This window comes from Streptomyces sp. NPDC052496 (assembly GCF_040679095.1).
Classification (GTDB): domain Bacteria; phylum Actinomycetota; class Actinomycetes; order Streptomycetales; family Streptomycetaceae; genus Streptomyces.
Map to the genome: position 1 here is coordinate 114,796 of NZ_JBFAUH010000017.1, position 57,671 is coordinate 172,466.

Consider the following 57,671-nt stretch of genomic DNA (forward strand, 5'->3'; position numbering starts at 1 on the left):
CGGGCACAAGGGGACGGAGTTCGCCTTCGCCGACGGGTACGTCAAGAGCGGCCAGGTCTCCATCCGGCCGTACACCAGCGGTTCGCTGGTCGGCGCGGTGAACGGGAAGCTCGGGCTGAGGAACCCCTGGACGGTGCAGGGTGACCCCGGTTACGGGCTCGCCACCACCGACGTCGAGGGGCTGACCAAGCTGGGTGACGTGGAGTTCGCGTACATCGGCAGCGACGACGACCGGAGCGCCACCCCGTTCACCGGAGCGCTCGCCGACAACGCGGTGTGGAAGTCGCTGCCGTTCGTGAAGGCGGGCAAGGTGCACCGGCTGCCCGACGGTGTGTGGATGTTCGGCGGCACCGCGTCGATGGAGTCGTACGTCGACTCCGTCGTCGCCGCGCTGACGAAGTGACGGCGGGGCGCGCGTAGACATCATGGCCGTCACCACGACCGCTCCCCCCGCCCCCGACTCGACGGCGGCCTCCCGGAAGGGCGGCGCGGCCGCGGTGACGGCCGGGCTCGTCCTGCTGATCACTGCGCTCGCGCTCGTCGACATCGCCCAGGGCAGCTCCGGCGTCGGCGCGGCGGAGGTGTGGAAGGCGCTCACCGGGCAGGCCGACGCGGCGGACGCCTCCGTCGTCGTCGCCTCCCGGCTGCCGCGCATGGCCGCCGGGCTGCTGGTCGGCGCGGCGCTCGGCACGGCGGGCGCCGCGCTCCAGGCCGTCAGCCGTAACGTGCTGGCCGCGCCGGACACCCTCGCCGTGAACGCCGGTTCGTACCTCTCCGTCGGGCTGACCGCCGCGACCGGTGTCTCGCTGCCGGTGCTCGCCTCCTCCGGCGTCGCCTTCGCCGGCGGCCTGGCGGCCGCGGCCGTCGTGCTCGGGCTGTCCGGCCTGGGGACCGGGACCGTACGCCTGGTCCTGGCGGGCAGCGCTCTCACCCTCGGGCTCACCTCCGTCACGGAGGGGCTGCTGCTCCTGTTTCCCGAGCGGACGGAGGGGCTGTACGCCTGGAACCAGGGCAGCATCGCGCAGAACGGTTTCGGCGGGGTGCTGTGGATGCTGCCGCTCGCCGTCGCCGGACTGGCGGGTCTGCTCCTGGCCGCCCGCCGGATCGACGCCCTGGCCCTCGGCGACGACGCCGCGCGGGGGCTGGGCGTACCGGTACGGGCCACCCGGGTGACCACCGTCGTCCTCGCCGCACTGCTCTCCGCCACCGCCGTCACCCTCGCCGGGCCGATCGGCTTCGTCGGGCTGAGCGCCCCGGCCGTCGTACGCCTGTTGGCGCGCCGTTACCGCGGCTTCGCCCGGACGCGCGCGAGCCTGACCCGGTCCGCGCTGACCGGCGCGGCGCTGGTGCTCGGCTCGGACGTCGCCCTGCGGGCGCTGGTGCCGGCCGACGTGGCGGTGGCCGTGCCGACGGGCGTGGTGACGAGCCTGGTCGGTGCCGTCTTCCTGGTGGTACTGGCGACCCGGGGCCGGGACACCGGCGCCGCCGCCCCGCCCGACCGGCTGCGCATCCGTAGCCGGAAGGTCTTCCTGACGGTGGCCGGGACGCTGGTGGCGGTACTGATCGCCGTGACCGTCGCCGCCGTCCTGCTCGGTGACTCCAAGCTGCTGCTCGGCGACGTCATGAACTGGGCGCAGGGCAGGGCGGGACGGGCCGTCTCCTTCGTCCTCGACACCCGGGTGCCGCGCGTCCTCGCCGCCCTCCTCGCGGGCGCGGCCCTCGCCCTGTCGGGCACCCTGGTCCAGGCGGTGACCCGCAACCCGCTGGCCGAACCGGGCGTCATGGGCGTCTCCGGCGGCGCGGCGCTGGGCGCGGTGCTCCTGGTGACGACCGCGCCCGGAGCCGGTCCGGCGGTCCTGGCCGCCGCCGCCTTCGCGGGCGCCGCCCTCGCCGCCGCCCTGGTGTTCGGACTGTCCGCGCGCGGCGGCTTCCGGCAGAACCGCCTGGTGCTGGTCGGTATGGGCGTCGCCACCGCGAGCGCCGCCCTGATCAGCCTGTTCATCGTCCTGACCGATCCGTTCAACGCGACCAAGGCGCTGACCTGGCTCTCCGGTTCGACGTACGGACGCACCCTGCCCGACCTGGTGCCGCTCGCCGTCGTGCTGGCGGCGGGGGTCACCGTGGCGGTCGTGCGGCGCACCGAACTCGACCTGGTCTCCCTCGACGAGGACACCCCGAAGCTGCTCGGCCTGGGCGTCCCCCGGGCCCGCCTCGGCTTCCTCGCCCTGGGCGTCCTGCTGAGCGCCGCGGCCGTCGCCGCCGCCGGCACCATCGCCTTCGTCGGCCTCGTCGCCCCGCACGCCGCCCGCGCCCTGGTGGGCCGCCGGCACGTACGGGTGGTGCCGGTGGCACTCCTGCTGGGCGCGGCGCTGGTCGGCACGGCCGACGTGGTGGGCCGAACGGTGATCGCCCCGGCCCAACTCGGCGCGGGCCTCCTCACGGCGGTCATCGGCACGCCGTACTTCCTGTGGCTGCTGGTACGGACCCGGGGTTCGGGGCGGTAGACGCCAACTCCCTACCTCGACCTTCCCCAACCTCCCCCAACCTTCCCTAACCTTCCCTGTTGATCCATTGGACAGGGGAGGTTAGGGTATTTTCGTGAACGACCGTCTCTACTCCGTAGACCAAGTGGCCGAGCTCCTGGGCCTGCACGTACGCACCGTCCGCAACTACGTGCGCGACGGGCGACTGGCCGCCGTACGCATCGGCAAGCAGTACCGGATCGCGCACGAGGACCTGGAAGCCTTCACCGGCCGACCGGTCCCGGCCGCGGGGGCCGGGGAGGCCGCCGAGGGGCGGCGGCACAGTGAGGTGTCGAGCATCGTGGAGATCGACGCGGTCGACGCCCGGACCGCCGACCGGCTCTCCACCCTCCTGACCAGCTCGGCCGCCCACCGCGGCCACGACGACCGGCCGCTGCGGATCCAGACGGTGTACGACCCGGAGCGGGGCCGGATGAAGGTCGTCATTCTCGGCGGTCTGGGTGACACGGCCCGGCTGTTCGACTACATCGAGGGGGTGCTCGACTCATGAGCAGAGACACAGACACAGGCGGCAGCGGCAGCGGCAGCGGCAGCGGCAGCGGCAGCGGCAGCGGCAGCGGCAGCGGCAGCGGCAGCAACGACACCAGCGCGATCTACAAGTCCGCGGCCGGCGCGCGTGAACTCCGGCGGCGCTATCGGGAAGCGCTGGACCACTGGCCCGTTCCCGCCGAGCGGATACGGGTGCCGACGCGGGAGGGCGAGACGTTCGTGCTCGCCTCCGGGCCGCAGGACGCTCCGCCCCTGGTCCTGCTGCACGGCTCGGGAGCGAACGCCACCATGTGGCAGGGCGACGTCGCCACCTGGTCACGGCACTTCCGTACGTACGCCGTCGACCTCATCGGCGAACCGGGCCTGAGCGCGCCGTCCCGCCCTCCCCTGGCTTCCGACGCGTACGCGCGGTGGCTCGACGAGGTACTGGACGGGCTGGGCATCGCGTCCGCCTCCGTCGTCGGCACGTCCCTGGGCGGCTGGACGGCCTTGGACTACGCCACCCGCCGCCCGGGCCGGGTGTCCCGCCTGGTCCTGCTGTGCCCCGGCGGCCTGGGGAAGCAGCGGGTGGGGCTGCTCTTCAGGACCCTGCTGCTGCGGCCGTTCGGGCGCTGGGGGATCCGCCGCTCGGTGCGCAGCGCCACGGGCCTGCGCACCCTCGCGGCCGGGCCGGTGCTCGACCACGTGGTGCTGACGTTCACCCAGTTCAAGCCGCGTTCGGCGCGGCTGCCGCGGTTCTCGGACGAGGCGCTGCGCGGTCTGGACGTACCCGTGCTGCTGATCGTCGGCAGCGACGACGCCTTCTTCGACTCGGCGGGCTCGGTGCGCCGCGTACGGGAGCACGTTCCGGACGCGACGGTACGGGTCCTGCCGGGGGTCGGGCATGCGATCTTCGGGCAGACGGATGCCGTGCTGGAGTTCCTGCGAGGCTGACGGTGGCGCCGCTCACGCGAACCCCGTCCACGCGTCCGCCCCGAACGCGCCCTTGATCTCGGACGCGACGGCGGTGGCGTCCACCTCGGCCCGCAGGGCGTACACGGTCGTCCTGCGGGCGCCGCGGACGCTGAGGTGGACCGGGGTGTCGCCCGGGTGGTCCGCGAGGATGCGTTTCAGTTCCCTGACGGACTGTTCGGTGATCCGGTGGGCGGGGAGGGTGAGCCGTACCGGGGGCCTTCCGCCGTGCTCGGCGGAGGAGACGTCCAGTACGGCGAGTTCCCTGCCGAAGACCTGCACCCTTCCGTCCCGGTCCTCGACCTTCCCCTTGACGGAGATGACGTTGTCCTCCGTCAGGGCGTGCCGGACGAGCTGGTGAGCGGCGGGGAAGAAGAGCACCTCGACGGCGGCGTCGCGATCGGCGAGGGTCACGACGGCCCAGGCGTTGCCCTGTCTGGTCATCTTCAGCTGGACGCCGGTGATCAGTCCGGCGAGCCGTACGTCCCCGGTGGTGCGGCCGGAGGCGAGCAGTTCGGCGACGGAGCAGTCGCGGGCGCCGGCGAGGATGTGCTCGGCGCCGTCCAGCGGGTGGGCGGAGACGTAGAGGCCCAGCATGTCCCGTTCGGTGGCCAGGAGCTGTCTGCGGGGCCACTCCTCGCTGTCGACGGGAAGTCGAGGCCGAAGGCCGGTTCGCCGCTTCCTGATCCGTCCAGACCGGTGAAGAGGTCGTCCTGTCCGAAGGCGGCGGCTTTCTTCACGGGGACGACCGAGTCGAGGGCGTCCTCGTGGACGGCGATGAGGCCCTTGCGGGAGTGCCCCAGCGAGTCGAAGGAGCCCGCTTTGATCAGGGACTCCACGGCCCTCTTGTTCAGCGCGGGCAGCCCCGCCTTGTCGAGGAAATCGGCGAACGAGGTGAACTTCCCGCGCCGGCGGCGCGTCGACGACGGCCTCGATGACGTTCTCGCCGACGTTGCGCACGGACCGCAGCCCGAACCGTACGTCGTCGCCGACGGCCGTGAACTCGGCGGCGGACTCGTTCACGTCGGGCTGCAGGACCCGTACGCCGTTCCTGCGGGCGTCGGCCAGATAGACCGCGGCCTTGTCCTTGTCGTCGCCGACCGAGGTGAGCAGGGCCGCCATGTACTCGGCCGGGTAGTTCGCCTTGAGGTAGGCGGTCCAGTACGAGACCAGGCCGTACCCGGCGGTGTGCGACTTGTTGAACGCGTAGCCGGAGAACGGCAGCATCACGTCCCACAGCGCCGTGACGGCTTCCGTACTGAAGCCGTTGTTCCGCATGCCCGCGTGGAACCTGTCCCACTCAGCGGCCAGCACCTCCGGCTTCTTCTTGCCCATCGCGCGGCGCAGCAGATCGGCGCCGCCGAGGGTGTAGCCGGCCAGTTCCCGGGCGATGGCCATGATCTGCTCCTGGTAGACGAGCAGGTGGAAGGTGGTGCCGAGGATCGGCTCCAGCGCCTCGCGCAGCTCCGGGTGGATCGGGGTGATCTCCTGGCGGCCGGTCTTGCGGTGCGCGTAGTGGGTGTGCGCGTCGGCGGCCATGGGGCCGGGCCGGTAGAGGGCGTTGACCGCGGCGATGTCCTCGAAGCGGGTGGGCTCCATCTGCCGGAGCAGGACGCGCATGCCGCCGCCGTCGAGCTGGAAGACACCGAACGTGTTGCCCTCCGCCAGCAGCCGGTACGTCTTCGCGTCGTCCAGCGGGATCACCACGGTGTCCGGGTCGCCGTCCAGGGGGTCCACGGTGGCCAGGCCGATGCCCCGGTTCTCGCGGATGTTCTCGATCGCCTGGTCGATGACGCCCAGGTTGCGCAGGCCCAGGAAGTCCATCTTGACCAGGCCCATGGCCTCGCAGGACGGATAGTCGAAGCCGGTGATCCGCACGCCGTCCGCGGCGCGCAGGTGCAGCGGGATCCGGTCGGTGAGCCTCGTCTTGGAGAGGATCACCGCCGCGGCGTGCACACCGGTGCCGCGGGTGAGGCCCTCCACCCCGCGGGCGGTGTCCAGGACCCGCCGTACGTCCTGATCGTCGTCGTACAGCCGCCGGAGCTCGGCGGCCTCGCCGTACCGCTCGTGGGCGGGGTCGAAGACGGCGGCCAGCGGGGCGGGCCTGCCGTTCTGGTCGGGCGGCAGCGCCTTGGTGATCCGCTCGCCGTGGGCGTACGGGTAGCCGAGGATGCGCGACGCGTCCTTGATCGCGTTCTTGGCCTTGATCCTGCCGAACGTGTTGACCAGGGCGGTGTACTCCGCGCCGTACTTCTCGGTGACGTAGCGGACCATCCGGTCGCGCTGCCGGTCGTCGAAGTCGAGGTCCACGTCCGGGGGGTTGATGCGCTCGGGGTTCAGGAACCGTTCGAACAGCAGGCCGTGCTCCAGGGGGCACAGCTCGGTGATCCGGGTGGCGTAGGCGACGAGGGAGCCGGTGGCCGAGCCCCGGCCGGGACCGAGCGGGATCCGCTGCTCCCGGGCGTGCCGGCAGATGTCCGCCACGACGAGGAAGTAGGAGCTGAACCCCATCGGGCCGATGACCGACATCTCGGTCTCGAAGCGGTCCATGATGTGCGCGGGCACCGGCGTCCCGTAGCGCAGCGCCAGCCCTTTGAGGACTTCCTTGCGCAGCCACGACTCCTGCGTCTCGCCTTCGGGCACGTCCGGGAATCGCGGCATCTCGTCGGCATGGTCGAAGACCTCGTCGTACGGCTCGACGCGTTCGGCGATCAGCAGGGTGTTGTCGCAGGCCTGCGGAAGCTCCGCGAACAGGCGGCGCATCTCGGCCGCGCTCTTGAGGTGGTAACCGGAGCCGTGGAAACGGAAGCGGTCCGGGTCGTCCTTGTTCCTGCCGACACCGATGCACAGCAGGCTGTCGTGGGCGTCTGCCTGGTCCTCGGTGACGTAGTGCGCGTCGTTGGTGGCCAGGAGGGGGATGTCGAGTTCCGTGGCCAGGCGCAGCAGGCCCGCGCGGACCTGCCGCTCGATGTCCAGGCCGTGGTCCATCAGCTCCAGGAAGTAGTTCTCGCGGCCGAAGATGTCCTGGTACGCCGCGGCGGCGGCCTTCGCCTCGGCGTACTGGTCCAGCCGCAGGCGGGTCTGGATCTCGCCGGAGGGGCAGCCGGTGGTGGCGATGATGCCGTCCGGCCGTGCGGCGATCAGCTCGCGGTCCATCCGCGGTTTGCCCGCGGGGAACTGGCCCTCGTAGCTCGCCTGCGTGCTGAGCCGGAAGAGGTTGCGCAGGCCCTGGCTGTTCCGCGCCCACATGGTCATATGGGTGAACCGGCCGCCGCCGGAGACGTCCTTCGAGCCCTCGCCGTCCGCGCCGACGGCGCGGCGCCCGCCCGGTCCCCAGAACTCCTGCTTCCGGGCGAACCGGGACGAAGGCGCCACGTACGCCTCGATGCCGATGATCGGCCTGACGCCCTCGAAGCCCTTGGCGACCTGCGCGAACTCGTAGGCACCGAACATGTTGCCGTGATCACTCATGGCGATCGCCGGCATCCCCTGCCGGGCCACCTCGCCGAACATCGGAGTCAGCTTCTGCGCGCCGTCCAGCATCGAGTATTCGGTGTGGTTGTGCAGGTGGACGAAGGAATCCGGCATGGGCGGGTCACCTCCGGAGTGAGGGGGGTGGCGGTATGGCTGCGGGAGCACCCGCGAAACCACACGTTGACTCGCGTCATCAAAGCGAGCGGGCAGGAGCGGAATCAAACAACCATTTCGCCGCACGGAATCAACCGCTGGTTGTCCGCCTAGGATGGGCGGTGTGGATCTCACCGCCGTACGTACCTTCGTCACCGCCGTGGACGCGGGCCAGTTCCAGGAGGCCGCCGCCGACCTGGCGATCACCCCGCAGGCCGTCTCCAAGCGCATCGCCGTGCTGGAGAAGGACCTCGGCGTGCAGCTGTTCAGCCGTACGGCCCGCGGGGCCCGGCTGACCATCGACGGGCAGGCGTTCCTGCCGTACGCCCGGGCGCTGCTCCAGGCCGAGGAGCGGGCCGCCGCTTCCGTGCGGCCGGGGCGCCGGGCGCTGCGCGTCGACGTGATCGGCCGCCGGCTGTCGGTGGCGGGGCTGCTGCGGGACTTCCACCGCGCGCACCCCGGGACCGACCTCGACGTCGTGACCCTGCTCGACTCCGCCACGGCCGTCGCCGCCGTCCGGTCCGGGACGATCGACGCGACCTTCCGCGCCGTGACCGTGCCGGGCCGACCGCTCCCCGAGGGCGTCGAGGCCACGCCGGTCTTCGACGAACCGCTGTACCTGTTCACCGGGCCGGCCCACGAGTTCGCCGCCGCCCCCTCGATCACCCCCGCCCAGCTCGCCGGGCGCCGGATCTGGATGCCCGGCAATCTGCCCGGCACCGAATGGGCCGCCTATTACGACGAACTCGCCGCCGCGTTCGGTCTCACCATCGACGCGGTCGGCCCCAACTTCGGTATCGAGCCCCTCCTCGACACCATCGCGGACTCCTCGACGCTGGCGACCTTCGTCAGCGAGCAGACGCCGCTGGTCTGGCCCGCCGGCCACGACCTGCGGCGCATCCCCCTGCGCGACCCGACCCCGGTCTACCCGCACTCACTGATCTGGCGCACCGACAACCCGCACCCCGCCCTGACCGCACTGCGGGAGCACCTGACGTCCGCGTACCCCGGCCGCCCGGAGAGCGGGGTCTGGACACCGGGTTGGGCGCAGGGCACGCGGCACGTCACACCGTGACCGCGGTGAGCTTCTGCGGGTTGCGGACGCAGTAGACCGCCGTCACGGCACCGTCGCGGATCTCGACCGAGGTCACCTGGTCGAGTACGCCGTCGATGAGCACCATGACGGAGGGCATGCCGTTGTGGACGCCGGTACGGATGTCGACCTCGCCCAAGCGCGCGCCCTTGGCCAGCAGCCCGAGGAGCAGCCTGGCCACCTTGTCCGGCCCGGTCACGGGACGCCGTACCGCGCTGACCACGCCGCCGCCGTCGCCCAGGAAGACCACGTCGGGGGCGAGCAGGTCCATCAGACCCTGGACGTCACCGGTCGCGGCCGCCGCCATGAACCGTTCGGCGACCGGCCGCGCCTCGGCGGGGGTGGCGACCGCCGCCTGCCGCCGCGCGCGCACGCTGCTGCGGGCGCGCTGGTTCAGCTGCCGTACGGCGGCCTCGGACTTGCCCACCGCGGCGGCGATCTCCGCGTAGTCGAAGCCGAACACCTCGCGCAGCACGAACACCGCGCGCTGGGCGGGCGACAGGGCTTCCAGCACCAGCAGCATCGCGGTGGTCACCGCCTCGCCGGTGAGCACATGGTCGATGCCGTCGGGCGCCTCGCCCACGGCGTCGGTCGCCAGCGGCTCGGGCAGCCACGGCCCCACGTACTCCTCCCGGCGGCGGGCGGCCGACCGCAGTACGCCGAGCGCCTGCCGGGTGACGATCCGCGCCAGGTAGGCCCGCGGGTTCTCCACGGAGGTACGGTCCACCGACCGCCACCGCAGGTAACTGTCCTGCAGGACGTCCTCGGCGTCGGCCACCGACCCGAGGATCTCGTAGGCGATCGAGAACAGCAGGGGGCGGTGGGTGGTGAACTCGTGGGCGGGATCGGGCGGTGCGGCGTCGGAGGCCCGGTCCGGCCGGCCGGGAGCTCGGTCGGGCTGGTCGGCGACCCGGCCCAGCAGTCCGGCGGCTCGATCGGGCTGCCCGTCCGGCTGTCCGGCCACCGTCTCCGGCCGCCCGGTCACTTCGGGCCCCGCAGCCAGGTGTACGTCGCGGTGCGGACGCTGAACTTCGCGTAACGGCAGATCCGCTCCTTGACCACGGCCGCGGTGCGCCCGGCGAAGTGCAGCCGCCGCACCGTGTCGTCCCTGCGGCCGACCTGGAGCAGCCCGTCCTGCCGGCCCAGGCTCAGCGCCTGTCCGACGTAGCCCATGGAGTACGGCTCGGGCTCGCGTCCCTCGATCACGCGCGCCAGCGTATCCGCGGCGTGTGCGCCCTGCGGCATGGCGGTGGCGCAGGCCGCCCGCGAGCCGGGAACCGCCGCGCAGTCTCCGACGACGAAGATCCGCGGGTCGGTCACGCTGCGCAGCTGCGCGTCGACCACCGCGCGCCCGTCGGCCGTCACCTCAAGACCGCTGCGGGCGGCCAGGCCGGGCACGGTACCGATGACCGCCCACAGCGTGAGGCCGGAGCTGAACCGCGCGCCCGAACCGAGCCGCACCAGGTCGGCTCCGCCTTCCCCGGCGCCGGGTTCGACCTGCGTGACACCGTCCTCCACGACCTCCACGCGCAGGCGGTTCAGACCGTCACGTACGCGCTGCCGCGCACGCTCCGAAAGGCTCGCGGCGATCGTCTCCCCCACGAGCCGCACACGGAGATCGGGGCGGCCGAAAGCGATCTCGGACGCGGTTTCGATGCCCGTCAGCCCGCCGCCGATGACGGTGACCACTCCCCCGCCGGGCAGTCCGGCCAGCGCGGCCCGCGCCTCCCGCGCTCCCTCCCAGGTTCCCGCGGGGACGGTGCCCGGCAGCGGCGCGACCGTACTGCCCACCGCGAGCACCAGCCGGTCGAAGTCGAGACCGGTCCCGTCGGCGAGCGTCACCTGGCCGTCGCCGATCTTGTCGACGGTGCCGGTCCGGGTGGTGATCCCGGCGCTCAGCATCGCCGTCAGCGGGGTCGCCGCGGTTCCGGTCCCGGCGATCTCCTCGTGCAGCCGCACCCGTTCGACGAAGTCCGGGCGGGGGTTGACGACCGTGATCCGCACGGCCGACCTCGCCCGCTTGGCCAGCCGGTTCGCCGCGATGGTTCCCGCGTAACCCGCCCCCACCACCAGGACCTTCATGTCTGCCTCCCGTTGTGTCATCGGTTCACCTACGGGATGCCGGCGGCCGCGCGCCTGTGACGGGCAGGAGGAGTGACCTGCGTCACTCCCCACCCTCCTCTTTGCCTCACCCCGCCGACAGCCCCGTCCGGACCAGGGCCACGACCTCGTCGTCCGTGAGGCCGAGGTCGCGGGCCTCGGCCACCAGCTGCCCCACGCGTTCGGTCAGGCGTACGCGGCCCGGGGAGGCATCACCGGTCACCACGGCACCGCGGCCGCGGCGGAGCTCGATCAGGCCCTCGTGCTTCAGGCGCTGGTAACCGCGGAGCACCGTATGGACGTTGACGCCCAGCGACTCGGCGACCGACCGGGCCGCGGGCAACCGCTCGCCGGACCGTACGGAGCCCTCGGCGAGCGCGCCCCGGACCGATGCGGCGATCTGGTCGCCGAGCGGGACCGGTGAGGCGTGGTCGATACGGAACAGCACGTCAGACCCCCTGGCCGGAGTCGGAGACGGGACCGGCGCCCGGGCCGGCCGTACGGGCCCTGGCCGCCAGGGCGTTCAGGAGCGCGGCCGCGGTCGCCGCGTCGTCGACGGTCACCACGAACACCCGGCCGTTCGTCAGCCGCAGCGCCAGCGCCTCGCCCGTACGCAGCACGATGCCGCTGCGCCCGGACCGGAGCCGGTAGCCCCAGCCGCCGAAGTCGGCCAGCGGGCTGATCTGCTGGACCCCGGCCTCCACCACCCGGGCGAGGGGGATGCGCAGCCGGGGGCGCGGCACCAGGGGCGAGGCGACGGTCAGGCCGCGGTGGTCGGCGGTGACCCGTACGCCCGCGAACGCCACGCTGGACAGGGACGCGACGGCGAAGGCCACCGCGCCGACCCAGTTCCCCGTCAGACCGAAGAGCACGCCGACGCCCAGGAAACCAGGGCCCAGCACGACCAGGACGGGCGAGCCCACGGTCCGCGACCAGCCGGCGGCCTCACCGTCCGCGAGGGCGAGGGGTGTCGTCCGCGCCGGCCCGGCCACCTTGTCCGCCCGCACCCGGTCGCGGCCCGCGCACAGCCGGCCCACCGCCCCGCTCGCCACCGCCACGCCCAGGGCGACTCCCAGGTGCGCCGGCGGGAACCGGACCGCCGACGCGTCACCGGCGTCCGCGTTCACCAGCAGGGTCGATACCGTCAGGCAGCCGAACGCGCCCGCCAGCCCGTACCCGACGCTGATCACCCAGCGCAGCGCGCCCGCCGCTTCGTCGCGCAGCACCAGAACGCCGATGACGGCACCGAAGACGAGTGGCATACCCATACATATCGTCAGGAACCCGGACCCCTCGACGAAACCGTCACTGGCGCCGCCGGGGGTGAAGTGCACGGCCAGCGGCTCAGGTATCCGGTCCCGCAGGGCCCGGAAGACCGCGGCCACGGCCACGGCCGCGAGGACGAACGGCAGTACGGCGACCAGCGCCCGCCAGGGGCGGCGGGCCACGGGCGGGACGGACGGAGTGTGCACGGCATTCATGAGCGCCTCCCTTTGTTCGCATTGTAGTAGAACAAGCCCTCGCCACGGCAGTACAGCCCCTTCTTTCACCCCGCCGGACGCCCGGTTACTCCTCGATCTCATATCTGAGATACCGTCTTGCTCATGGCAGACGACTACCTCGTACGCATCGGCAGGCTCATCCGCGACGCGCGGCAGCACCGGGGCTGGACCCAGACGCAGCTCGCGGAGGCGCTCGGCACGAGCCAGAGCGCGGTCAATCGCATCGAACGCGGTAACCAGAACATCAGCCTTGAGATGATCGCGCGGATCGGCGAGGCTCTCGACAGTGAAATCGTCTCGCTCGGGTACGCGGGGCCCATGCACCTTCGCGTCGTCGGCGGCCGGCGCCTGTCCGGGAGCATCGACGTCAAGACGAGCAAGAACGCGTGCGTGGCCCTGCTGTGCGCCACGCTCCTCAACGCGGGCCGCACCACCCTGCGCCGGGTGGCCCGGATCGAGGAGGTCTACCGGATCCTGGAGGTGCTGGGCAGCATCGGCGTCCGCACCCGCTGGATCAACGACGGCAACGACCTGGAGATCGTGCCGCCGGCCGAACTCGACCTGGACGCCATGGACACGGAGGCGGCGCGCCGCACCCGTAGCGTCATCATGTTCCTCGGTCCGCTGCTGCACCGCATGGACCACTTCAAGATCCCGTACGCGGGCGGCTGCGACCTCGGTACGCGCACGATCACGCCGCACATGACGGCGCTGCGCCACTTCGGCCTGGAGATCACCGCCACGGAGGGCACGTACCACGCCGACGTGGACCGTTCCGTCTCCCCCAAGCGCGCGATCGTCCTGACCGAGCGCGGGGACACCGTCACCGAGAACGCGCTGCTCGCCGCGGCCCGCCACGACGGTGTCACCGTCATCCGCAACGCGTCCTCCAACTACATGGTCCAGGACCTGTGCTTCTTCCTGGAGGAGCTGGGCGTACGGGTCGAGGGCGTCGGCACCACCACCCTGACCGTGCACGGCGTCGCACGCATCGACCGCGACGTGGACTACGCGCCGTCCGAGGACCCCGTCGAGGCGATGAGCCTGCTGGCCGCCGCCGTCGTCACCGAGTCCGAGCTGACGATCCGCCGCGTCCCGGTCGAGTTCCTGGAGATCGAACTCGCCGTCCTGGAGGAGATGGGCCTCAACCACGAGCGCAGCGCGGAGTACGCCGCCGACAACGGCCGCACCCGCCTCATCGACCTGACGGTCCGCCCCTCCAAGCTCCAGGCCCCGCTCGACAAGATCCACCCCATGCCGTTCCCGGGCCTGAACATCGACAACGTCCCGTTCTTCGCGGCCATCGCGGCCAGCGCCCAGGGCCAGACCCTGATCCACGACTGGGTCTACGACAACCGCGCCATCTACCTCACCGACCTCAACCGCCTCGGCGCCCAGGTCAAACTCCTGGACCCGCACCGCGTCCTGATCGACGGCCCGACCCGCTGGCGCGCAGCAGAAATGATGTGCCCGCCGGCCCTGCGCCCCGCGGTGGTCATCCTGCTGGCGATGATGGCGGCGGAGGGCACGTCGGTGCTGCGCAACGTGTATGTCATCAACCGGGGGTACGAGGACCTGGCGGAGCGGCTGAACTCGATCGGGGCGCAGATCGAGATCTTCCGGGACATCTAGGCCGCGTCTTTCGGATCACCCTGGGCCCGCGACGCCTGGCTGATCCGAAAGACACGGCCTGGCCCGACGGACCGGCCGGCGCCGCACCGTGCGGTGCGGCGCCGGGCCGCCGCTCAGGGCCGGTCGTACCAGGCGCAGGCGCTGATGCGCCAGCCGTTCGGGGTGCGGACGAACTGGAGGGTTTTGGTTCCGCCGCCCTCGAAGGGTTCGCCGTCCAGGATTCCGGACTTGCGGTACTCGCCGGAGCGGGACGCGATGTCGCCGGCCATGTCGGTCCGTTCGGAGGTCTCCCATTCGGAGAACTCGACCAGACGGCCTTCGGACAGCAACTGGCGGCGGGGTTCGATGAACTCCTCCACGGTGTAGGCCGCGAACTTCGGGCCCGTCGCCACGATCACGCCTTCCGGGAGGAACAGCCGGCGGATCCGGGACACGTCGGCGGTCCGGCCGCCCCGGTTGTCGAAGGCGCCGAAGAACTCGGCGGTCAGTGCGTCGATCTCGGCTTTGGACATGGCGGGACGTTAGCACCGGCCTTTCCTTGTCGCGACGGTTTTCAGGGGCGGCTTTCGGGGGCGGCTTTCCGCGGGGCGTGTCAGCGGGTGGCAGTCGCCTCCGCGCAGTGGGCCTTTCGCCACTGGAGGAAGACGTCCGGGCGGTTGGTGATGACGCCGTCGACGCCCCAGGACGTCGCGGTCTGCCAGTCGGCTTCGCGGTCGACGGTCCAGACGAAGACGTCGAAACCGGCGGCCTTGAGCTGGTCCAGGGCGGTGGGGCGGGTGGCCAGGGCCTTGTAGGACACCGAATAGGCCGTCAGGGAGAATGTACGGGCCGTGGCGACGGGGTCCGGATCGAGTGTGTCGCGGAGCAGGGCGACCTTCAGTTTGTACGGGGAGTCGGCGGCGTTGCGCACCACTGCCTCGTCGAAGGACTGGATCATCGTGCGCTCGGCCATTCCGGCCTCGGTGACGAGCTTGAGGGTCTGCTCGACGTGGGCCGGGGTCTGGGGGCCCTTGATTTCGAGGAGGAGGCGTGCGGACCGTTCCTTGAGGGAGGTCAGGACCTGTTCCAGGGTGGGCACCCGGCCGCCGCCCTTCACCGTCAGCCTGGCGATCTGTTCGGCGGTGAGCTGGTCGATGCGTCCGGATCCGTCGGTCATCCGGTCCACGGTCGGGTCGTGCATGATGACGGCCTGGCCGTCCTTGGTGAACTGCACGTCGGTCTCGACCCATTCGGCGCCGCGGTCGGCGGCCGCTTCCAGTGCGGCGAGGGTGTTCTCCGGGGCGAGCTTCGGTGCGCCGCGGTGGCCGACGGTGGCGGTGCGGGCGCAGGGGACGTCGGAGTTCTGTTCGGAGAGGCGGATGTCGTCGATCGCGCCGGCGGCATTCTCCTGAAAGGTGCTGCGGTAGAAGAGGCGGCCGATCTGCAGGCCGCCGGCGGCGCGCCAGGGTGTGGTGAATTCGGCCGCCGGCTGCGGCTTCTCGTCGACGAAGAGCTGGATCTTCTTGGCCGCGGAGTCGTAGACGCCGGTCAGCTTGGTCCAGACGCCGGCCTGCGCCGTTTCGGCGCTCATGGAACGGACGATCTGTGTGTCGTCGGTGTCCTTGGCGTGGCGGTTGAAGACCCACCGGTCGTACGACTTCGAGTAATACAGCTGGAATCCGCTGGCGTGGTTCCCGGCCTGCGACAGGAAGGTGTGGTTGCGGTCCTTGTCGTCGAGCTTCACCCAGGCCGAGACGGAAAAGGACCTGGCGGTGTCGATGACGGGAGCGGCGGTGGCCGCGTAGGCCGTGGTGCCGTCGAGGTGGAGGGCGGTGCCGGTCCTGCCGGTCACGCCCAGTTCGGCGCCGCCGCCCGCCAGGGTGGCCACCGGTCCGGCGCCCTTGCCGCCGCTGACGGTCGCACTGCCCGGCTTCTCGTCCAGCGGGAAGGAGGCCAGTTCCTGGAGGTGGGACGGCATTTCGTGGTCGGCGAGAGCCGCGGCGTCGGAGGCGGTGACCGCCGATTGCACCGTCCGTACGTCGTCGATGAGGCCGAGCGCGTTCTCCTGCCAGGCGCTCTTGTACAGCAGGCGGCCGAACTGGAAGCCGCCGGAGGCGCGCCACGGCGTCGTGAAGGCGGTCGACTCCTGGAGTTTGCCGTTCACGAAAAGGGAGAGCGAGTGCTTCGCGGCGTCGTACGAGCCGGTCAGGTGCGTCCAGGTGTCCACCTGGGCGGCGTCCTTGCTCATCGCGCGGACGATGGCGGCGTCGTCGGTGTCCTTCGTATGGCGGTTGAAGACCCACTTGTCGTAGGCCTTCGAGTAGTACAGCTGGAATCCGCTGCTGTGGGCGCCCGCCTGGGACAGGAAGGTGTAGTTCCTGCTTTTGCCGTCGAGCTTGACCCAGGCGGAGACGGAGAAGGATTTCGTGGTGTCCACGACGGGGCCCGTGGTGGCCGCGTACGCCGAGGTGCCGTTGAGCTGGAGGGCGGTGCCGGTTTTCCCGGTCACGCCCAGTTCGGCGCCGCCGGCCGGGCGCGCGGTGAATTCCTCGGCCGTGCCGCCCAGGACCCGCCGTGATCCGGCGCTCTCGTCCAGGCCGAAGGCCGCTTTCTCCGCCAGTACGGGATGCGCGGCCACGGAGGTCCGGGCGTCGGGTGGCGTGGTGAACAGGCCGCTGGACGTGGCGACCCACAGGGTGGCCAGCACGACGGTTATCAGCAGGGACGGCAGCGCGAATTTGCCACGCGGTTTCATTTCGGAGCCTCACTCATGGACCGACCGAGTACGCACGCGGCGAGAACTCGCATGCGACGGAGGAGAGGGGCCCGGCCCAGGCACGAGCGCCGGACCGGGCCCCGGTGGTGCAGAAGGTGGTGAAGAGGGGAAAGGCCGTCAGCCGGCGACCCTGATGCCGTCGTTGGCGATTTCACCGGCGTCGACGGCCCGGTCCCACACCCGCAGGTTGTCGAGGGTGCCGGCGAAGTTCTCCTGCCACGCGCCCTGGTAGAAGAGGCGGCCGAGCTGCAGAGCGCCGGCGGCGCGCCACGGCGTGGTGAATTCGGCCGCCGGCTGCGGCTTTCCGTTGACGAAGAGCTGGATCTTCTTCGCCCCGGCGTCGTACACACCCGTCAGCTGGGTCCAGACGCCGGTCTGCGCCGCGTCGGTGCTCGTGGAGCGGACGATCTGCGTGTCGTCCGCGTCCTTGGCGTGGCGGTTGAAGACCCACTTGTCGTAGTACTTGGAGTAGTACAGCTGGAAACCGCTGGCGCTGTTGCCCGCCTGCGACAGCAGCGTGTAGTTGCGGTCCTTGTCGTCCAGCTTGACCCAGGCCGAGACCGAGAAGGACTTCGTGGTGTCCACGACGGGGCCCGCGGTGGCCGCGTACGCGGTGGTCCCGTTCAGGTGCAGGGCGGTACCGACCTTGCCGGCCACGCCCAGTTCGGCGCCGCCGCCGGCCACCGTGGCCACCGGCCCGGCGCCCTTGCCGCCGCTGACGGCCGCACTGCCCGACTTCTCGTCCAGCGGGAAGGAGGCCAGTTCCTGTACGTGCTCGGGGAGGTCGCCGGCGGAGAGGGACGCGGCGTCGGCCGCCGTGATCGCCGACTGCAGCACCCGTACGTCGTCGACCAGGCCCAGGGTGTGCTCCTGCCACGCGCCCTTGTAGAGCAGGCGCCCGATCTGGAGGCCGCCGGACGCGCGCCACGGCGTGGTGAACGCCGTCGACTCCTGGAGCTTGCCGTTGACGTACAGCGACACGGTCTTCTTCGCCGCGTCGTAGGAGCCGGCCAGATGCGTCCAGGTGCCGGACTTCGCGGCTTCCTTGCCGGCCGCACGGACGATGGCGGTGTCGTCGGAGTCCTTCGCGTGCCGGTTGAAGACCCACTTGTCGTAGGCCTTCGAGTAGTACAGCTGGAAGCCGCTGGCGCGGTTGCCGGCCTGCGACAGCAGCGTGTAGTTGCGGTCCTTGTCGCCGAGCTTGACCCAGGCGGAGACGGAGAAGGACTTCGTGGTGTCCACGACGGGGCCCGCGGTGGCCGCGTACGCCGAGGTGCCGTTGAGCTGGAGGGCGGTGCCGGTCTGGCCGGTCACGCCCAGTTCGGCGCCGCCGGCCGGGCGCGCGGTGAACTCCTCGGCCGCGCCGCCCAGGACCCGCCGCGACCCGGCGCTCTCGTCCAGGCCGAACCGCGCCTTGCCGCTGAAGGTGCTGCCGTCGAGCCACCCGACGATGGTGTCGGTGCGGGCCGCGGTCGCGCTGCTGCCCTGACCGGTCTGGCCGAGGCAGCCGGCGTGGTCGGCCTGGCTCTGTACGCCGGTGATGCGTCCGTTGCCGTCGAGGACCGGTCCGCCGGTGTCGCCCTTGCAGATCCGGCCGCCGGTCAGGTTCAGGGTGGTGGCGGTGGCGCTGCCGCGGGTCACGGTGGTGTGGTGGGGGCTCTTGGGCAGCCACTCGGTGCCGGTACGGCCGTACCCGGCGGCGACCAGCGCGGCTCCGTCGGCGGCGGGGCTGCCGGCCAGCGTGGCGGGGGTGATGTCGGTGACGGGGGTGTCCAGCCGGGCGAGCAGGACGTCCCGGTCACCGCGGGGTATCAGGTAATTGATCTTCACCGGGGCGCGCCCGGCGAACGCGGCCGTCGCGTCGAGCGCCGGCGCGGCCTTGGCCCGGAGCGCCTTGGCCGGGTTGTCGGTGAAGCAGCTGGCCGCGGTGAGCACCCAGGTCCGGTCGACGAGGGCGCCGCTGCAGCTGCGGCTGCCGTCGTGTCCCGGCGTGTTCACGGTGATCCGGGTCAGCCACGGGCGGGCGGCGTCGCCGGTCAGCGTGGCGGGCTTGGGCGTTCCGACGCTGATCTCGACGAGCGTGTGTTCGCGGGTCTGCGGGTCGGTGGACTCGCCGACCGGCGTCCACTCGTTCTTGGGGACCGCCACTTCCTGCTTCTTGCCGTCCGGCGCGGTGAGGGTGACGTCGGCCCCCTGGCCGGCGCTGCCCTTGATGGAGAAGACGGCCGGGATCTCCAGGGCGAGGTAGCCGGTGGCGTCGGTGACGTCGAAGCAGGTCTTGTCGTTCTTCCGCGACCAGACCTCCATCAGCCCCGCGGAGCTGCCGCACTCGGCCAGGACGATGTTGCCGTCGCCGCGCTTGAGGGTGATGCCCTTCGCCGCCTTGATCTTGTCCGCGTCCGGGTAGGCGAAGTCCTCGATCGCATAGCCGGGTTCGCCGTCCGCGACCGTCGCCATCGACGGCGGGGTTAAGGGGGCGGGAGGGGTGGAGGTGGCGTTGACGGCAGCCGCGCAGGCCGCTGCCGCCGCACCCGTGGCGATGATCCGCCGTGCGAGCTTCATACGAGGTCCCTTGCTGAAAGGTGAGCTGAGCCGCGCCCGCCCGGTCCGGTACGGGCTTCGTCACGTGCGGTGGTGGTGCGGGCACGGAGACGGCCAGATTCAAGCACGGGGTTCTGCCCCAAACCACTGGAAAGACTCAGACAAGTCCAACTAAACCTGTACATAACGCCTTTGTATTCCTTCTCACGTCTTTACTTACGCCACACACATAGCCAACACGCCCTTTAACTGCTTATGGTCACGAGACATGCGCTGTCCGTGCACCGGCCAACTTCCGTCGCCATGCCGGGACATGCGCACACAGAACACCACTTGAGCATGTCTGGCGGCATACCGCCGTCCGTGCCCGCCGCCAGGCGCCGTCAGATAGGACCACCTTGGAGACCACGTACTGGAGCAGACGCCGCGTCCTGACCGCCTTAGCGGCCACCGGCGCTGCCGCCGCCACCTCAAGTCTCGTCCTCAGTCCCGTCGCCGCCGCGGCGGCCCCGGCAGCGGCTCCCGCGGACGGCGGCACTCCCGACACCGACCCGTTCGCCCTGCCCGACACCGACCGCGCCAAGGCCGTCAAGGCATGGCTGACGGGCGGCAAGGCCACCCGTGCGGCGGCCGAGCAGGCCCTCGTCGGATCCGACGCCGACGTGCGGACCTTCCTGGCCGAGGAGCTGCCCAAGGTCACGGCGGAGGACAACCGGGTCGCGATCATGACCGTGCTGGCCGGTGCCGGAAAGGGCATCCGCCGCGAAGCCGTCGCGGCGATCGAGGGCGGCGACGCGGCCATCGCGGCCTTCCTGAAGGGCGGCTTCCAGCCCGCCGTCATGGAAGACCTCCGCGTGGTCACCTCGACCGTACTGGCCACCGGCGACAAGGCCGTACGCCGGGAAGCCGGCGCCGCGCTCGACACCGGCACCCAGCCGGCCCTCGAAGCCTTCCTCACCGCGGGGCAGTACACCGCGCGCCAGGAGGACATGCGGGTCGAGGTGTCGAAGATGCTCACCGAGGCGGGGCCGGAGGTGAAGAAGTACGCCTCCCGCGCGCTGTCCGGGTCCGCCCAGGACATCGAGTGGTTCCTCGACACCGGCCAGCACATCGCGCGCGCCCGTGACCAGGAGTCGGCGACGATCGAGGAACTCGTCGCGGTCGTCGAGCGCGAGGGCAAGCGGGCCGACGCGCAGACCAAGCTCGCCGAGGAGGCCTCCGCCCGTGCCGTCACGGCGGCCGAGAAGGCCAAGGAGGCCGCCCAGAAGGCGGCGGCCGAAGCCGAGGCCGCCAAGGAGGACGTGATCAGGTCGGGCAAGGCCGCCCGGAAGGCGGCCAGTGCCGCGCGGGGCGCCGCCGACGCCGCCCGTACCGCGATCCGCGCCTCGCACGCCGCCGTCGCCGCCTCCCGCCGCGCCGCGTACGCCGCGACCGCGGCGAGCCATGCGGCCGCCAACGCGGGCAGCGCCGCCGCCCGCGCGTACCACGCCGCCATCGCCGCCTCCAAGAACGCCTCGCAGGCGTCCGCCGCGAAGAACGCCGCGGTCGCCGCGCGCAACGCCGCGGCCAAGGCCCGTACGGCCGCGAAGGCCGCCGACCACGCCGCCGCCGCCTCCGCGCAGGCCGCCTCCGCCGGTGGCGCCGCCGCCTCCGCCGCCCGTAACGCCGCCGTCGCGGCCGCCAACGCCGCCACGGCCGCCGCCTCCGCGGGCAAGGCGCGGGCCGAGGCCGCCGAGGCCAAGCGCCAGGCGGGCATCGCCAACGCGAACGCGGCCATCGCCACCAACGCCGCCGGCACCGCCCAGGCGCTGGCCAACGCCTCCGCCAAGGCGGCCCGTACCGCCCGCGACGCGGCCAACTCCGCCGCCGAGCACGCGGAGAAGTCCGCCGAGGCGGCCGAGTGGGCCGCCAAGTACGCGGGACAGGCCGTCGAGTACGCGAAGAAGTCGCAGGAGTTCGCCAACGAGGCCACCAAGGCCGCCAACAACGCCACCGCGGCCGTCACCGAGGCCATCGAGGTGGAGAAGAAGGCCCGCGAGGCCGAGTGGCAGCGCCTGGACGAGGACGCGAAGCAGGCGCGGGAGGAAGCCCGGCTGCTGGCGCAGATCGAGCAGCAGGAGCAGGCCGAACTCGCCGAGAAGCGGTCGCAGGCGGAACAGACCGATCAGGCCACGAAGGACCTCATCGACCGGGCCACGGCGGCGCTGAAGGCCGGTGACCTCGCCCAGGCCACCACGCTGGGCCGCCAGGCCGCCGTCGCCCTGTGCAACTCGCACGGTACGTGGAGCAGGGAAGCGGCCCGGTTCGCCCTGGCGGGCACCGACGCCGACATCCACACCTGGATCGACACCGACCGGGCCCTGGCGCAGGGGCAGGACGACCGCGAGACGGTCCTCTACATGGCCCAGATCTCCACCCCGACCATCGCCGAGGCGGCGCAGAAGGCGCTGGAGAGCGACTCCGCCGCGGCCCCCACCTCCTTCCTGGAGGCCGGTGCCGTCGAGGCCGCCGCGATGGACAACCGCGTCCAGCTCGCCCGTGTCCTCGCCGACGCCCCCGGCCCCGCCGTCAAGCGGGCGGCGAACAAGGCGCTCGACGCGGGCACGCCCAAAGCGCTGCACACCTTCTTCAACTCCGGTTACCAGGAGGCGCTGAAGGAGGACGACGCGGTCGCGACCGCCACCATCCTCGCCACGGCGGGCCCGTACACCAAGGCCCACGCGGAGGCCGCGATGGAGGGCCCGGCGTGGATCCGCCGCAACTTCGTCGGTTCGGTGCAGTACAAGACCGCCCAGCTCGACCACGACTCCGCGACCCACATCGCCGCCATCCGGGGCGCGATCGCCGCCGCCGCGAAGATCGCCCACAAGGCGCAGGAAGTCGCCGCGCTCGCTCAGGAGGCCGCGGCCAAGGCGCGCAACGCGGCGCAGGAGGCGCTGGACTGGGCGGCCAAGGCCAAGAAGTCGTCCGACCGGGCGGCGTCGTACGCGGAGGAGGCGAAGGCCAACGCGGACGCCGCCGACAAGTCGGCCGCCGCCGCGCAGGCCTCGGCGAACCAGGCGAAGAAGGCCGCCGCCACCGCCCGGTCGGCCGCGCGGTCGGCGAACTTCTCCGCCAACCGGGCGCTGAACGCCGCCCGTCGCGCGACGGCCTCCGCCAACAGCGCGCAGTCCTCCGCCGCCAGCGCGCACGCCTCCGCCGTCCAGGCGGGCAAGGACTCCAGAGCCGCGGCAGCGGCCGCGAGCCAGGCCCACCACATCGTCGCGGCCAAGCGCCGGGCCGAGATCGCCGCGGCGGCCAAGGCGGCGGCCGAGGCGGCGAAGAAGGCCCGGGAGGCCGGCCAGAACCCGATCGAATCGACCGACAACGACCAGGTCAAGGGCGACGACACGCCGTGGTGGCGGGACGCCGGCTGGTGGGCGAACGCCACCAACTGGGCCAGCATCGGCACCGGGCTCATCGCGGCCGGCCTCGGCGTCGCTGGTCTGATCGGCTGGCCCCTCGAAGCTGTCGCCCTCGGGTTCGGCATCACCTCCGTGGCACTCGGGGGTATCAGCGCGGTGTTCACGGGCATCGAGCACGGCTTCGGGAGCAGCGAATTCATGGCGTCCGCCGGAAGCGCGGCGCTCGGCCTGATCACCTTCGGACAGTCCAGGTGGATCAAGGCCTTCGCCGGCAGTGGTGCCGTGAGCACGGTCACGCAGTTCGGCCACGACCTCATCTCGCCGGTCACCGGCCTGCTGGGAGCGTTGGGGTGACGACCAGGAGCCTCGTACGGTAGGCCGTAGGGGCCGGTGACACATGAGGTCACCGGCCCCTACGCCCCCTGCCGCGCCGAAAGGACCCCCGTATGCTCGTGTCCCTCCCGCTCGCCGTCCTGTTACTGCTGGCTGCCGCGGCGACGTTCGTCTTCTGTTTCGCCATGGCCAGATGGATGCCGGGGCGCAAGACGAAAATCGCGCTTCCCCTCATTTCCCTCGCCTGCTGCCTGGGCATGGTGCTGGTCGGGCAGTCCCAGTACCAGCACTGGTCCGCACGGCACATGCTGGTGCTGTACTCCTTCGCCTGGTTCGGCATGACGATCGGGCTGTTCCCGTCGCGGAAACTCCTGTACCGGTACGCCGAGGAGATCAGCCGCGGCGTGAAGCGCGAGAAGTACCCGTTCCCCGCGCGTTACCAGGTGTCCGCCGTCCTTTCCGTCGTCGTCATGTGCTTTCTGGCGTACGCGCTGTCGCAGTGACCCGGCAGGTGTTCGGCGCGGCCCTGCCGTTCGCGCGGGCCGACGCCTTCTTCCTGTGCGCGGTCGTCGTGTCGCCGGCGGCCGTCTTCGTGCGGCGTCATGGGGTGCCGGCCGTGGCGGGCTGCGCGGTCGCCACCCTCGTCGTCCCGTACCTGGTCCCGTCGTGGCACGGCGGGACCGGCTGGGGGCAGACCCTCGCCATCGTGTCCGTCGCGCCGTTCAGCGGATGAACCGGAAGAGGTCGTACAGGTCGTCGGTGGTGCGGGCCGCCGCCAGCAGCCGGCGGAAGCCCGGGTGGGCGGTGTGGCGGGCGAGGACCGAGTACGCCTGTACGCAGCCGGCGTCCCGGAGCCTGCGCGGTGCCGCGAGGAGGAACACGTCGTGGACCGGGCGGCCGTCGGCGCCGCGCCAGCCGAGTTCCGCCGGCACCCGCGCGAAGGCGGCCGCCGGGCCGCTGACCGCCCGGCTGCGGGCGGCCAGCAGGGCGATGCCGTGGAAGCCGTTGGTGCCCTGGGTCATGCGCAGGCGTACGGCGCAGACGAAGGCGCGGGGGTCGCACAGGGCGCCCGCGGTGTGCAGGCCGCCGGCCAGGAATGCGAGGAGTTCGTCCTTGGTGGCGGCCTGCGCCCGGGGGTGGATCCGCTTCTTGTCCAGGTAATCGGCGAGGCTGCGGGTGCCGTCGGCCACCGTGTGGGAACGGTTCATGCCTCGGCCGGTGCCGGTTCCGGGGCGGGCGTCCCCTTGCGGGCCGGACGGAGAATTCCGGCGGCGCACACCGCCGCCACGCAGAAGGCGACGGGCAGGAAAAAGGCGACGTTCAAGGGCACGAGGTGGGTGAGCGGTCCGATGATGGCGGGGCCCGCCAGCATTCCGACATATCCCATGCCCGCCACGCGGGACACGTTCGCGCCGGAGGACGCCGGGTCCGCATTTCCCGCCGCGGTGAAGAACTGCGGAATGCAGCCGGACAGTCCGATGCCGAAAAGGGTCCAGCCGAGCAGGGCCGGCGGCACCCAGGGGGACAGCGAGGCGACGGCCAGGCCGACGGCGGCGAGGCCGGCTCCGTAGCGCACCACGAAGACCCGGCCGAAGCGGGCCACGACCCGGTCGGTGACGAAGCGGCCCACGGTCATCGCGGTGGAGAAACCGCCGTACGCCAAGGCCGCGGTCGCGGCGGGGGCGTCCAGTACGTCCTTGAGGTGCAGCACACTCCAGTCGTTCGCGACGCCCTCGCACAGCATGAGCATGAACGCGAGCACGCCCAGCGCCCACACCTGGGACGGCGTACGGCGCTCGGGGGCCGGGGCGACGGCCGCCGGCGTACCGGCGCCGACCGTCTTCGGGCCGGTCGGAGCCGGTGCGTCGCGCTCCGGCGGCAGCAGGCCCGGCACCAGCGCGAGCGTGATCAGCACGCCGGCCACCGCCACCACCGCGAGGGTCAGGGACGGCTGCCAGTCCCAGCTGATGGTGCGGGCGCCGATCAGCGCGGCGATGACGCCGCCGACCGAGAACACCGCGTGAAAGGCCGACATCACCGGGCGGCCGTAACCGCGTTCGACCTGAACAGCCTGCGTGTTCATACTGACGTCGAGGCAGCCGTTGCCGAACCCGAGCGCCAGGAGGGCCGCCGCCAGCGTCCACGGCGAGTCCGCCAGGCCGGGCAGCACGACCGTGGCGCTGCACAGGGCGCCGCCGGCCAGCACGATGTCACGGCTGCCGAACCGGTCGGCCAGCGCCCCGCAGACCTGCATGCCCGCGAAGGCGCCACCGCCCAGGAAGAGCAGCAGCCAGCCCAGGACGGCATGGGTGATGCCGACCCGGTGCTCGATCGCCGGGATGTGGACGATCCACATCCCCATGACGAAACCGTTGAGCGCGAACGCCACGAAGGTACAGGCACGCGCCGTACGCAAGCGCCGCGACGGCGGCGACCCGATGCTGGGTGCAGTCGATTCACTCATCACGGCTGACCATAACGCACACTGAATGTGTGCGTAAGGGCTTTCCAGATGTCCGGCAGAATCCGGCCCGGGCGGGAAACGGCGGTGCCGGTCGGCCGCCGCGCATTCCAGCCACCACCCAACTGGACGGCCACGCCCGGCTGTTCAGGCGGCGGTCCGCGGTGCGGCCCGTCACACGTGCACGATGTTCACGCCCGCGGCGCGCATCTCCTCGACCACCGGCGTGCCCTGGGCCGCGTCGGTCACCACCACGTCGAGCTGGTCGACCGAACAGATCCGGCCGAGCGCCACCCGCCCCATCTTCTCCGCGGTGGCCACCAGGATGATGCGCCGCGCCGCCCGTGCGGCGACCCGCTTCACGTGCACGTCGTCCAGGCTGTAAGCGGTGGCGCCGCTGGCCGCGTCCACTCCGCAGCAGCCCAGGATGAAGGTGTCGTAACGCAGGTCCTCGAAGGTGCGCAGCGCCGTCTCCCCGTAGAAGGACAGCTCCCCCGGCCGCACCTGTCCGCCGGGCAGCAGCAGGCGGATGCCCTCGTGCTCGGCGAGCGGCATCGTCGCGTGCAGGGACAGCGGGGTGACGGTCAGCCGGCGGCCCGCCATGGCGTGCGCGACGGCCACCGCCGTGGTGCCGGTGTCCAGGGCGACGGTCTCGCCGTCGTTGAGCATCCGTACGACCACGTCGGCCAGCTTGGCCTTGGTCTCGCCGCCGACCATGGACCGCACCGCGTACGGCGGTTCGACCCCGCTGAGCAGGGCGGTCACGGCACCGCCGTGCACCCGGCGCAGGGCGCCCCGGGACTCCAGCAGCTCCAGGTCCCGGCGGATGGTCATCTCCGACGTCTTGGTGGAGCGGGCGAGTTCGGCCACGGAGGCCCGGTTGCGCTCGGCCAGCAGGGCCAGGATGAACCGGTGGCGTTCGGAGACATTCATGCCGCTGATGTAGCACATCAACACGTCGGCTGCGAGTTGCCTGCCTTCCGCGCACTGGGCTTCCGGCCCGGCCGGGCAGTCGGCGGTTGACATCCGCGCACGCCGAGTGTGTACTCACACGCACCTTATGTGATGACGCTTCGAGGTGATGGCATGACCGCGGTGCTCTTCGACCTGTTCGGCGTGATCGCCCGGCAGCAGTCCCCCGCCGCCTGCGCCCGGCTGGAGCGGACGGCCGGCCTGCCCGGCGCCGCCTTCTGGGAGAGCTACTGGGGACTGCGGCAGCCGTACGACCGGGGCGACCAGAACGGTGCGCACTATTGGCGGAAGGTCGCCGCCGCGCTCGGAACGCACTTCGACGAGGAACGCGTCGCGGAACTCATCGCCGCCGACGTGGCGAGCTGGAGCCGGATCGACGACGCCATGGTGGATTTCGTCGCGGGACTGGCGGACGGCGGCACCACCATCGGGCTGCTCTCGAACATTCCGGAGGAATTGGCGGCGCATTACGAGGAGAACGAGGAGTGGCTGAAGCACTTCTCGGTGCTGGCCTTCTCCTGCCGTATCGGGCACGCCAAGCCGGAGCCCGACGCGTATACGTGGTGCAGCACGGCGTTCGGCCTGCCGCCGGAGCACATCCTGTTCGTCGACGACCGGGAGGCCAACGTACGGGCGGCGGAGGCCCTGGGAATGCGCGGCCACCTCTTCACCTCACTCGCGGAGCTGCGGCCGGCGCTGGACCGGCACTGAAGCGGTGACGGCCGGCTGAGCGCCGGGCCGCGACACCCGGGGCGCGCCCTGTGGACCGGCGCCGGGGCGGGGGACCTGACACCCCCGCCCCGGCGCCTTGCCGTGTGCCGCACGGGGCCCGGCCGCGCCAGACGGACCTCCGATCAAGTTCTCATCAATAATGTTTGAATTTTGCGTAAGGGTCTGAAACGAACGGCCCGGTCGTCCGTACGCCGCCCCTTAGAGCCTTGTCGAAGGCCCGTCCGGCCCTGGCGACAGAACTCCGCCACCGCCCGGCCGGCCCGGCCTCCTCCCCGACTTCCCCGCGTCTTCCCAGCTCGCGCGCCTCACCAGGACACCCTCGCCACCGCCGCGCGAACGCCCGCCTGATGGATTCCAGCCGATTCACAGGTGATCAAGAAAAACGAACACTCCGGCTGTTAGTGTCGTTCGCGTCAGAAGTTGAAGAGCTCAGAAGTTGAAGAGCCCGGCCGGGGTGTCCGGTCTCCCGACCTCCCCGAGGCGCCCGGGCCCGCCCACCGGAGAGCACGCCCTTTCCTCGTACCGCCACCGGCCGGCCTCCAGGCCCGCCCGTGTGGCGCCCCCAGGGGCCCGGTCGGCGTGCCAGTGCTTCCCGTCATCCCTACCTGGCAACAGCATGTCTTCTTCGAGGAGAAATGTTCATGGACGCCACCAACGTACGTGATCTGCTGTATTACCCCGTCAGCGCCCAGAAGATGGTGCGCGGCGAGGGGGTCTACCTTTACGACGAGGACGGCAACGAATACCTCGACTGTGCCTCCGCCACCTTCAACCTCAGCCTGGGGTACTCCCACCCGGCGGTCATCGAGGCGATGAAGGACCAGCTGGACGTCTTCACCCACCTGACCTCCTCCGTACAGAGCGATCCCATCAACGGCCTGGTGCGCCGGCTGGTGGAGGTCTCCCCCGAGAACCTGACCAAGGTGCACCCGAAGGTCTCCGGCGGCTCCACCGCCAACGAGGGCGCCATCAAGATGGCGCAGCACGCCACGGGGCGCTCGGAGGTCATCTCCCTGTTCCGCAGCCACCTCGGCCAGACCATGATGATGACCTCGATGTCCGGCAACGCCTTCCGCAAGGAGCCGTTCCCGTCACTGTTCCCGCGCACCCTCCAGGTGCCGGACCCGTACTGCTTCCGCTGCTTCTACGGGCAGCAGCAGGGCACTTGCGGAATGATGTGCGTGGACCGCATCGAGGACTTTTTGGAGTACGCGAGCACCGGGCAGGTCGCCGCCATCATCGTGGAGCCGATCTCCGGCAACGGCGGCAACATCGTCCCGCCGGACGGTTACTTCCAGAAGCTGCGGGCCTTCTGCGACGAGCACGACATCGTACTGATCTTCGACGAGATCCAGACCGGCATCGGCCGTACGGGCCGGATGTTCGCGGCGCAGCACTTCGACGTGGAGCCGGACGCCATCACCACCGCCAAGGGCCTCGGCGGCTCGGGCGCGCAGGTCGCGGCGATCCTGACCAACGAGCGGCTGGCGGGCCTGCCGGCCAACCACCACTCCTTCACCTACGGTGCCAACCTGCTGGCGGCCTCGGCGGCCAACGTCACCCTGGACATCGTCCGGCAGCCGGAGTTCCTGGCCAACGTCCGGGCCACCGGCAACCACATCCTCGGCCGGCTCGCGGACATGCAGACCCGCTACCCGGCCATCGCCGACGTCCGCGGCGTCGGCCTCATGATCGGATTCGAGATCGCGCACCCCGACGGCAAGCCCGCCGTCAAGCTGACCAACCACCTGGCGAGCGCGGCCGGGCAGCACGGCCTGATCCTGCGCACCTCCCGCTACGGCTACGGCAACGTGCTCAAGATCCGGCCGCCGCTGATCCTCACCCTCGACCAGGCCGAGCTGCTGTGCGACCGCCTGGAGAACCTCTTCCGCGCGGAGCTGGCCGCATGACACCGATGAAGAAGCTGCTGACCGGCCTGGGCCGGCACGTCAGGGCCGAGCTGATGACCTACGCCGACCGGGGCCTGGCCCGGCAGGTGCACGGCGACTCCCCCGGCGGCGACGCGCAGTTCGACGTGGACGAGGTGGCCGAGCGGGCCGTACTGGCCTACCTGCGCGAGCACGCGGAGGTGCCGCTCGCGGTCTACACCGAGGACGGCTCGCTGGTCGAGCTGGCGCCCGATCCGCGGTACGTGCTGGTCGTGGACCCCATCGACGGCACCAGGCCCACCTCGGCCGGGCTGGAGATGGGCATGGTCTCGATCGCCGCGGCCCCGCTGGCGAAGGCAGCGCCGACGCTGGACGACGTGACCGCGGCACACCTGCTGGAGATCAAGTCGGGTGCGTGGATCTACGGTGACGACGAGGAGGGGCTGACGCACGGCGGCTTCCCGCACCCGCTGCCCCGGCTGAGCCGCACCACCGACCCGGCGAAGATGTTCTGGTCGATCGAGTTCAACGGCCACCCCATGCACCTCATGACGGCGGCCTACGCGCACCTGGTGGACCGGTCCGCCAACACCGGCGGCGTCTTCGTGTTCAACAGCGCCACGTTCTCGATCTCGCGCATCATCACCGGCCAGCTCGACGCGTACGTGGACATCGGCAACCGCGTACTGCGCGACCACCCGGCGACCGAGGCCGCCTTCCTGGAGGCCGGGCGCGGCTCGATCCTGCACCTGTTCCCGTACGACATCGCCGCCGCGGTCTACCTCGCCCAGCGCAGCGGCGTCACCATCACCGACGCGTACGGCGACGACCTGGGCTCCACCCAGCTGCTCGACCTGGACCCGATGAACCAGAAGTCGTGCATCGCGGCGGCCACCCCGCAGCTGCACAAGGAACTGCTCGGCGCCATCCGGTGGGACATCCCCGGCGCCGTCCCCACCACGGCAGGAGGAACCAAGTGAAGGCCCTGATCCTCGACGAGGGGCGCACCGTGTCGCTGGTCGACCACCCGAAGCCGGCTGCCACGGCACCCACCGACGTGGTGGTGCGGGTCGTGCAGACCGGTATCTGCGGCACCGACCGCAGTGTGCTGGTGGGCAAGTTCCCCGCCGAGCCGGGTGTGGTGATGGGGCACGAGGCGGTCGGCACCGTGGACGCGGTGGGGTCGGCGGTGACCGCGCACAAGCCGGGCGACCGTGTGATCATCAACCCGACGCTGTACTGCGGCAGCTGCCCGTCCTGCCTGCGCGGGCACTGGGACTTCTGCGTCAACAAGGCCGGTACGGAGGTCGGGCTCGACCTGGACGGCGCGTTCGCCGAGTACATCCGGCTGCCCGAGCGGTTCATCCACGCCATGCCCGAGGGCATGGACTTCGACCGCGCGGTGGTCGTGGAGCCGCTGGCGTGCGCGCTGAACAACATCGAGGCGGGCCGGCTGACGGCCGGCGAGACCGCGGTGATCGTCGGCGGCGGCCCGGTGGGCGTGGTCTGCGCGATGGCGGCCCGGCACTACGGCGCGCGGGTACTGCTGATCGAGCCGGACCCGTACCGGCAGGAGCTGTGCCGCACGGTGTTCGCGCAGGACGGGGACGGCCGGGTCAGCGTGCACACGCCGGACGAGGCCGGGCTGGAGCGGCGCGGTGACGTGGTCGTCGACACGGTCGGCAATCTGCTGGAGCAGAGTCTGGGGTACGCGGCGGACCGCGGCCGCGTGGTGATCATGGGCTACCACAGCAAGGCGTCGGCGACCGTGCGGCCGCTGGAGATCCTCCAGCGCGGCCTGCAGATCATCGGGGCCGGTGACTACAACAGCCGGCTGTTCCCGAAGGCGATCGAACTGGCCCGGTGGCTGCCGCTGGAGCGGCTGGTGACCCACCGCTTCCCGCTGGAGCGGCACGAGGAGGCCTTCGCGGCGCTGGCCGCGGCGCCCGGGACGCCGTACTCGGCGCTCAAGGTGGTGCTCGTACCGGAGTGACCCGCGGGTGATCCGCGGCGGACGGCCCCTTCGACCGGCGCACGGTGCCGGCCGGAGGGGCCGTCACGGCGTTCCCGTACGGCTGCCGGCGAGCGGCCGTCAGGAGAAGTCGACGGCCGCCAGCACCGGGCCCGCGACCAGCAGGGCGTACTGGAGCCACACGGTGTTGCGCCGGGCCGAGCAGCTCATCGCGGCGGCCGGCACGCAGAGCGCGATCAGGCCCGCGACAGGAGACAGGGCCAGCGCCGCGTCCGCGACGCCCGCCAGCGGCCCGCTCGCGCCGTCACCGCTGTACGCCTGGTGCAGCACGATGATCATGTAGAGGACGTACGCGACGGCGGCCAGCGGCAGGCCGATACCGGCGAACACCCGCAGCGCCGTGGTGGAGGGCGCGAACGGGTCGCCTTGCGGCAGCTCGGCGGGGGCGGGGGCGGGGGCGGGGGCGGTCGAAGGAGCCGGCGTGTTCATGATCGCCAGCGTGCCCGCGCCGGGGCGCCGCGGCATCGGTGCACGTACTCACGCCCCGTCGGATGTCGTACTCAGTCCTGCGGGCCCCGGGCCGACGAGCGCGGCGCGCCCGTGAAGGGCCGCACGGGCACGCCCGGGTCTGCGGGCGTTCCTAGTGGAACTGCTCCTCTTCGGTCGAGCCGCGCAGCGCGGTCGTCTCGGAGGCGGGGTGGACGGCGGACGCGACCAGGTCGAAGTAACCGGTGCCGACCTCGCGCTGGTGCTTGACGGCGGTGAAGCCGTGCTCTTGGGCGGCGAACTCGCGTTCCTGGAGGTCGACGTAGGCGGTCATGCCGTGTTCGGCGTAGCCGCGGGCGAGGTCGAACATGCCGTGGTTGAGGGAGTGGAAGCCGGCCAGGGTGATGAACTGGAAGCGGTAGCCCATCGCGCCCAGCTCGCGCTGGAACTTGGCGATCTGGTCGTCGTCCAGCGCCGCCTTCCAGTTGAAGGACGGCGAGCAGTTGTAGGCCAGCAGCTGGTCGGGGTACCGGGCGTGGATCGCCTCGGCGAACTCGCGGGCCTGGGCCAGGTCGGGGGTGCCGGTCTCCATCCACAGCAGGTCCGCGTACGGGGCGTACGCCAGGCCGCGGGCGATCGCCGGGGCCATGCCGTTCTCGACGCGGTAGAAGCCCTCGGCGGTGCGCCCGCCGGTGCAGAAACGGGCGTCGGCCTCGTCGACGTCGCTGGTCAGCAGGTTGGCGGCGAGGGCGTCGGTACGGGCGACGATGACGGTGGGCACGTCGGCGATGTCGGCGGCCAGGCGGGCCGCGCCCAGCGTGCGGATGTGCTGGGAGGTGGGCACCAGCACCTTGCCGCCGAGGTGGCCGCACTTCTTCTCCGAGGCGAGCTGGTCCTCGTAGTGGATACCGGCCGCGCCCGCCTCGATCATGGCCTTGGTCAGCTCGAAGGCGTTGAGCGGGCCACCGAAACCGGCCTCGGCGTCGGCGACGACCGGGACCAGCCAGTCGGTGGTGTCGCCCGCGCCTTCGGCGGTGGCGATCTGGTCGGCGCGCAGCAGCGCGTTGTTGATGCGGCGCACCACCTGGGGCACCGAGTTGGCCGGGTACAGGCTCTGGTCGGGGTAGGTGTGGCCGGCCTGGTTGGCGTCGGCGGCGACCTGCCAGCCCGAGAGGTAGACGGCCTGGAGCCCGGCCTTGACCTGCTGCACGGCCTGGCCGCCGGTGAGCGCGCCGAGGGCGTGGAGGTAGTCCCGCTCGTGCAACTGGCGCCACAGGCGTTCGGCGCCGCGGCGGGCCAGGGTGTGTTCCTCGCGGACGCTGCCGGACAGCCGCACCACGTCGGCTGCGCTGTGCGTACGGGTGGTGCCCTGCCATCGTGGGTCGGTCGCCCACTGCCGGGCCAGTTCCTCGGCCGTCTTGGTACCTGCCTGTGCCATGACCATCTCCCGGGTGTTCGCTCGCGGCTGCTGCGTGACTGTTGGACGGGTGGCCGGCGAAGGGTGCGAATCTTCGGCACCGCGTGCCATACCTGTGCCCGTCATCTGCTGGCGTGCGGCCCCCGGACGTCCCGATGGCGCGGTGAGCAATGATGCCGGGGGCCGCCGCACTGCCGACTCTGGCAGTGGCACTCGGTGCCATCAACCGTGGCCCGTTGCCAAGTCCTGCCCCTCTTCGGCAGCCGAATTGCCAAGGTTGCGAAGGCCCGTGGCAGCCGCACGGCGGTTAGGGTCTGCGGGGTGACGGCAGCAGCGACCGAGGGGGCACCGTGAGCAAGGTCTACGCCGGGGCGCGGCTGCGGCGGCTGCGGGAGGAGCGCGGGTTCAGCCAGGCAGCGCTGGCCCGCGTGCTGGCCATCTCACCCAGTTACCTGAACCAGATGGAGCACGACTCCCGGCCGCTGACCGTGCCCGTACTGCTGCGGCTGACCGAGACGTTCGGGGTGGACCCCGGCTTCTTCTCCGAGCGCGACACCAGCCGGACCCTCGCCGACCTGCGCGAGGCCCTGGCCGACGAGCTGGCCGCCGGCCGGGTCTCCCCCACCACCTGTCGGAACTCGCCGCGCGGCAGCCCGCGGTGGCGTCCGTCCTGCTCGGCCTGGGGCGGCGCAACCAGGCGCTGACCGAGCGGCTGGCGGAGCTGGCGGAGGGCCGGGACGGCGGCAGCGCCGACCCGGCCGTGCCGCTGTCGCCGCACGAGGAGATCCGCGAGTTCTTCTACCGGCGCCAGAACTACCTGCACGAAGCCGACACCGCGGCCGAGGAACTCGCCGCCGAGCTCGGCATCCGCCCCGGCGAGGTGCAGCGCGCCCTGTCCGCCCGCCTCACCGAGCGGCACGGCGTACGCCTCGTCGACACGCCCGACGGGCCGCTGCACCACTACGACCCGGCCGCCCGGGTGCTGCGCCTGTCGGCCGGGCTGCGGCCCGGGCAGCGCGCCTTTCGCACGGCCACCCAGCTGGCGCTGCTGGAGGCCGGTGACGAGCTGTCGCGGCTCGCGTCGGAGGACTTCGAGGAGGGCACGACGGCCTGGTCGCTGGCCCGGATCGGTGTCGCGAACTACTTCGCGGCGGCGCTGGTGCTGCCGTACGGCCCGTTCCACGCCGCGGCCGAGGAGCTGCGCTACGACATCGAGCGGCTGACCGACCGCTTCGGCCTCGGCTACGAGACGGTGTGCCACCGGCTGAGCACCCTGCAACGCCCGCGCCGGCGCGGGGTTCCGTTCTCCTTCGTCCGCGTCGACCGGGCCGGGAACATGTCCAAACGGCAGTCCGCCACCGGCTTCCACTTCTCCCGCGCCGGCGGCACCTGCCCCCTGTGGAACGTCTACGAGGCGTTCACCGCGCCCAGCCGCATCCACGTACAGATCGCCGCCATGCCCGACGGCCGCCGCTACCTGTGGACGGCCCGCACCGTCACCCGGCACCGGGGCGGCTGGGGCGATCCCGGCAAGACCTTCGCCATCGGCCTCGGCTGCGAGATCCGGCACGCGTCCCGGCTGGTCTACTCCGACGGCCTGGACCTGGACAACGCCGCGGCGGCCACGCCCATCGGCATGGGCTGCCGGGTCTGCGAACGCCTCGCCTGCCCGCAGCGTGCCGTGCCGCCGCTCGGCCGGGCGCCGGCCATCGACGAGAACAGCAGTACGTTCGTGCCGTATCCCGTACGGGAAGGGTGACGGCCCACCAAGTCCGTCGAACCCACCGAGCCCACCGATCCTGCCGATCCGCCCGACCCACCGGCTTCCGCCGATCCCACCGGTCCCGCCGCCAGGCCCCCTGGACTTACTAGGACGCCCAACTATATGTTCGTGACGTAGGCCCGCGGTGCAGGGAAGCCGGTGCGAATCCGGCGTGGTCCCGCCACTGTGACCGGGGAGTGCGACGCCGAGCAACACGCCACTGACGCAGCTGCGTCGGGAAGGCGGGCGGCGCGCGGTGATCCGGAAGCCAGGATACCGGCCGTGGGTGTTCTTTCCGTGTTGTCCACGAGGATGGAGCAGACACGCATGGCATCGGTGCGTACCCACAGCCCAGGTGATCCGGCCCGGCCCGCGGCACCGCCCGCGCGCTGACACTGCCACGCCTTCCGCGTCCCACGGCCCCGTCACGGTCCGCGCGCCCCCGCGCCGGCCGTGGGCCCGGCCGTGCCATCCCCGGATCTCACCTGACGAGAGCAGGCCCTCCATGGTCCGAGAACTGACCCATTTCATCGGCGGCAAGCCCACACCGGGAACCTCGGGTGCGCACGGCGACGTGTACGACCCCAACACCGGCACCGTGCAGGCCCGCGTCCCGCTCGCGGACCGGGCCGAGACGGAGGCGGCGATCGCCGACGCCGCGGCGGCCCAGCCGGAGTGGGGCGAGTGGAACCCGCAGCGGCGCGCCCGGGTGCTGCTGAACTTCCTGCGCCTGGTCGAGGGCGAGCGGGACGCGCTGGCCCGGCTGCTGTCCGGCGAGCACGGCAAGACCGTCGCGGACGCGCACGGCGACCTCCAGCGCGGGCTGGAGGTGGTGGAGTTCGCGGCCGGGATCCCGCACCTGCTCAAGGGCGAGTTCACCGACAACGCCGGGACCGGCATCGACGTGCACTCGCTGCGCCGCCCGGTCGGTGTGGTGGCCGGGATCACCCCGTTCAACTTCCCGGCGATGATTCCGCTGTGGAAGGCCGCGCCGGCCATCGCCTGCGGCAACGCGTTCATCCTGAAGCCGTCCGAGCGGGCGCCTTCGGTGCCGCTGCGGCTGGCCGAGCTGTTCCTGGAGGCGGGGCTGCCGCCGGGCGTCCTCAACGTCGTGCACGGCGGCAAGGAGTCGGTGGACACGCTGCTGGAGGACCCGCGCGTCGAGGCGCTCGGCTTCGTCGGCTCCACGCCCGTCGCCGCGCACATCTACGCGACCGCCGCCGCGCACGGCAAGCGCGCCCAGTGCTTCGGCGGCGCCAAGAACCACCTGATCGTGATGCCGGACGCGGACCTGGACCAGGCGGTGGATGCGCTGGTCGGCGCCGGTTACGGGTCGGCGGGTGAGCGCTGCATGGCGGTCTCGGTCGCCGTACCGGTGGGCGAGGAGACCGCGGACGCGCTGGTGGCGCGGCTGACGGAGCGGGTCGGCAGGCTGCGCATCGGCCGTTCGGACGATCCGCACGCCGACTTCGGGCCGCTGGTCGGCCGGGACGCGCTGGACCGGGTCCGGGCGTACGTGGACCTGGGCGTCGCCGAGGGCGCGGAACTCCTCGTGGACGGCCGGGACTTCGTCCTGCCGGGACACGAGGGCGGCTTCTTCGCGGGCGCCTCGCTCTTCGACCGGGTCACCCCGGACATGCGGATCTACCAGGAGGAGATCTTCGGCCCGGTCCTGTCGGTGGTCCGGGCGGCGGACTACGAGGAGGCGCTGCGGCTGCCCACGGAGCACCCGTACGGCAACGGCGTGTCGCTCTTCACCCGCGACGGTGACACCGCGCGGGACTTCAGCCGCCGGGTGAACACCGGCATGATCGGCGTGAACGTGCCGATCCCGGTGCCGGTCGCGTACCACACCTTCGGCGGCTGGAAGCGGTCCGGCTTCGGCGACCTGAACCAGCACGGCCCGGACGCGGTCCGCTTCTACACCCGTACGAAGACCGTCACCTCGCGCTGGCCCTCCGGGGTCAAGGAGGGCGCGAGCTTCACCCTCCCGACGATGGGCTGAGCGCGATGAGCGTCATGACCACCACCACGGCTGCCTCGCTGACCTCGCTCACCGCCGACCAGCTCGCCATCGTCGAGACCACGCTGGACTTCGCGCAGGAGCACATCGCGCCGCACGCCGTGGCCTGGGACCAGGACAAGCACTTCCCCGTGGACGTGCTGCGCAAGGCCGCCGGGCTCGGGCTCGGCGGGATCTACGTACGGGAGGAGCACGGCGGCTCCGCGCTGAGCCGCGCGGACGGCGTGCTGGTCTTCGAGGTGCTGGCCACCGCCTGCCCGTCCATCGCGGGCTACCTCTCCATCCACAACATGGTCGCCTGGATGATCGACCGGTACGGCGACGACGCACAGCGCGCCCGCCGGCTGCCGGGCCTGTGCTCGATGGCGGACCTGGGCAGCTACTGCCTGACCGAGCCGGGCGCCGGATCGGACGCGGCGGCGCTGCGCACGCGTGCGGTGCGTGACGGCGACGCGTACGTGCTGACCGGCGTGAAGCAGTTCATCTCCGGCGCCGGGGCCTCGCAGGTGTACGTGGTGATGGCCCGTACCGGCGAGGAGGGGCCGGGCGGCATCTCGGCGTTCGTCGTCGAGCGGGACGATCCGGGGCTGTCGTTCGGTGCCGACGAGAAGAAGATGGGCTGGAACGCGCAGCCGACCCGGCAGGTGATCCTCGACGAGGTCCGTGTCCCCGCGGACCGGCGGCTCGGCGCGGAGGGCGACGGCTTCCGCATCGCGATGAACGGCCTCAACGGCGGCCGGCTCGGCATCGCCGCCTGCTCCCTCGGCGGCGGACAGAGCGCGCTGCACGCGGCGCAGGCGTACCTCGCGGACCGGGAGGCGTTCGGGGGCCGGCTGCTGGACGCGCAGGCGCTGCAGTTCCGGCTCGCCGACATGGCGACCGAGCTGGCCGCCGCCCGTGCGCTGGTGCGGCAGGCGGCCGAGGCGCTGGACCGGGCCGATCCGCAGGCGCCCCAGCTGTGCGCGATGGCCAAACGGTTCGCCACCGACACGGGTTATGCCGTCGCCGACCGTGCGCTGCAGCTGCACGGCGGCTATGGCTACCTGAGTGAGTACGGCATGGAGAAGATCGTCCGCGATCTTCGGGTGCACCAGATCCTGGAAGGGACGAACGAGATCATGCGCTTGATCGTGGCCCGCGGGCTGACCGGGGCGGGGACCGGCGGGGGCAGCCGCGCCAAGGCCGGAACGGGGGCCGCCCGATGACCGGCGACCACCCCGTAGGGGACGGCTCCGCGCCCGGCGCCTCCGTACTGCTGCGGACCGAGGGCCGCGCGGCCTACCTCACCCTCAACCGCCCCAAGGCCCTCAACGCCCTCGACCATCCCATGGTGCGCCGCATCGACGCGGCCCTGACCGAGTGGGAGGGCGACCCCGCGGTCGAGACCGTGGTGATCACCGGTGCGGGTGCGCGCGGGCTGTGCGCGGGCGGCGACATCCGCGCCATCCATGAGGACGCGCGGTCCGGGGCCGGCACCGCCTCCGCCGCGTTCTGGCGCGACGAGTACCGGCTCAACGCCCGTATCGCGCGCTTCCCCAAGCCGTACGTCGCCGTCATGGACGGCATCGTGATGGGCGGCGGCGTCGGCGTCTCGGCGCACGGCAGCGTACGGATCGTCACCGAGCGGTCCCAGGTCGCCATGCCCGAGACCGGCATCGGCTTCGTCCCGGACGTCGGCGGCACGTATCTGCTGGCGCTGGCGCCCGGCGAGCTGGGCACCCACCTGGCGCTGACCGGGACGGCCGTGGGCGCCGGCGACGCGCTGCTGTGCGGGCTCGCCGACCACTTCGTCCCTTCCGAGGCGCTGGAACCGCTGCTGTCGGACCTCGCCACCGCCCCGGTGCCCGAGGTGCTGCCGCGGTACGTGCGGGACGCGCCCGAGGGCGGCCTGGCGGCCCAGCGGGAGTGGATCGACCCCTGCTACGCGGCCGGCACCGTCGAGGAGATCGTCGACCGGCTGCTCGGCAGCGGCGTCCCGGAGGCCAAGGAGGCCGCCGAGACGCTGCTCGCCAAGTCCCCCACCTCCCTGAAGGTGACCCTGGCGGCGCTGCGCCGGGCCCGTGACCTGGGGCCGCTGGAGCGGGTCCTGGACCAGGAGTACCGCGTCTCGTGCGCGGCGCTGGCCGCGCCCGACCTGGTCGAGGGCATCCGCGCCCAGGTGATCGACAAGGACCGTACGCCGCGCTGGTCCCCCGCCTCCCTCGCCGAGGTCTCGGACGAGGACGTGGCCCGCTTCTTCGCCCCGCTCGGCGACGACGAGCTGGGACTCGCCGACGGCGCCGGGACGCAGGAGGTGCCGTGGTGAACGCGGAGGCACAGGGCGGGAGCGGCGCCCCCGTCCCGATCGGCTTCATCGGACTCGGCAACATGGGCGGTCCGATGGCGGCCAATCTGGTCAAGGCCGGTCACCGGGTGACCGGTTTCGATCTCGCACCGGAGGCGCTGGCGGCAGCGGCCGAGACCGGTGTCGAACCCGCCGGATCGGCACCGGCCGCCGTGGCGGACGCGGCCGTGGTGATCACCATGCTGCCCGCCGGACGGCACGTCCTGGCCCTCTACCAGGACGGCGGGCTGCTCGCGGCAGCCCGTCCCGGCACCCTGTTCATCGACTGCTCCACCATCGACGTGGCCGACGCCCGCGGCGCCCACGAGGCCGCCGTACGCGCCGGTCATCAGGCCCTGGACGCCCCGGTGTCGGGCGGCGTGGTGGGCGCCGAGGCGGGCACGCTGACGTTCATGGCGGGCGGCGGACCGGCCGAGTTCACGCGGGCCGAGCCGCTGCTCGCGGCGATGGGCAGGAAGGCGGTGCACTGCGGCGCGGCGGGCGCCGGGCAGGCCGCGAAGATCTGCAACAACATGATCCTCGGGATATCGATGATCGGGGTCAGCGAGGCGTTCGTCCTCGGGGAGAGCCTGGGCCTGTCCCACCAGGCCCTGTACGACGTGGCCTCCACCGCCAGCGGCCAGTGCTGGGCGCTGAGCGTCAACTGCCCGGTGCCGGGCCCGGTACCCGGCAGCCCCGCCAACCACGGCTACCGGCCCGGCTTCGCGGCCCCCCTCATGGCCAAGGACCTGGGCCTGGCCGCCGACGCGGTCCGCGCGGGCGGCGTACAAGCCGAATTCGGCCTACGCGCAGCCGAGTTGTACGCGGCGTTCGCCGAAGGCGAGGGCGCGGCGGACGACTTCTCCGGCATCGTCCGCACCATCCGGCAACGGTCCGGCACCGCGCCGCAGGCACAGCACACCGCCCCGGAAGCCCCGCAGACCGAGCAGAACGGAACACCCGCATGACCGACACCACTCCGGCCGCCACCGAGACCCAGCCCTACGAGACGATCCTCGTGGAGCGCACCGGCCGTACCGCGCTGCTCACCCTCAACCGCCCCGAGGCACTCAACGCCCTCAACCGCCAGCTCATGACCGAGGTCGTGGCGGCCACCGAGGAACTGGACCGCGACCCGGACATCGGCTGCATCATCATCACCGGCTCGGCGAAGGCGTTCGCCGCCGGGGCCGACATCAAGGAGATGCGGCCGCGCTCGTACATGGACATGTACCTCAGCGACTGGTTCACCGCCTGGGACCGGCTGGGCGCCCTGCGCACACCGACCATCGCCGCAGTGGCCGGCCACGCCCTGGGCGGCGGCTGCGAACTGGCCATGCTCTGCGACATCCTGCTCGCCGCCGACACCGCCGTCTTCGGCCAACCGGAGATCAAACTGGGCGTCATCCCCGGCATCGGCGGCTCCCAGCGGCTGACCCGCGCCATCGGCAAGGCCAAGGCGATGGACCTGTGCCTGACCGGCCGCACCATGAACGCGACAGAGGCCGAGCGGTCCGGGCTCGTCTCCCGCGTCGTACCGGCCACCGACCTCCTGACCGAGGCCCACACTGTCGCCGACCAGGTGGCGGCGATGTCCGCCCCGGTCACCATGATGGCCAAGGAAGCCGTCAACCGCGCCTTCGAAACCACCCTCACCGAGGGCGTCCGCTTCGAACGCCGCCTGTTCCACGCGGTGTTCGCCACCGAGGACCAGAAGGAGGGCATGACGGCGTTCGTGGAGAAGCGGGGGGCGGAGTTCAGGCACTGCTGAGGCCCTTCCGCAGTCGCGGCACGGCCGAAACGACCTCCCCCCTGGCAGTCGCTGGCTAAGGTGATCCTCTTGAAAGCTCAAGTGCATCACTGTAGTTGGCGACCGGGGCGAGGGATCGATGGAAGCACGGGAAACGACGTTCGAGCGGCTGATCCAGGGAGACAACCAGTTCCAGATCCCGCTGTATCAGCGCACGTACAGCTGGGACGCCAAGGACCACCAGCGACTGTGGGACGACTTGTTACAGCAGGTCACCGTGGGCACCGGTGACGCGCCGGCCGGGCACTTCCTCGGGTCGCTGGTGCTCGATCCCCGGCCTCCGCTGCCGGACACGGTCCAGCGGTGGGTCGTCATCGACGGGCAGCAGCGGCTGACGACGCTGATGTTGCTGGCCTGCGCGATCCGCGACCATGTGCGCGCCTTCGACGCCGGCCGGGCCGAACTCGTCCACCGCCGGTACCTGGTCAACGAAGAGGACTACACCGGGCTCGACGCTTACCGCCTGCTGCCGACCCAGGCCGACCGGCCGTCGTACCTCGCCTGCGTGAACAGCGACCCCACGGCGGGCGGGGAGGACAGCATCGGTGTCGCCTACCGGTTCTTCCGGGCCGCGCTGACCGAGTACGACCCGGTGGGCGAGTGGGAGGCGGTGCGCCACATCGACCAGGCGCTGCGCCACCGGCTGACGTTGGTGACGATCACGGCCGGGCCGCAGGACAACGCCTTCCGGATCTTCGAATCGCTCAACAACACCGGCAAGTCGCTCAGCCAGGCCGACCTGCTGCGCAACTACGTGTTCATGCAGCTGCCGGCCCTCGGCGAGCAGGTCTACGACCGCGTGTGGCTGCCGCTGCAGAGCGAACTCGGGCCGGAGCGGCTGACCATGCTCGCCTGGCTCGACCTGGTGCTCCAGGGCCAGAGCCGGCTGACCGTCAGCGAGGTCTACGAGGGACAGCGGCGCCGGATGGGCCGGATCGTGGCCGCGGCGGGCGAGGAGGGGCTGCGGGAGGACCTCACCCGGTTGCGCCGCCTCGGCCACCTCCTCCTGCGGGTCTTCGAACCCGACCGGGAACCGTGCGCGGAGCTGCGGGCGGTCCTGGAGCGGCTCGTGCGGTGGGGCGGCGAGGCGCACTACCCGCCCGCGCTCCATGTACTGGACCAGGTGGACCGGGGCACGACGGAGACCGCACAGGCCGTCGAAGCACTGAGCTGTGTGGAGAGCTTCCTGGTCCGGCGCATGATCTGCCGCGAACCCTCGCACAGCGTCCGGCAGATTCTGGCCGCCGTGCCTTCGGCACTGGAGCGGGACCGGCCGCTGCACGAGGCGATGCGGCGCTATCTGTCCGGACCGCGGCGGGGGTGGCCACGGGACGAAGAACTGGCCGAGGCGATCCGCACGCAGCCGTTCTACTGGCAGGGCAGCAGCCGGCACCGCGCCTACGTGCTGCGGCGCCTGGAGGAGGACTACGCGTCTCCGGAGCCCGTCGATTTCTCACGGGCCTCGACGTCGATCGAGCACGTCCTGCCGCAGCGGCCGGGACAGGAGTGGCTCGACATGCTGGCCGAGGACGCCGGGGAGGGGGAGCGCCCCGAGGAGCTGCACGAGGCGCTGGTGCACACCCTGGGCAACCTGACGCTCTCCGGCGAGAACGCCCGGCTGTCCAACCACCCCTACGAGCGCAAGCAGCAGATCCTCGACCAGAGTGCCCTGCGCATGAACCGGGAGATAGCCACCGCCGAGCGCTGGGGACGGCGGGAGATCCTGGACCGTGCCGGCCGACTCGCCGAACGGGCGGTGCGGATCTGGCCGGGACCGCCGGCGAGTGAGGACGCCCGCGCCGACGAGCGCTCGGAATGGCTGCGGCTGCGGAGGGTGCTGGCGGCCGTGCCGGCCGGGAAGTGGACGACGTACAAGGATCTCGGCACGGTCACCGGAGCGGGTTCCGCCCAGACCGTCGGCACCTATCTGGCCAAACACGCGGACGTCCCGAACGCGCACCGCGTGCTGAAGGCCGACGGCACATCCTCGCCCGAGTTCGCCTGGCTCGACGGGCGTACGGAATCACAGCAGGAGGCGCTGGAGCGGGAGGGCGTCCGGTTCAACGGCGCGGTGGCCGACGCCGAGCAGCGGCTGCGCACGGCCGAGCTGGCCGGACTCGCCGGGCTCGACGCCCCGGAGGAGCCCGCGGAGGGCACGGCGGCGCGACGTCCTGGCACCCCTGCCGACCGGCCGGACAACTTCGCAGCGCTGCTGCGCGCACATCATCCGGCCGTGGCCGAGGAGTTGTTGACTCTGCTGGGCAAGTGGGAAGCAGAAGGCGGCTGGCTCGGGTACGGAGCTGCCGCGGAGACCAGTTGCGCGCCCATGCTGCGGGAGGGGAGGGGGCCGCACGGCTGCCTCTGGCCGGTGAGCGTATACCCGCGCTCGGGAACCGTGGAGGTCGTCTTCGAATACCTCGCCAAGCGGGAGCCCTTCACCCGGCCCGGACTCCTGGCCGAACTGCGCGACCGGCTCCAGACGATCCCCGGCGTGGTACTGGCCGTCCCCGACGACGAACTCCCCAGGCGGCGGCCGAGCTTCCCGCTGGAGGCGCTGCGCGGCGACGGGCTGGTCCGTTTCGCCGAGACGCTGGAATGGTTCCGGCAGCAGAGCCTGTGAGCCCCGCCCTTCACCGCTGACCCGCCCCCGTGCTGTACGGCGAGGTGGGCGGTGAGCGCGTCGGCGGCGCGGCCGGGGCGCAGGGCCCAGTCCGATGGCGGTGCGTCCGGTGGCGGCGTCGAGCGGGGCGACGTGGTTGTGGTGGGCGTGGAAGAAGTCGCGTACCTCGACTGGTGCGAACGTAGCATTCGCAGGTTTCGCACCTTTCGCCGGACGGCGGTCCGGGACGGGAGGAAATCCGCAGCATGGAACGGTCGCGGGCGGGCCCGCGGCGGGGCAGGCTCGGAAGCACCACGTCGCGTCTTCGAGGAGCACCGTGATCGAGCATCAGGTACGTGTCCGTCCCAGCGCCGCCCGGCTGCCGCGCGAGGAGCAGCTCGCCTGGAAGCTGGCGGCCGTCGCCACCGGCACCCAGGACGCCCCGGACCTCGATCCGGACGCGGCGGCGACGGCGGCCGACCGGGTCGTCGACAACGCCGCGGTGGCCGTGGCCGCGCTGCGCCGCCGCCCGGTCGCCGTCGCCCGCGCCCAGGCTCGGACGCATCCGGGTACGCCCGGCGCGTCCGTCTTCGGCGCCGGCGGCCGGCGGGCCTCCCCCGAGTGGGCGGCCTGGGCCAACGGCACCGCCGTACGGGAGCTGGACTTCCACGACACGTTCCTGGCCGCGGACTACGCCCACCCCGGCGACAGCATCCCGCCGCTGCTGGCGGTCGCCCAGCACACCGGTCGGGGCGGCGCCGGCCTGCTGCGCGGCATCGTCGCCGCGTACGAGGTGCACGTCGCGCTGGTACGGGGCATCTGCCTGCACCGGCACCGCATCGACCACGTCGCCCACCTGAGCGCCGCGCAGGCGTGCGGCCTCGGCGCGCTGCTGCGGCTGCCCACGGAGACCGTGTACCAGGCCGTGCAGCAGGCGGTGCACACGACGACCGCGACCCGGCAGTCCCGCAAGGGCGAGATCTCCAACTGGAAGGCGTTCGCCCCGGCCTTCGCCGGGAAGGCCGCGATCGAGGCGGTGGACCGGGCGATGCGCGGTGAGGGGTCGCCGTCCCCGGTCTACGAGGGCGAGGACGGGTTCCTGGCGTGGCTGCTGGACGGTCCGGAGGCCGTGTACACCGTCACGCTGCCGGAGCCCGGTGAGGCGCGGCGCGCGATTCTGGACACGTACACCAAGGAGCACTCGGCCGAGTACCAGGCGCAGGCCGTCATCGACCTGGCGCGGCGGCTGCGGGAGCGGACCGGGCCGCTGGAGAAGGTGCGTTCGGTCGTGCTGCACACCAGCCACCACACGCATCAGGTGATCGGTTCCGGGTCCGGCGATCCGCAGAAGTACGATCCGCACGCGAGCCGCGAGACGCTGGACCACTCGGTGCCGTACATCTTCGCGGTGGCGCTGGAGGACGGCGGCTGGCACCACGCGCGCTCGTACGCGCCCGAGCGTGCGCGGCGGCCGGAGACCGTGGAGCTGTGGCGGAAGATCAGCACGGTCGAGGACCCGGAGTGGACGCGCCGCTACCACCATCCGGATCCGGAGCGGCGCGCGTTCGGCGGCCGGGCGGTGGTGACGCTGGCCGACGGCACGGTGGTCGAGGACGAGCTGGCGGTGGCCGACGCGCACCCGGCCGGGGCGCGGCCCTTCGGCCGGGCGGACTACGCCGCCAAGTTCCGGTCGCTGGCCGAGGGGGTCGTGGCCCCCGGGGCACAGGACCGTTTCCTGGCCGCCGCCCACGGGCTGCCCACGCTGGACGGGCCCGGCCTGGACCGCCTCTTCCCCGCCGTCGACGCCGACGGCCTGGCCGCGTACGACGCCGCGCTCCCGAAGGGCCTGTTCTGATGCTGCACACCCGCACCACCGCGGCCCAGCGCCGCCGCGACCTGCGCGGAAAGCTCGCCTCCGGGCGGCTGCTGCGCGTCCCCGGCGCGATCAGCCCGCTGACGGCGAAGCTCATCGAGGAGACCGGCTTCGACGCGTGCTACCTGTCCGGCGCGGTGCTCGCCGCCGACCTGGGACTGCCCGACATCGGGCTGACCACGTCGACGGAGCTGGCGGCCCGCGCCCAGCAGTTCACCCGGGTCACCGGCCTCCCCTTCCTGATCGACGCGGACACCGGCTTCGGCGAGCCGATGAACGCCGCCCGGACCGTCCAGCTCATGGAAGACGCCGGTCTGGCCGGGCTGCACCTGGAGGACCAGGTCAATCCCAAGCGCTGCGGCCACCTGGACGGCAAGGCGGTGGTGCCGCGCGAGGAGATGGTGCGCCGGCTGCGGGCCGCCGCCGACGCGCGCCGCGACCCGGATTTCCTGCTGATGGCCCGTACGGACGCACGCGCCGTGGAGGGTCTGGACGCGGCGGTGGACCGGGCTCGCGCGTACGTGGACGCGGGCGCCGACGCGGTCTTCCCCGAAGCGCTGCGCGACGAGGCGGAGTTCGCCGCGTTCCGGGCCGCCGTGGACGTACCCCTGCTGGCCAACATGACCGAGTTCGGCAAGAGCCCGCTGCTCGGCGCGGCCACCCTGGAACGGCTCGGCTACAACATCGCCCTCTACCCCGTCACCCTGCTGCGCCTGGCGATGGGCGCCGTCGAGGACGGCCTGCGCACCCTCGCCGCCGACGGCACTCAGGAGGCGCTGCTGCCGCGTATGCAGACCCGCTCCCGCCTGTACGAACTCCTCGGGTACGAGCAGTACGCGGCCTTCGACTCGGCCGTCTCCGACTTCACGCTCCCGCCCGGTGACTGACCCGCGACCGACCCGCGACTGATCCACGACCGATCCGCGACCGATCCGCGACTAATTCGCAACAGACCCAGAACGCACCCACAGCCGCTCCGCCACCGACCCGTAGGGGAAGCCCTCATGACCATCACCCCACCGGAGATCCACCGCGGCCTGGCGGGTGTCGTCGTCGACACCACCGCCGTCTCCACGGTGATACCCGAGACCAACTCCCTGACCTACCGCGGCTATCCGGTGCAGGAACTGGCCGCGCGCCGTTCCTTCGAGCTCCGCGCGCGTCGTCACATCCACCCTCTCCGACCTCCGCAGCGCGGTGACCGCCGCCGTCGGCGCGCTCAAGGGGCCGCTCGGCGGCGCCGACGAGGCGGTGATGTGCATGCCGGCGGAGCTCGGCCTCCCGGAGAGTGCCGACGCGTGGCCGGCGGCGGCCCTGGGGGGCGGGCGCAAGAGCATGGGCTTCGAGGCCCCGTCCTCCACCCCCCTCTTCGTGATGAGCCGTGTCACCGGCTGGACCGCCCACATCACCGAACAGCTCACCCCCAACGCGCTGATCCGGCCCCTGGGCGCGTACAACGGACCGGGGCAGCGGGCGGTGCCCGAGCCGGCCTGACGGTCCCCGGTCATCGCTCCCGTCACCGCTCCCCTCACCGCTCCCGGTACAGCTCCTTGGCGATGATCGACCGCTGCACCTCCGTCGCCCCCTCGTAGATGCGCGGTGCGCGGACCTCGCGGTAGAGGTGTTCCAGGAGGTGGCCACGGCGCAGGGCGCGGGCGCCGTGGAGCTGGACGGCCGTGTCCACGGCGTGCTGGGCGGTCTCGGTGGCCAGGAGTTTGGCCATCGCGGAGCGTTTGGCGATGTCGGGTGCGCCGCTGTCGTAGGCGGTCGCGGCCGCGTAGACCAGCAGGCGGGCGGCCTCGATACGGGTGGCCGTCTCGGCGAGTTGGTGGGCGACGGACTGGAGGTCCTTGAGCGGGCCGCCGAACGCGGTGCGGTCCGCGGTGTGCGCGAGGGCGGCGTCCAGGGCGGCCTGGGCCATGCCGACCGCGAAGGCGCCGACGCTCGGGCGGAAGAGGTTGAGCGTACGCATCGCGACGCCGAAGCCGCGGTCCACCTCGCCCACCACGTCGTCGCGGGTGACCGGGACACCGTCGAAGGCCAGGGTGCCGATCGGGTGCGGGCTGAGCATGTCCAGCGGGGTGCCGGACAGGCCGGTGCGGTCGGCGGGGACGAGGAAGGCGGTGATGCCCCGGGCACCCGGGCCGCCGCCGGTGCGGGCGAAGACGGTGGCGAAGTCGGCCTCGGGCGCGTTGGAGATCCAGCACTTCTCGCCGGTCAGGCGCCAGCGGTCGGCGCCCGGCGGGCCGTCCGGCTCGGCGGTCAGGGTGAGCGCGGCGGCGTCGGAGCCGGCGTCCGGCTCGCTGAGCGCGAAGGCGGCCACCGCGCGGCCGGCCACCACTTCGGGCAGCCAGCGGTCCCGCTGGGCGGGCGTGCCGGACTGGACGACCGGGTACGTGCCCAGGCCCTGGAGCGCGAGCGCGGTCTCCGCCCCGGTCGACTCCTGGGCCAGTGACTCGCGCAGCAGGCACAGGTCGAGGGCGCGCACCGGACCGTCGGCGGGGAACATCCGGCGCAGCAGGCCGAGTTCGCCGAGGGCGGCCACCAGGGGGCGGTTCACGCGGCCGGGTGCGCCGCGCTCCGCCAGCGGGCGCAGCTGTCCGGCGGTCAGGGCGCGCAGTTCGGTACACCACTGGCGGTCTTCCGGTCCCAGCGCGAATGCGGTCACGGGCGGCTCCCTCGTCTCAGGCCCGGGGTGGCCGGGCGGGTCGCTCGGGTCGGTGCGGTACGGGGCGGGCGCCTTCCGGTACGCGGCGGGCGCCCTGCCGGTACGGGGCGGACGCCCTGCCGGTACGCGGCGGGCGCCCTGCCAGTACGGGCGGGCGCCCTCCAATACGCGGCGGACGCCTGCCAGTACGCGGCGGACCCCACCCGGCACGGGCGGCCCGGCGGCTCCGGGCGCCCTCACCGGTACGGTCCGCGCCGCCGGACCGTATCGCGCTCTGTTGACTGCCGTCACCGACACGTTACGCTGACGGCGGGCCGGCACGGCAGTACCCGGACGGTTTCCCCAGCACGTCACGGCCGGGAGCCGGGCAGGTCCGCGCACGGTTCCGAGCGTCCCCGCCGTCGTCCGCAAGGGGGCACACCGGCATGGACCTGACGCCTTCGGCACACCTCGACACCTTCGCCCGCGACCACCTCCCCCCGGCCGGCCAGTGGCCCCGCCTCACCGACCTCGGATACCCGGCCCGGCTCAACTGCGGCGCCGAACTGCTCGACGCCACGATCGACCGGCTGGGCGCCGGCCGCCCGGCGTTCCGGGACGCGTCCGGCACCGTCTGGACGTACGGGGAGCTGCGCGAGCGGGTGGACCGCATCGCCCACGTCCTCACCGGTGACCTCGGGGTGCTGCCCGGCCACCGGGTCCTGCTGCGCGGCCCCACCACTCCCCTGCTCGCCGCCTGCTGGCTGGCGGTGCTGAAGGCGGGCGCGGTGGCCGTGACCGTGCTGGCCGCGCAGCGCCCGCACGAGCTGGCGACCGTCTGCGGCCTGGCCCGGGTGGCACACGCGCTGTGCGACGTGCGGGTGGCCGGGGACCTGGCGGCGGCCGGCGTGCCGGGGCTGCGGATCACCACGTACGGCGCGGACGGGCCCGCGGACCTGCTGCGGCTCGCCGGACGGCGGCCGGGCCCGTACGAGGCGGTGCCGACGGCGGCCGACGACGTCGCGCTGATCGCCTTCACCTCGGGCACCACCGGGCGCCCCAAGGGCTGTATGCACTTCCACCGCGACGTGCTGGCCATCGCCGACACCTTCTCCGCGCAGGTGCTGCGGCCCACGCCGGACGACGTGTTCGCCGGGAGTCCGCCGCTCGGCTTCACCTTCGGGCTCGGCGGGCTGGTCGTGTTCCCGCTGCGGGCCGGCGCGTCGTCGTACCTGGCCGACTGGGGCGGCCCGGAACAGCTGCTGCGCGACATCGCGCGGCACCGCGTCTCGGTGCTGTTCACCGCGCCGACCGCCTACCGGGTGATGCTGCCGAAGCTGGGCGCGCACGACGTGTCCTCGCTGCGGCGCTGTGTGTCGGCGGGCGAGAACCTGCCCGCGGCGACCTGGCGGGAGTGGGAGCAGGCGACCGGCCTGCGCATCATCAACGGCATCGGCGCCACGGAACTGCTGCACATCTTCATATCGGCCGCCGACGAGCGGATCCGGCCCGGGACGACGGGGCTGCCGGTGCCCGGCTTCGAGGCACGGGTGGTGGACGCGGACGGCCGGCCGGTGCCGGACGGGACGCCGGGGCTGCTGGCGGTGCGCGGTCCGACGGGCTGCCGCTATCTGGCGGACGAGCGGCAGCGGGAGTACGTGCGCGACGGCTGGAACCTGACCGGCGACACCTATGTGCGGGACGCGGACGGCTACTTCAGCTATGTGGCACGCGCGGACGACATGATCATCTCGGCCGGGTACAACATCGCCGGGCCCGAGGTCGAGGACGCACTGCTGCGCCACCCCGATGTCGCCGAGGCGGCGGTCGTCGGACGGCCCGACGCGGAGCGCGGCCAGGTCGTGGTCGCCCACCTGGTGCTGCGTACGGGGGTGGCGCGCGGAGCGGAGACGGTGGCGGCGCTGCGTGAGTTCACCAAGGCGGTCATCGCCCCGTACAAGTGCCCGCGCGAGATCGTCTTCCACGACGCGCTGCCCCGGACGCCGACGGGCAAGCTCCAGCGGTTCCGGTTGCGTGCGGGTGGCGGGGGCGGTGCGGCGTGAGAGCGGAGTCCTGCGGCGCCGGTTCGCGGTGCCGCCACACCCGTCGTACCTGCCGTACCCGGCGTACGGCCTCCCGGCCGCTGCGGCTACGATCGCGCCCTGAGCGGCCACGACCCGGCAGCCGTCCGCGCGCGTCCCCGCGCCCCGGGCCCGCGGCCCGGAGTCCGACAAGGCGGGAAACGACCACGTGAGCGACCAGTACGCGCAGGGCACGCCGCGGTCCCTGATCGTCACCTTCTACGGCGCGTACGGGCGCGGCCGGAACGGCGGCCCGGCCGGAACGCCGGGCCCGGTGCCGGTCGCCGCGCTGATCAGGCTGCTCGGGGTGCTCGGTGTCGACCCGCCGTCGGTGCGCTCGGCGGTCTCCCGGCTCAAGCGGCGCGGCCTGCTCGTGCCCGCCCGTACGGAGTCGGGTGCCGCCGCGTACGGGCTGTCGGACGCGGCGCACCAGCTCCTGGACGACGGCGACCGGCGGATCTACGGCCGGCCGGCCGCCGGACCTTCGGACGGCTGGGTCCTGGCCGTCTTCTCGGTGCCCGAACAGGAGCGGAACAAGCGGCATCTGCTGCGCTCCCGGCTGGCCCGGCTCGGTTTCGGCACGGCCGCGCCCGGTGTGTGGATCGCGCCGTCCCACCTGTACGACGAGACCCGGCACACCCTCGACCGGCTGCACCTCTCCTCGTACGTCGACCTGTTCACCGGCGCGCACGCGGGCTTCGAACCGACCGCCGAAGCGGTGGCGCGCTGGTGGGACCTGGGGGCGCTCGCCGACCGGCACCGCGCGTTCCTGGCCGCCCATGAACCCGTGCTCCAGCACTGGTCCGGCCGCCGCCCCGTCCCTTCCGAGGCGGCGTACCGCGCTTACCTGCCGGCGCTCGACGCCTGGCGCCGGCTGCCCTACGCGGACCCCGGCCTGCCCTCTCCCCTCCTGCCCGAGGACTGGCCGGGCGGCCACGCGGCGGACGTCTTCGGCCGGCTGCACACACGGCTGCGGGCGGCGGGCGCGCGGTTCGTGCGGGCCGCGGTCGAGGGGCCGGGGCCGACGGCGTCCGGCGCCTGACGCCGTGCCGCGGGGTCAGCGCTTGCGCTGGTGGGCGGCGGTGCCGGCCATCGGCCGCGGCCGGGCGGCGGCGATGGCGGAGACCACCTCCTTGAACGAACCGCACATCCGGGTGCCGGCCACCGCCGCCAACTCGCCGAAGCTGCCCACCCCGTAGGTGACCGCGACCGGTTCCATACGGGCCGTGACCGCCATCCGCATGTCGCTGACCGTGTCACCGACGTAGGCGCTCTCCCAGGGCGCCACCCCCAGGTCGGCGGCGGCCCGCAGCACCATCTCCGGGTGCGGCTTGCCGCGCCGGACCATCTCCTGGCTGATGACGGGGCCCAGCAGGTCGCGGATGCCCAGCACGTCCAGCAGGGCTTCGGCGCTGCGGGTGCCCTTCGAGGTGGCCACGGCCAGCTCGATGCCGTGGGCGCGCAGCGCGGACAGTCCGGCGGCCACGCCGGGGAAGAGTAACCTCGGTCCCTCGCGCAGCACTTCGCAGGCGAACAGCTCGCGGTAGCGGCCGATGGCGGCCACCACCGCGTCGTGGTCCTCCGGCATGCCGAGCAGCTTGCCGAAGGCCGGGCCCGGCGGCTTGCCGATCGCGGCGGCGGCCTGCCGGGGGGTGACCGGACGGCCCTGTTCGGAGGCGACCTTGACCAGCAGCCTGCTGATCGCCGGCAGGGTGTTGGCGAGGGTTCCGTCGAGATCGAAGACGGCGGCCCTGATGGTTTCGCCGGTCGCGGCCCGCGCGGCGCCCCCGGGACGTGGCACGGTTCCCGCTGATTCACGCATTGCTCGACACCTTCCGATTTTCTGTGGGCCTTGTGCAGCTGTGGGTCCGGTCGCCGTCCGTGACGACGGTGCCGGACGCGGGAAGACGTGCCGGCGGCGCCCACCCGGGAAGCGGCGGACGCGCCGGGGCACACCGGTGTCCAAGAGTGGCGTGCTCGTACCGGAACGGAACTGCTCCGGGAGAGGTCCCTCCCCTGCCTCGCCTTCGCCAGATTTAAAAACCGTCTGCGCTGTTTGTCAATGCACCCTGCGGCGCGCCCGAGGGCTGGGCCAACGGCCCACGTCCGTACGGTGAAGCGGGAACTGACGGGGTATGCCGCACACAGCAAACCCGTTCACCTCATCCGCACCAGAACATCACTGGGATATCAGCCGTCACTGCCCAATTCCGTTTTCGAACCGCATGGTTGGTTTCGTATGTAGAATGCGGTGCGCTCACAGCCGGACTAGAGACAGGACGGACACTGTGCCGACGCAGCATCGTGCGATCCAAAGCCGCCAGGCGCTCCTCCGAGCGGCCGCCGAGGCCTTCACCGAAAAGGGCGTACCCGCCTCGGGAATGGTCGACATCAGCCGGCGCGCCCGGCTCAGCAAAGGCGCCCTCTACTTCCACTTCGCGTCCAAGGAAGACCTCACCTTCGCGGTACGCGACGAGGCCCTCGGCGCCCTGCGGATCCTGGAGGACGAGCTGGCCCGCGCCCCGCAGCCGGCGCCCACCGCCGTACGGGACTTCGCCATCGGGCTGCTCGGCCGGGTGGACGCCGACGTCGTCGTACGCGCCGGACTGCAACTGCGCCCGGAGACCGCGCCGGGCATCGCCGAACCGGAGCTGGAACAGCGGTGGTTCTCCCTCTTCCTGGCGAAGACCACGACCGATCACGCGGCCGGGAAGTTACCGCCGGGCGACGACCCACGGCGCTCCGCGCGGCTGCTCACCGCGCTCGTCGTCGGTCTGCTGCACCTGGGGCAGGAGGACCGCGCGTGGTGGGACAAGGACGTCGTCACGGATCTGTGGGCGCAGGTGCTGCCCGGCGGGGTGAGCACGGCGGCCGCGCCCGTACCGGAACCGGCCCACTGACCGGACCGGCCCGGTACGGACTCCGGTCACACCTCGACCAGCACGGCGCCCGTGTGGTCCCCCCGGGTCAGTTCGCACAGGGCGCGCGGGGCCTGGTCCAGTCCCTGGAGCCGGGTGTGGGCGAAGACCAGGGAGCCGTCCCGCAGTCCGCGCCCGAACTCCGCCGTCCACTCCTGGAACAGGTCCGGGTGGTCGACCATGGAGAAACCGCGCAGCGCGACCCTGCGCACCACCATGAGCAGGGAGTCCAGTTCGACCGGCGCCGCCGGCCCTGCGCCGCCGCCCAGCTGCCCGGAGAGCGCGCCCACCAGCGCGAACCGGGCTCCGGTACGGGCCACGGCGAGCGCCGCGCTCAGCTGCTCGCCGCCGACCAGGTCCAGCAGGACGTCGATGCCGTCCGGTGCCGCCCGGCGCAGCTGCTCCTCCACCGGACCCGCGCCGCGAAGCACCACAGCGTCGTAACCGAGCGCCTCCCGAAGGTAGGGGATCTTGTGCGCGGACCCCGTACTGCCGATGACGCGGGCCGCTCCCAGCCGCTTGGCGAGCAGCCCCGCCATACTGCCGACGCCGCCCGCCGCTCCCGTGACGAACACGGTGTCGCCCGGCCCGGCCTGCGCGGCCCGGGTCAGCGCTCCCCAGGCGGTCGCGCCTTGCGACAGGTGCGCGGCGGGATCCGGCAGCTCCGCCGGGTCGACGCGCCGCGCCCGCCCCTCCTCCACCGCCGCGAACTCCCGCCAGCCGTACGGGTGCACCACCAGGTCACCGGGTGCGAAGCCACCACCGGACGCCCGTACCACCTCGCCGACGGCCGGCCCCCACAGCGCCTCCCCCGGGACGAAGGACGGCATCGGCAGTTCGGCGTCGGACATCATCGAGCACATCGCCGCCGTCACGGTCATGATCCGGTTGCGGACGAGCAGCCGGCCCGGCCCCGCAGCGGGCAGCGGCGCCTCGGCGAGCGTGAAGTGCTCCGGCCCGAGGGCGCCCCGGAGGCGGGCGGCGAGGCGTACCTCCCGGTGGGTGGCGGGCAGCTCCGCGCCGGAAGGGGCGGCGGACGCGGCGGACGGTTCGGGGGCGGCAGGTGATGCGGCCAAGACGAAGCTCCTGTGAGGACGGCGGCCACCGGTGGGCTCCGGCGGTTACTACGGACCAACCCTGGTTTCAATACCGCATGGTTGGCTTTTTTAGGGCGCCGAAAATAGACTGACGGACCGGACTTGTGACGTTGCCCCCCAGCACGACACCCCCTCAGAAAGCATACGGAGGACGATCGGTGGTCAAGCAGGAACGCGCAGTGCGCACACGACGTGCCGTCCTCGAAGCGGCGGCCCAGGTCATCGGCACGCGCGGGTACGAAGCGGCCACGATGGCGGAGATCATCCAGCGGGCCGGCGTCACGAAGGGCGCCCTGTACTTCCATTTCGCTTCCAAGGACGCCCTCGCCCGCGCCGTCATCGCGGAGCAGACCGACCCCTTCATTCCGCAGGTCACCGACTCCCGGCTGCAGGACGCCATCGACTTCACGCACCAGGTGGCGGTGGCGCTGCGGGACGATCCGCTGCTCCAGGCCGGCACCCGGATCGCCGTGGAGACCACGTTCACCGACGATCCGCTGGTGCCGTACCAGGCCTGGATCGACATCGTCACCACGATGTTCGCGGACGCCAAGGAGAACGGCGAACTGCTCCCGGCAATCGCGCCGGACCGGGCGGCGGAGTTCTTCGTCTCGGCCTACATGGGGGTGCAGCTCTTCTCGCACGCCACCTCCAACCGCCACGACCTGCCCGAACGCGTCACCTCCCTGTGGAAGCACATCCTGCCCGGGCTGGCCTCGCCGGGCGCGCTGAGCCATCTCGACCCGCACGGCCGCTCGGTGCGGACCGCGGCCTGACGGTACGCCGGCCGCACCCCCCACACCGGCGGCCGGCTCCCCGCTCTCCTTCACCCCTCCCTGGCGCAAGAAAGCCTGGTGGAAGCACTAGAAAACAAACCATCCGGTTTGTACCTTAGGCTGCGTCGGTCCACCACCGAGGCTCACGATGTCCGAGCGAAGTGAGCCGCTACCAGGGAGGGAACCCGCATGGCCAGCGCCACGCTCACCGCGCCGTCCACCGCAGCAGACCACCGTCCGTTCGCCGGACGGGGGCACACCGGCCTCTCGGACCTGCCGCCGCTGACGACGACCGTGCCCCGGCAGTACGTGCACCGGACCGCCGTGTCCGAGGTGTTCCTGACCGACTGGCGCCGCGCGGGGACCGACGCCTGGGTGGTGAGCGCCCAGTGGCCGCGCGCGCACAGCTTCTACAGCCCGGTCGACGGCCTGCACGACCCGATGCTGCTGGTGGAGACGGTGCGGCAGGCGAGCATCCTGCTGAGCCACGTGGCCCACGGCGTACCGCTCGACCACCCGATCATCTGGCAGGACCTGCACTACTCCCTGGTCCCCGACGCGCTGCGCGTCACCGGCTCGCCCGCCGAGATAGAACTGCACATCACCGACCACGACCTGCTGCACCGCGGCCGGCGGCTGGCCGGCGCGCGGCTGGGCTACCGCGTCCTGCGCGACGGCACCGACCTGGCCACCGCCGAACTGCACTTCGCCTGCCAGACCCCGGCCGTCTACCGCCGGCTGCGCGGCGAGTACAGCGACCTGCAACGGGCCAACGCCCGCAAGCTGGAGCCGGCGGAGCCGGTCGCCCCGCGCCTGGTGGCCCGCGACCGCACCGGCGACGTGGTCCTCTCCCCCACCGGCCGCGCCAACCGCTGGCAGCTCCGGGTGAACACCGCGCACCCGGTGCTCTTCGACCACCCCGTCGACCACGCCCCGGGCATGCTGATGATGGAAGCCGCCCGCCAGGCCGCGCACGCCGCCGCGGGCCCCGCCTTCTCCCTGCCCACCGACATGCGGTGCTCCTTCCACCGCTACGGCGAACTCGACGCCCCCTGCTGGGTCGAGGTCACCCCCGCCGGCCACGACGCCGAGGGCCGCCTCCTCCAGGACGTCACCATCCAGCAGAACGGCCGTACCGTCTTCACCGCACGGACCGCCGGCCGGTAGGCCCGCCGCACGGCCCGCGCCGACGGAACGGCGGGCCGGGTGACGCTACCCCAGCCGCAGCCGCGGCTTGGGCGCGTCCGTCCGCCCGGTGGGCGGTGTCCGGCTGCCCGCGCGGTACGGCAGCGGCCACGGCGCGCCCGGGCCCGAGTAGCCCTGTTCGGCCGCCGCGTGCAGGGTCCAGTGGGGGTCGTACAGGTGGGGGCGGGCCAGGGCACAGAGGTCGGCACGGCCGGCGAGGAGGAGCGAGTTGACGTCGTCCCAGGAGGAGACGGCGCCCACCGCGATCACCGGGACGCCCAGGCGGTTGCGGATGCGGTCGGCGAACGGGGTCTGGTACGAGCGTCCGTAGTCAGGGCGTTCGTCGGGGACGACCTGGCCGGTCGAGACGTCGATGGCGGCGGCGCCGTGCGCGGCGAAGGCGCGGGCGATCTCCACGGAGTCCTCGGCGGTGGTGCCGCCCTCGGCCCAGTCGGTGGCGGAGATCCGGACCGTCATGGGCCGGTCGGCGGGCCAGGCGGCGCGTACCGCGTCGAAGACCTCCAGCGGGAAGCGCAGCCGCGCGGTGAGGTCGCCGCCGTACGCGTCGGTGCGCCGGTTGGTGAGCGGGGAGAGGAAGCCGGAGAGCAGATAGCCGTGGGCGCAGTGCAGTTCGAGGAGGTCGAAGCCGGCGCGGGCGGCCGACCGGGCGGCGCGCACGAACTGCTCGCGCACTTCGGCGAGTTCGGGCTCGGTCAGGGCGTGCGGTATCTGGTTGACGCCGGGGCGGTACGGCAGCGCGGAGGGCGCCACGAGCGGCCAGTTGCCGTCGGGCAGCGGCTGGTCGATGCCCTCCCACATGAGGCGGGTGGAGCCCTTGCGTCCCGAGTGGCCGAGCTGGACGCCGATGGCGGTGCCGGGTGACTGCGCGTGCACGAAGCCGGTGACGCGGCGCCAGGCCGTCTCGTGCTCCGGTGCGTACAGGCCCGTACAGCCCGGGGTGATGCGGCCCTCGGGGCTGACGCAGACCATCTCCGTCATCACCAGTCCGGCGCCGCCGAGCGCGCGGGCGCCGAGGTGGACCAGGTGGAAGTCGCCCGGTGTGCCGTCGCCGTCGGCGGAGTACATGTCCATCGGGGAGACCACGACGCGGTTGCGCAGGGTCAGGCCGCCGAGCCGGAAGGGCGTGAACATGGGCGGGGTGCCGGCCGGGACGCCGGCTTCCTCCTCGACCGCCGCGACGAAGCCCGGGTCGCGCAGCCGCAGGTTGTCGTGGGTGACGCGGCGGCTGCGGGTGAGCAGGTTGAAGGCGAACCGGCGGGGCGGCTGGCCGACGTATTCCGCCAGTTCCTCGAACCAGGCGAGGCTGGCGCGGGCGGCCCGCTGGGTGGAGGCGACGACGGGCCGCCGCTCGGCCTCGTACGCGGTCAGCGCGTCCGGCAGGTCAGCGTGCTCCTCCAGACATGCCGCCAGGGCGAGGGCGTCCTCGACGGCCAGTTTGGTGCCGGAGCCGATGGAGAAGTGGGCGGTGTGCGCGGCGTCGCCGAGCAGCACCGTGTTGCCGTGCGACCAGCGTTCGTTGACGACCGTGCGGAACGCGATCCAGGCGGAGTTGTTGGAGCGCAGCGGACGGCCGCTCAGCGCGTCGGCGAAGACCTTGGCGCACCACTCGGCCGACTCCCGCTCGTCGCAGCGGTCCAGCCCGGCCCGGCGCCACACC

42 protein-coding genes, 3 pseudogenes and 1 riboswitch (2 of these 46 only partly in view) are annotated in these 57,671 nt (G+C 72.4%); of the genes and pseudogenes, 28 read left to right on the forward strand and 17 right to left on the reverse strand.

Annotated elements, in window-relative coordinates; all coding sequences use genetic code 11:
- The 4 genes from AB0L45_RS23090 to AB0L45_RS23105 form a co-directional block, all read left to right on the forward strand.
- A protein-coding gene (locus AB0L45_RS23090) for an iron-siderophore ABC transporter substrate-binding protein (protein ID WP_365842763.1) crosses the window boundary here: on the forward strand, positions 1–403 show its 3' end. It extends 575 nt beyond the left edge of the window; 403 of the gene's 978 nt are visible here — the last part of the coding sequence; the start codon falls outside the window, past its left edge; it ends in the stop codon at positions 401–403.
- A 22-nt stretch (positions 404–425) separates the two neighbouring features.
- On the forward strand, positions 426–2,504 hold the full coding sequence (locus AB0L45_RS23095; RefSeq protein ID WP_365842765.1) for an iron ABC transporter permease: 2,079 nt from the start codon (positions 426–428) through the stop codon (positions 2,502–2,504).
- A 94-nt stretch (positions 2,505–2,598) separates the two neighbouring features.
- Positions 2,599–3,033: a helix-turn-helix domain-containing protein gene (locus AB0L45_RS23100; RefSeq protein ID WP_365842767.1), complete on the forward strand. Its 435-nt coding sequence runs from the start codon at positions 2,599–2,601 to the stop codon at positions 3,031–3,033.
- A complete protein-coding gene (locus tag AB0L45_RS23105) occupies positions 3,030–3,965 on the forward strand; it encodes an alpha/beta fold hydrolase (protein ID WP_365842769.1) in 936 nt (311 codons plus the stop codon). Before AB0L45_RS23100 ends, AB0L45_RS23105 begins: the two co-directional genes overlap by 4 nt.
- 12 nt (positions 3,966–3,977) lie before the next feature.
- Here AB0L45_RS23105 and dnaE read toward each other — a convergent pair.
- Positions 3,978–7,571: pseudogene (dnaE, locus tag AB0L45_RS23110) on the reverse strand (DNA polymerase III subunit alpha).
- A 163-nt stretch (positions 7,572–7,734) separates the two neighbouring features.
- Between dnaE and AB0L45_RS23115 the strand changes: the two are divergent.
- Positions 7,735–8,685: a LysR family transcriptional regulator gene (locus AB0L45_RS23115; protein WP_365842771.1), complete on the forward strand. Its 951-nt coding sequence runs from the start codon at positions 7,735–7,737 to the stop codon at positions 8,683–8,685.
- Here AB0L45_RS23115 and AB0L45_RS23120 read toward each other — a convergent pair.
- The 4 genes from AB0L45_RS23120 to AB0L45_RS23135 all read right to left on the reverse strand — a co-directional run bounded on the left by AB0L45_RS23120 (position 8,675) and on the right by AB0L45_RS23135 (position 12,284).
- Positions 8,675–9,688 (reverse strand): RNA polymerase sigma-70 factor, encoded by a 1,014-nt coding sequence (locus tag AB0L45_RS23120; protein WP_365842773.1) that lies wholly within the window; start codon positions 9,686–9,688, stop codon positions 8,675–8,677. The genes AB0L45_RS23115 and AB0L45_RS23120 overlap by 11 nt on opposite strands.
- Entirely contained in the window at positions 9,685–10,806 is a 1,122-nt protein-coding gene (locus tag AB0L45_RS23125; protein ID WP_365842775.1) for an FAD-dependent oxidoreductase, read from the reverse strand. The genes AB0L45_RS23120 and AB0L45_RS23125 overlap by 4 nt, the downstream gene beginning before the upstream one ends.
- 85 nt (positions 10,807–10,891) lie before the next feature.
- Positions 10,892–11,251 carry a GntR family transcriptional regulator gene (locus tag AB0L45_RS23130; RefSeq protein WP_365842777.1) on the reverse strand — a complete coding sequence of 120 codons (360 nt, stop codon included), beginning with the start codon at positions 11,249–11,251 and terminating at the stop codon, positions 10,892–10,894.
- 1 nt (position 11,252) lies between these two features.
- Entirely contained in the window at positions 11,253–12,284 is a 1,032-nt protein-coding gene (locus AB0L45_RS23135; RefSeq protein ID WP_365842779.1) for a DUF1648 domain-containing protein, read from the reverse strand.
- A gap of 123 nt (positions 12,285–12,407) precedes the next feature.
- Here AB0L45_RS23135 and AB0L45_RS23140 point away from each other — a divergent pair, with 123 nt between their 5' ends.
- Positions 12,408–13,937: a UDP-N-acetylglucosamine 1-carboxyvinyltransferase gene (locus AB0L45_RS23140; protein WP_365842781.1), complete on the forward strand. Its 1,530-nt coding sequence runs from the start codon at positions 12,408–12,410 to the stop codon at positions 13,935–13,937.
- A 113-nt stretch (positions 13,938–14,050) separates the two neighbouring features.
- Here AB0L45_RS23140 and AB0L45_RS23145 read toward each other — a convergent pair whose 3' ends face one another.
- From AB0L45_RS23145 to AB0L45_RS23155, 3 genes are all read right to left on the reverse strand, one after another.
- Complete coding sequence (locus AB0L45_RS23145; protein WP_365842783.1) at positions 14,051–14,449, reverse strand: DUF4440 domain-containing protein; 399 nt, start codon at positions 14,447–14,449, stop codon at positions 14,051–14,053.
- Positions 14,450–14,529: 80 nt separating this feature from the next.
- Positions 14,530–16,671, reverse strand: coding sequence for a glycerophosphodiester phosphodiesterase family protein (locus tag AB0L45_RS23150; protein WP_365842785.1), 2,142 nt, complete (start codon positions 16,669–16,671; stop codon positions 14,530–14,532).
- A gap of 138 nt (positions 16,672–16,809) precedes the next feature.
- Complete coding sequence (locus AB0L45_RS23155; protein WP_365842787.1) at positions 16,810–19,254, reverse strand: LamG-like jellyroll fold domain-containing protein; 2,445 nt, start codon at positions 19,252–19,254, stop codon at positions 16,810–16,812.
- Positions 19,255–19,631: 377 nt separating this feature from the next.
- On the opposite strand from AB0L45_RS23155, the gene AB0L45_RS23160 reads away from it, so the two are divergent.
- From AB0L45_RS23160 to AB0L45_RS23170, 3 genes are all read left to right on the forward strand, one after another.
- Positions 19,632–22,991, forward strand: coding sequence for a hypothetical protein (locus AB0L45_RS23160; protein WP_365842789.1), 3,360 nt, complete (start codon positions 19,632–19,634; stop codon positions 22,989–22,991).
- Between the two features lie 92 nt (positions 22,992–23,083).
- On the forward strand, positions 23,084–23,473 hold the full coding sequence (locus AB0L45_RS23165) for a hypothetical protein (RefSeq protein ID WP_365842791.1): 390 nt from the start codon (positions 23,084–23,086) through the stop codon (positions 23,471–23,473).
- Positions 23,470–23,703, forward strand: coding sequence for a hypothetical protein (locus tag AB0L45_RS23170; protein ID WP_365842793.1), 234 nt, complete (start codon positions 23,470–23,472; stop codon positions 23,701–23,703). The genes AB0L45_RS23165 and AB0L45_RS23170 overlap by 4 nt, the downstream gene beginning before the upstream one ends.
- On the opposite strand, the gene AB0L45_RS23175 is transcribed toward AB0L45_RS23170, so the two are convergent.
- From AB0L45_RS23175 to AB0L45_RS23185, 3 genes are all read right to left on the reverse strand, one after another.
- The gene (locus tag AB0L45_RS23175) at positions 23,693–24,178 is read right to left on the reverse strand and encodes a PTS sugar transporter subunit IIA (RefSeq protein ID WP_365842795.1); all 486 of its coding nucleotides are present in this window, start codon (positions 24,176–24,178) and stop codon (positions 23,693–23,695) included. The two genes, AB0L45_RS23170 and AB0L45_RS23175, sit on opposite strands and share 11 nt — an antisense overlap.
- Entirely contained in the window at positions 24,175–25,434 is a 1,260-nt protein-coding gene (locus AB0L45_RS23180) for an MFS transporter (RefSeq protein ID WP_365842797.1), read from the reverse strand. The genes AB0L45_RS23175 and AB0L45_RS23180 overlap by 4 nt, the downstream gene beginning before the upstream one ends.
- Before the next feature lie 171 nt (positions 25,435–25,605).
- On the reverse strand, positions 25,606–26,364 hold the full coding sequence (locus AB0L45_RS23185; protein WP_365842799.1) for a DeoR/GlpR family DNA-binding transcription regulator: 759 nt from the start codon (positions 26,362–26,364) through the stop codon (positions 25,606–25,608).
- A 153-nt stretch (positions 26,365–26,517) separates the two neighbouring features.
- Between AB0L45_RS23185 and AB0L45_RS23190 the strand changes: the two genes are divergently transcribed.
- From AB0L45_RS23190 to AB0L45_RS23205, 4 genes are all read left to right on the forward strand, one after another.
- Positions 26,518–27,114, forward strand: coding sequence for an HAD family phosphatase (locus tag AB0L45_RS23190; RefSeq protein ID WP_365842801.1), 597 nt, complete (start codon positions 26,518–26,520; stop codon positions 27,112–27,114).
- 662 nt (positions 27,115–27,776) lie between these two features.
- A complete protein-coding gene (locus AB0L45_RS23195; RefSeq protein WP_365842803.1) occupies positions 27,777–29,045 on the forward strand; it encodes an aspartate aminotransferase family protein in 1,269 nt (422 codons plus the stop codon).
- Positions 29,042–30,004: an inositol monophosphatase family protein gene (locus AB0L45_RS23200; protein ID WP_365842805.1), complete on the forward strand. Its 963-nt coding sequence runs from the start codon at positions 29,042–29,044 to the stop codon at positions 30,002–30,004. Before AB0L45_RS23195 ends, AB0L45_RS23200 begins: the two co-directional genes overlap by 4 nt.
- Positions 30,001–31,017, forward strand: coding sequence for an alcohol dehydrogenase catalytic domain-containing protein (locus AB0L45_RS23205; protein ID WP_365842807.1), 1,017 nt, complete (start codon positions 30,001–30,003; stop codon positions 31,015–31,017). The genes AB0L45_RS23200 and AB0L45_RS23205 overlap by 4 nt, the downstream gene beginning before the upstream one ends.
- Before the next feature lie 99 nt (positions 31,018–31,116).
- Here the strand turns inward: AB0L45_RS23205 and AB0L45_RS23210 are convergent, their stop codons facing one another.
- Positions 31,117–31,485, reverse strand: a complete 369-nt coding sequence (locus AB0L45_RS23210) for a hypothetical protein (protein ID WP_365842809.1) — start codon at positions 31,483–31,485, stop codon at positions 31,117–31,119.
- Positions 31,486–31,636: 151 nt separating this feature from the next.
- Positions 31,637–32,920, reverse strand: coding sequence for an isocitrate lyase (aceA, locus tag AB0L45_RS23215; protein WP_365842811.1), 1,284 nt, complete (start codon positions 32,918–32,920; stop codon positions 31,637–31,639).
- Between the two features lie 329 nt (positions 32,921–33,249).
- On the opposite strand from aceA, the pseudogene AB0L45_RS23220 reads away from it, so the two are divergent.
- The 10 genes and pseudogenes from AB0L45_RS23220 to AB0L45_RS23265 all read left to right on the forward strand — a co-directional run bounded on the left by AB0L45_RS23220 (position 33,250) and on the right by AB0L45_RS23265 (position 46,783).
- Positions 33,250–34,658: pseudogene (locus AB0L45_RS23220) on the forward strand (short-chain fatty acyl-CoA regulator family protein).
- A 122-nt stretch (positions 34,659–34,780) separates the two neighbouring features.
- A riboswitch (cobalamin riboswitch) is annotated at positions 34,781–34,961 on the forward strand.
- Between the two features lie 205 nt (positions 34,962–35,166).
- On the forward strand, positions 35,167–36,666 hold the full coding sequence (locus AB0L45_RS23225) for a CoA-acylating methylmalonate-semialdehyde dehydrogenase (protein ID WP_365842813.1): 1,500 nt from the start codon (positions 35,167–35,169) through the stop codon (positions 36,664–36,666).
- A 14-nt stretch (positions 36,667–36,680) separates the two neighbouring features.
- Positions 36,681–37,889: an acyl-CoA dehydrogenase family protein gene (locus tag AB0L45_RS23230; protein ID WP_365842815.1), complete on the forward strand. Its 1,209-nt coding sequence runs from the start codon at positions 36,681–36,683 to the stop codon at positions 37,887–37,889.
- Entirely contained in the window at positions 37,886–38,989 is a 1,104-nt protein-coding gene (locus AB0L45_RS23235; protein WP_365842817.1) for an enoyl-CoA hydratase/isomerase family protein, read from the forward strand. The genes AB0L45_RS23230 and AB0L45_RS23235 overlap by 4 nt, the downstream gene beginning before the upstream one ends.
- Positions 38,986–39,975 carry a 3-hydroxyisobutyrate dehydrogenase gene (gene mmsB / locus AB0L45_RS23240; protein ID WP_365842918.1) on the forward strand — a complete coding sequence of 330 codons (990 nt, stop codon included), beginning with the start codon at positions 38,986–38,988 and terminating at the stop codon, positions 39,973–39,975. Before AB0L45_RS23235 ends, mmsB begins: the two co-directional genes overlap by 4 nt.
- Positions 39,972–40,778: an enoyl-CoA hydratase gene (locus tag AB0L45_RS23245; protein WP_365842819.1), complete on the forward strand. Its 807-nt coding sequence runs from the start codon at positions 39,972–39,974 to the stop codon at positions 40,776–40,778. The genes mmsB and AB0L45_RS23245 overlap by 4 nt, the downstream gene beginning before the upstream one ends.
- Before the next feature lie 118 nt (positions 40,779–40,896).
- Entirely contained in the window at positions 40,897–43,437 is a 2,541-nt protein-coding gene (locus AB0L45_RS23250) for a DUF262 domain-containing protein (RefSeq protein ID WP_365842821.1), read from the forward strand.
- 316 nt (positions 43,438–43,753) lie between these two features.
- The gene (locus AB0L45_RS23255; protein WP_365842823.1) at positions 43,754–45,271 is read left to right on the forward strand and encodes an MmgE/PrpD family protein; all 1,518 of its coding nucleotides are present in this window, start codon (positions 43,754–43,756) and stop codon (positions 45,269–45,271) included.
- Entirely contained in the window at positions 45,271–46,176 is a 906-nt protein-coding gene (gene prpB, locus AB0L45_RS23260) for a methylisocitrate lyase (protein ID WP_365842825.1), read from the forward strand. The genes AB0L45_RS23255 and prpB overlap by 1 nt, the downstream gene beginning before the upstream one ends.
- Before the next feature lie 117 nt (positions 46,177–46,293).
- Positions 46,294–46,783, forward strand: a pseudogene (locus AB0L45_RS23265) (citrate/2-methylcitrate synthase).
- 34 nt (positions 46,784–46,817) lie between these two features.
- On the opposite strand, the gene AB0L45_RS23270 reads toward AB0L45_RS23265, so the two are convergent.
- Positions 46,818–47,957, reverse strand: a complete 1,140-nt coding sequence (locus AB0L45_RS23270; RefSeq protein WP_365842827.1) for an acyl-CoA dehydrogenase family protein — start codon at positions 47,955–47,957, stop codon at positions 46,818–46,820.
- 425 nt (positions 47,958–48,382) lie between these two features.
- Here AB0L45_RS23270 and AB0L45_RS23275 point away from each other — a divergent pair, with 425 nt between their 5' ends.
- Positions 48,383–49,999: an AMP-binding protein gene (locus tag AB0L45_RS23275; protein WP_365842829.1), complete on the forward strand. Its 1,617-nt coding sequence runs from the start codon at positions 48,383–48,385 to the stop codon at positions 49,997–49,999.
- A 187-nt stretch (positions 50,000–50,186) separates the two neighbouring features.
- The gene (locus tag AB0L45_RS23280) at positions 50,187–51,059 is read left to right on the forward strand and encodes a PaaX family transcriptional regulator C-terminal domain-containing protein (protein WP_365842831.1); all 873 of its coding nucleotides are present in this window, start codon (positions 50,187–50,189) and stop codon (positions 51,057–51,059) included.
- Positions 51,060–51,074: 15 nt separating this feature from the next.
- On the opposite strand, the gene AB0L45_RS23285 is transcribed toward AB0L45_RS23280, so the two are convergent.
- Entirely contained in the window at positions 51,075–51,839 is a 765-nt protein-coding gene (locus AB0L45_RS23285) for an HAD family hydrolase (RefSeq protein ID WP_365842833.1), read from the reverse strand.
- Positions 51,840–52,263: 424 nt separating this feature from the next.
- Between AB0L45_RS23285 and AB0L45_RS23290 the strand changes: the two genes are divergently transcribed.
- The gene (locus AB0L45_RS23290) at positions 52,264–52,917 is read left to right on the forward strand and encodes a TetR/AcrR family transcriptional regulator (protein ID WP_365842835.1); all 654 of its coding nucleotides are present in this window, start codon (positions 52,264–52,266) and stop codon (positions 52,915–52,917) included.
- A 26-nt stretch (positions 52,918–52,943) separates the two neighbouring features.
- Here AB0L45_RS23290 and AB0L45_RS23295 read toward each other — a convergent pair whose 3' ends face one another.
- Entirely contained in the window at positions 52,944–53,948 is a 1,005-nt protein-coding gene (locus AB0L45_RS23295) for an NADP-dependent oxidoreductase (protein WP_365842920.1), read from the reverse strand.
- Between the two features lie 263 nt (positions 53,949–54,211).
- On the opposite strand from AB0L45_RS23295, the gene AB0L45_RS23300 reads away from it, so the two are divergent.
- Together AB0L45_RS23300 and AB0L45_RS23305 are read left to right on the forward strand one after the other, a co-directional pair.
- Positions 54,212–54,808, forward strand: a complete 597-nt coding sequence (locus tag AB0L45_RS23300; RefSeq protein ID WP_365842837.1) for a ScbR family autoregulator-binding transcription factor — start codon at positions 54,212–54,214, stop codon at positions 54,806–54,808.
- 189 nt (positions 54,809–54,997) lie between these two features.
- Positions 54,998–55,975, forward strand: a complete 978-nt coding sequence (locus AB0L45_RS23305; protein WP_365842839.1) for a ScbA/BarX family gamma-butyrolactone biosynthesis protein — start codon at positions 54,998–55,000, stop codon at positions 55,973–55,975.
- A gap of 45 nt (positions 55,976–56,020) precedes the next feature.
- Here AB0L45_RS23305 and AB0L45_RS23310 read toward each other — a convergent pair whose 3' ends face one another.
- Positions 56,021–57,671 carry the 3' portion of a bifunctional salicylyl-CoA 5-hydroxylase/oxidoreductase gene (locus AB0L45_RS23310; protein ID WP_365842841.1) on the reverse strand. It continues 674 nt past the right edge of the window, so 1,651 of the gene's 2,325 nt are visible here — the last part of the coding sequence; its start codon lies beyond the right edge, outside the window; its stop codon occupies positions 56,021–56,023.

Bases quoted from the DNA above. Each gene is read 5' to 3' on its own strand.
- AB0L45_RS23095 (WP_365842765.1), top strand. From the start codon at position 426: ATGGCCGTCACCACGACCGCTCCCCCCGCCCCCGACTCGACGGCGGCC.
- AB0L45_RS23105 (WP_365842769.1), top strand. From the start codon at position 3,030: ATGAGCAGAGACACAGACACAGGCGGCAGCGGCAGCGGCAGCGGCAGC.
- AB0L45_RS23125 (WP_365842775.1), bottom strand. From the start codon at position 10,806: ATGACACAACGGGAGGCAGACATGAAGGTCCTGGTGGTGGGGGCGGGT.
- AB0L45_RS23135 (WP_365842779.1), bottom strand. From the start codon at position 12,284: ATGAATGCCGTGCACACTCCGTCCGTCCCGCCCGTGGCCCGCCGCCCC.
- AB0L45_RS23140 (WP_365842781.1), top strand. From the start codon at position 12,408: ATGGCAGACGACTACCTCGTACGCATCGGCAGGCTCATCCGCGACGCG.
- AB0L45_RS23145 (WP_365842783.1), bottom strand. From the start codon at position 14,449: ATGTCCAAAGCCGAGATCGACGCACTGACCGCCGAGTTCTTCGGCGCC.
- AB0L45_RS23150 (WP_365842785.1), bottom strand. From the start codon at position 16,671: ATGAAACCGCGTGGCAAATTCGCGCTGCCGTCCCTGCTGATAACCGTC.
- AB0L45_RS23155 (WP_365842787.1), bottom strand. From the start codon at position 19,254: ATGAAGCTCGCACGGCGGATCATCGCCACGGGTGCGGCGGCAGCGGCC.
- AB0L45_RS23165 (WP_365842791.1), top strand. From the start codon at position 23,084: ATGCTCGTGTCCCTCCCGCTCGCCGTCCTGTTACTGCTGGCTGCCGCG.
- AB0L45_RS23175 (WP_365842795.1), bottom strand. From the start codon at position 24,178: ATGAACCGTTCCCACACGGTGGCCGACGGCACCCGCAGCCTCGCCGAT.
- AB0L45_RS23180 (WP_365842797.1), bottom strand. From the start codon at position 25,434: ATGAGTGAATCGACTGCACCCAGCATCGGGTCGCCGCCGTCGCGGCGC.
- AB0L45_RS23185 (WP_365842799.1), bottom strand. From the start codon at position 26,364: ATGAATGTCTCCGAACGCCACCGGTTCATCCTGGCCCTGCTGGCCGAG.
- AB0L45_RS23190 (WP_365842801.1), top strand. From the start codon at position 26,518: ATGACCGCGGTGCTCTTCGACCTGTTCGGCGTGATCGCCCGGCAGCAG.
- AB0L45_RS23195 (WP_365842803.1), top strand. From the start codon at position 27,777: ATGGACGCCACCAACGTACGTGATCTGCTGTATTACCCCGTCAGCGCC.
- AB0L45_RS23200 (WP_365842805.1), top strand. From the start codon at position 29,042: ATGACACCGATGAAGAAGCTGCTGACCGGCCTGGGCCGGCACGTCAGG.
- AB0L45_RS23210 (WP_365842809.1), bottom strand. From the start codon at position 31,485: ATGAACACGCCGGCTCCTTCGACCGCCCCCGCCCCCGCCCCCGCCCCC.
- aceA (WP_365842811.1), bottom strand. From the start codon at position 32,920: ATGGCACAGGCAGGTACCAAGACGGCCGAGGAACTGGCCCGGCAGTGG.
- AB0L45_RS23225 (WP_365842813.1), top strand. From the start codon at position 35,167: ATGGTCCGAGAACTGACCCATTTCATCGGCGGCAAGCCCACACCGGGA.
- AB0L45_RS23230 (WP_365842815.1), top strand. From the start codon at position 36,681: ATGACCACCACCACGGCTGCCTCGCTGACCTCGCTCACCGCCGACCAG.
- AB0L45_RS23235 (WP_365842817.1), top strand. From the start codon at position 37,886: ATGACCGGCGACCACCCCGTAGGGGACGGCTCCGCGCCCGGCGCCTCC.
- AB0L45_RS23245 (WP_365842819.1), top strand. From the start codon at position 39,972: ATGACCGACACCACTCCGGCCGCCACCGAGACCCAGCCCTACGAGACG.
- AB0L45_RS23250 (WP_365842821.1), top strand. From the start codon at position 40,897: ATGGAAGCACGGGAAACGACGTTCGAGCGGCTGATCCAGGGAGACAAC.
- prpB (WP_365842825.1), top strand. From the start codon at position 45,271: ATGCTGCACACCCGCACCACCGCGGCCCAGCGCCGCCGCGACCTGCGC.
- AB0L45_RS23275 (WP_365842829.1), top strand. From the start codon at position 48,383: ATGGACCTGACGCCTTCGGCACACCTCGACACCTTCGCCCGCGACCAC.
- AB0L45_RS23285 (WP_365842833.1), bottom strand. From the start codon at position 51,839: ATGCGTGAATCAGCGGGAACCGTGCCACGTCCCGGGGGCGCCGCGCGG.
- AB0L45_RS23290 (WP_365842835.1), top strand. From the start codon at position 52,264: ATGCGGTGCGCTCACAGCCGGACTAGAGACAGGACGGACACTGTGCCG.
- AB0L45_RS23305 (WP_365842839.1), top strand. From the start codon at position 54,998: ATGGCCAGCGCCACGCTCACCGCGCCGTCCACCGCAGCAGACCACCGT.